This window comes from Streptosporangium sp. NPDC020145 (assembly GCF_040631275.1).
GTDB lineage: Bacteria > Actinomycetota > Actinomycetes > Streptosporangiales > Streptosporangiaceae > Streptosporangium.
In genome coordinates this window covers 1-47,784 of the sequence record NZ_JBEXZT010000044.1, presented here as the reverse complement: position 1 = coordinate 47,784, position 47,784 = coordinate 1, and the positions used below count along the sequence as shown (strand labels likewise).

General features: G+C 70.4%; 45 protein-coding genes and 1 pseudogene. 21 read left to right on the top strand and 25 right to left on the bottom strand.

Going from position 1 to position 47,784, the window contains the following annotated elements; genetic code table 11:
• The 3 genes from ABZ463_RS39595 to ABZ463_RS39585 all read left to right on the top strand — a co-directional run.
• Positions 1–309, top strand: a 309-nt coding sequence (locus ABZ463_RS39595) for a membrane dipeptidase (protein ID WP_362784897.1), incomplete at its 5' end; no start/stop codon positions are given.
• The gene (locus ABZ463_RS39590; protein ID WP_352016430.1) at positions 306–1,397 is read left to right on the top strand and encodes a M20 family metallopeptidase; all 1,092 of its coding nucleotides are present in this window, start codon (positions 306–308) and stop codon (positions 1,395–1,397) included. The genes ABZ463_RS39595 and ABZ463_RS39590, both read left to right, overlap by 4 nt.
• Before the next feature lie 171 nt (positions 1,398–1,568).
• On the top strand, positions 1,569–2,912 hold the full coding sequence (locus ABZ463_RS39585) for a HAMP domain-containing sensor histidine kinase (RefSeq protein WP_352016431.1): 1,344 nt from the start codon (positions 1,569–1,571) through the stop codon (positions 2,910–2,912).
• On the opposite strand, the gene ABZ463_RS39580 is transcribed toward ABZ463_RS39585, so the two are convergent.
• Positions 2,909–3,793, bottom strand: a complete 885-nt coding sequence (locus ABZ463_RS39580) for a DMT family transporter (RefSeq protein WP_362784894.1) — start codon at positions 3,791–3,793, stop codon at positions 2,909–2,911. The genes ABZ463_RS39585 and ABZ463_RS39580 overlap by 4 nt on opposite strands.
• 490 nt (positions 3,794–4,283) lie before the next feature.
• Between ABZ463_RS39580 and ABZ463_RS39575 the strand changes: the two genes are divergently transcribed.
• The 3 genes from ABZ463_RS39575 (at position 4,284) to ABZ463_RS39565 (ending at position 8,677) form a co-directional block, all read left to right on the top strand.
• Positions 4,284–6,911 carry a glycosyl hydrolase family 18 protein gene (locus ABZ463_RS39575; protein ID WP_362784891.1) on the top strand — a complete coding sequence of 876 codons (2,628 nt, stop codon included), beginning with the start codon at positions 4,284–4,286 and terminating at the stop codon, positions 6,909–6,911.
• Positions 6,912–7,073: 162 nt separating this feature from the next.
• On the top strand, positions 7,074–7,649 hold the full coding sequence (locus ABZ463_RS39570) for a copper resistance CopC family protein (protein ID WP_362784889.1): 576 nt from the start codon (positions 7,074–7,076) through the stop codon (positions 7,647–7,649).
• On the top strand, positions 7,646–8,677 hold the full coding sequence (locus tag ABZ463_RS39565; RefSeq protein ID WP_362784886.1) for a CopD family protein: 1,032 nt from the start codon (positions 7,646–7,648) through the stop codon (positions 8,675–8,677). Before ABZ463_RS39570 ends, ABZ463_RS39565 begins: the two co-directional genes overlap by 4 nt.
• Here ABZ463_RS39565 and ABZ463_RS39560 read toward each other — a convergent pair.
• On the bottom strand, positions 8,635–9,792 hold the full coding sequence (locus ABZ463_RS39560) for a hypothetical protein (RefSeq protein WP_352016436.1): 1,158 nt from the start codon (positions 9,790–9,792) through the stop codon (positions 8,635–8,637). The two genes, ABZ463_RS39565 and ABZ463_RS39560, sit on opposite strands and share 43 nt — an antisense overlap.
• A 185-nt stretch (positions 9,793–9,977) precedes the next feature.
• On the opposite strand from ABZ463_RS39560, the gene ABZ463_RS39555 reads away from it, so the two are divergent.
• Together ABZ463_RS39555 and ABZ463_RS39550 are read left to right on the top strand one after the other, a co-directional pair.
• Entirely contained in the window at positions 9,978–12,566 is a 2,589-nt protein-coding gene (locus tag ABZ463_RS39555; protein ID WP_362784882.1) for an alpha/beta fold hydrolase, read from the top strand.
• On the top strand, positions 12,563–13,474 hold the full coding sequence (locus ABZ463_RS39550; RefSeq protein ID WP_352016438.1) for an ABC transporter permease subunit: 912 nt from the start codon (positions 12,563–12,565) through the stop codon (positions 13,472–13,474). Before ABZ463_RS39555 ends, ABZ463_RS39550 begins: the two co-directional genes overlap by 4 nt.
• Before the next feature lie 13 nt (positions 13,475–13,487).
• On the opposite strand, the gene ABZ463_RS39545 is transcribed toward ABZ463_RS39550, so the two are convergent.
• Entirely contained in the window at positions 13,488–13,667 is a 180-nt protein-coding gene (locus ABZ463_RS39545) for a hypothetical protein (RefSeq protein ID WP_352016439.1), read from the bottom strand.
• A gap of 153 nt (positions 13,668–13,820) precedes the next feature.
• Between ABZ463_RS39545 and ABZ463_RS39540 the strand changes: the two genes are divergently transcribed.
• Positions 13,821–15,938 (top strand): AAA family ATPase, encoded by a 2,118-nt coding sequence (locus ABZ463_RS39540; RefSeq protein ID WP_352016440.1) that lies wholly within the window; start codon positions 13,821–13,823, stop codon positions 15,936–15,938.
• Between the two features lie 9 nt (positions 15,939–15,947).
• Here ABZ463_RS39540 and ABZ463_RS39535 read toward each other — a convergent pair whose 3' ends face one another.
• A complete protein-coding gene (locus ABZ463_RS39535; protein WP_362784878.1) occupies positions 15,948–16,859 on the bottom strand; it encodes a 4-epi-cubebol synthase in 912 nt (303 codons plus the stop codon).
• Positions 16,860–16,992: 133 nt separating this feature from the next.
• A complete protein-coding gene (locus tag ABZ463_RS39530; protein WP_352016442.1) occupies positions 16,993–17,394 on the bottom strand; it encodes an ankyrin repeat domain-containing protein in 402 nt (133 codons plus the stop codon).
• 104 nt (positions 17,395–17,498) lie between these two features.
• Here ABZ463_RS39530 and ABZ463_RS39525 point away from each other — a divergent pair, with 104 nt between their 5' ends.
• Positions 17,499–18,407, top strand: a complete 909-nt coding sequence (locus tag ABZ463_RS39525) for a PAC2 family protein (RefSeq protein WP_352016476.1) — start codon at positions 17,499–17,501, stop codon at positions 18,405–18,407.
• A gap of 23 nt (positions 18,408–18,430) precedes the next feature.
• Positions 18,431–19,480: a Gfo/Idh/MocA family oxidoreductase gene (locus ABZ463_RS39520; protein WP_362784875.1), complete on the top strand. Its 1,050-nt coding sequence runs from the start codon at positions 18,431–18,433 to the stop codon at positions 19,478–19,480.
• Here the strand turns inward: ABZ463_RS39520 and ABZ463_RS39515 are convergent.
• From ABZ463_RS39515 to ABZ463_RS39505, 3 genes are all read right to left on the bottom strand, one after another.
• Positions 19,477–20,274 carry a tyrosine-protein phosphatase gene (locus ABZ463_RS39515; RefSeq protein ID WP_362784872.1) on the bottom strand — a complete coding sequence of 266 codons (798 nt, stop codon included), beginning with the start codon at positions 20,272–20,274 and terminating at the stop codon, positions 19,477–19,479. The genes ABZ463_RS39520 and ABZ463_RS39515 overlap by 4 nt on opposite strands.
• A 122-nt stretch (positions 20,275–20,396) precedes the next feature.
• Complete coding sequence (locus ABZ463_RS39510) at positions 20,397–22,985, bottom strand: tetratricopeptide repeat protein (protein WP_352016445.1); 2,589 nt, start codon at positions 22,983–22,985, stop codon at positions 20,397–20,399.
• Between the two features lie 225 nt (positions 22,986–23,210).
• Complete coding sequence (locus tag ABZ463_RS39505) at positions 23,211–25,310, bottom strand: M6 family metalloprotease domain-containing protein (protein ID WP_362784869.1); 2,100 nt, start codon at positions 25,308–25,310, stop codon at positions 23,211–23,213.
• Between the two features lie 168 nt (positions 25,311–25,478).
• Between ABZ463_RS39505 and ABZ463_RS39500 the strand changes: the two genes are divergently transcribed.
• From ABZ463_RS39500 to ABZ463_RS39490, 3 genes are all read left to right on the top strand, one after another.
• Positions 25,479–26,549: a hypothetical protein gene (locus tag ABZ463_RS39500; RefSeq protein WP_362784867.1), complete on the top strand. Its 1,071-nt coding sequence runs from the start codon at positions 25,479–25,481 to the stop codon at positions 26,547–26,549.
• 74 nt (positions 26,550–26,623) lie between these two features.
• Complete coding sequence (locus ABZ463_RS39495) at positions 26,624–27,022, top strand: YbaB/EbfC family nucleoid-associated protein (protein ID WP_362784864.1); 399 nt, start codon at positions 26,624–26,626, stop codon at positions 27,020–27,022.
• Positions 27,019–27,348, top strand: coding sequence for a hypothetical protein (locus ABZ463_RS39490; RefSeq protein ID WP_362784861.1), 330 nt, complete (start codon positions 27,019–27,021; stop codon positions 27,346–27,348). Before ABZ463_RS39495 ends, ABZ463_RS39490 begins: the two co-directional genes overlap by 4 nt.
• Before the next feature lie 30 nt (positions 27,349–27,378).
• Here the strand turns inward: ABZ463_RS39490 and ABZ463_RS39485 are convergent, their stop codons facing one another.
• The 3 genes from ABZ463_RS39485 to ABZ463_RS39475 all read right to left on the bottom strand — a co-directional run bounded on the left by ABZ463_RS39485 (position 27,379) and on the right by ABZ463_RS39475 (position 29,606).
• Positions 27,379–27,939: a type VII secretion system-associated protein gene (locus tag ABZ463_RS39485; RefSeq protein ID WP_352016451.1), complete on the bottom strand. Its 561-nt coding sequence runs from the start codon at positions 27,937–27,939 to the stop codon at positions 27,379–27,381.
• A gap of 14 nt (positions 27,940–27,953) precedes the next feature.
• Positions 27,954–29,021, bottom strand: a complete 1,068-nt coding sequence (locus ABZ463_RS39480; RefSeq protein WP_352016452.1) for a hypothetical protein — start codon at positions 29,019–29,021, stop codon at positions 27,954–27,956.
• Between the two features lie 168 nt (positions 29,022–29,189).
• Positions 29,190–29,606 (bottom strand): MarR family transcriptional regulator, encoded by a 417-nt coding sequence (locus ABZ463_RS39475; protein ID WP_352016453.1) that lies wholly within the window; start codon positions 29,604–29,606, stop codon positions 29,190–29,192.
• Positions 29,607–29,728: 122 nt separating this feature from the next.
• On the opposite strand from ABZ463_RS39475, the gene ABZ463_RS39470 reads away from it, so the two are divergent.
• Together ABZ463_RS39470 and ABZ463_RS39465 are read left to right on the top strand one after the other, a co-directional pair.
• Complete coding sequence (locus tag ABZ463_RS39470) at positions 29,729–31,483, top strand: ABC transporter ATP-binding protein (protein WP_362784856.1); 1,755 nt, start codon at positions 29,729–29,731, stop codon at positions 31,481–31,483.
• A 107-nt stretch (positions 31,484–31,590) separates the two neighbouring features.
• Positions 31,591–31,944, top strand: coding sequence for a PRC-barrel domain containing protein (locus tag ABZ463_RS39465; RefSeq protein ID WP_352016455.1), 354 nt, complete (start codon positions 31,591–31,593; stop codon positions 31,942–31,944).
• 59 nt (positions 31,945–32,003) lie between these two features.
• Here the strand turns inward: ABZ463_RS39465 and ABZ463_RS39460 are convergent, their stop codons facing one another.
• From ABZ463_RS39460 to ABZ463_RS39450, 3 genes are read right to left on the bottom strand one after another with little or no spacing between them, the layout of a single operon-like run.
• The gene (locus ABZ463_RS39460) at positions 32,004–32,216 is read right to left on the bottom strand and encodes a DUF397 domain-containing protein (protein WP_362784852.1); all 213 of its coding nucleotides are present in this window, start codon (positions 32,214–32,216) and stop codon (positions 32,004–32,006) included.
• A gap of 17 nt (positions 32,217–32,233) precedes the next feature.
• Positions 32,234–32,461, bottom strand: coding sequence for a DUF397 domain-containing protein (locus ABZ463_RS39455; RefSeq protein ID WP_362784849.1), 228 nt, complete (start codon positions 32,459–32,461; stop codon positions 32,234–32,236).
• A gap of 22 nt (positions 32,462–32,483) precedes the next feature.
• A complete protein-coding gene (locus ABZ463_RS39450) occupies positions 32,484–33,341 on the bottom strand; it encodes a helix-turn-helix transcriptional regulator (protein WP_362784847.1) in 858 nt (285 codons plus the stop codon).
• Positions 33,342–33,594: 253 nt separating this feature from the next.
• Here ABZ463_RS39450 and ABZ463_RS39445 point away from each other — a divergent pair, with 253 nt between their 5' ends.
• Positions 33,595–33,843 (top strand): hypothetical protein, encoded by a 249-nt coding sequence (locus ABZ463_RS39445; protein WP_362784844.1) that lies wholly within the window; start codon positions 33,595–33,597, stop codon positions 33,841–33,843.
• 4 nt (positions 33,844–33,847) lie between these two features.
• Here ABZ463_RS39445 and ABZ463_RS39440 read toward each other — a convergent pair whose 3' ends face one another.
• The 5 genes from ABZ463_RS39440 to ABZ463_RS39420 form a co-directional block, all read right to left on the bottom strand.
• The gene (locus ABZ463_RS39440) at positions 33,848–34,576 is read right to left on the bottom strand and encodes a PIG-L family deacetylase (protein WP_362784842.1); all 729 of its coding nucleotides are present in this window, start codon (positions 34,574–34,576) and stop codon (positions 33,848–33,850) included.
• A 101-nt stretch (positions 34,577–34,677) separates the two neighbouring features.
• Positions 34,678–35,310, bottom strand: a complete 633-nt coding sequence (locus ABZ463_RS39435) for an SRPBCC family protein (protein ID WP_362784839.1) — start codon at positions 35,308–35,310, stop codon at positions 34,678–34,680.
• Complete coding sequence (locus ABZ463_RS39430) at positions 35,307–35,705, bottom strand: metalloregulator ArsR/SmtB family transcription factor (RefSeq protein ID WP_352016463.1); 399 nt, start codon at positions 35,703–35,705, stop codon at positions 35,307–35,309. The genes ABZ463_RS39435 and ABZ463_RS39430 overlap by 4 nt, the downstream gene beginning before the upstream one ends.
• 32 nt (positions 35,706–35,737) lie before the next feature.
• On the bottom strand, positions 35,738–36,133 hold the full coding sequence (locus tag ABZ463_RS39425; protein WP_362784836.1) for a DUF5360 family protein: 396 nt from the start codon (positions 36,131–36,133) through the stop codon (positions 35,738–35,740).
• 10 nt (positions 36,134–36,143) lie between these two features.
• Positions 36,144–36,704 carry a TetR/AcrR family transcriptional regulator gene (locus tag ABZ463_RS39420; RefSeq protein WP_362784833.1) on the bottom strand — a complete coding sequence of 187 codons (561 nt, stop codon included), beginning with the start codon at positions 36,702–36,704 and terminating at the stop codon, positions 36,144–36,146.
• An 83-nt stretch (positions 36,705–36,787) separates the two neighbouring features.
• On the opposite strand from ABZ463_RS39420, the gene ABZ463_RS39415 reads away from it, so the two are divergent.
• A complete protein-coding gene (locus tag ABZ463_RS39415; protein WP_362784830.1) occupies positions 36,788–37,090 on the top strand; it encodes a DUF5709 domain-containing protein in 303 nt (100 codons plus the stop codon).
• A 33-nt stretch (positions 37,091–37,123) separates the two neighbouring features.
• Here ABZ463_RS39415 and ABZ463_RS39410 read toward each other — a convergent pair whose 3' ends face one another.
• The 4 genes from ABZ463_RS39410 to ppgK form a co-directional block, all read right to left on the bottom strand.
• Positions 37,124–37,768, bottom strand: a complete 645-nt coding sequence (locus ABZ463_RS39410) for an HAD family hydrolase (RefSeq protein ID WP_362784900.1) — start codon at positions 37,766–37,768, stop codon at positions 37,124–37,126.
• A 29-nt stretch (positions 37,769–37,797) separates the two neighbouring features.
• Positions 37,798–41,670, bottom strand: a complete 3,873-nt coding sequence (gene hrpA / locus ABZ463_RS39405) for an ATP-dependent RNA helicase HrpA (RefSeq protein ID WP_362784827.1) — start codon at positions 41,668–41,670, stop codon at positions 37,798–37,800.
• Positions 41,671–41,781: 111 nt separating this feature from the next.
• Positions 41,782–42,336 carry a hypothetical protein gene (locus ABZ463_RS39400; RefSeq protein ID WP_352016470.1) on the bottom strand — a complete coding sequence of 185 codons (555 nt, stop codon included), beginning with the start codon at positions 42,334–42,336 and terminating at the stop codon, positions 41,782–41,784.
• Positions 42,337–42,452: 116 nt separating this feature from the next.
• Positions 42,453–43,187, bottom strand: coding sequence for a polyphosphate--glucose phosphotransferase (ppgK, locus tag ABZ463_RS39395; RefSeq protein WP_352016471.1), 735 nt, complete (start codon positions 43,185–43,187; stop codon positions 42,453–42,455).
• Positions 43,188–43,316: 129 nt separating this feature from the next.
• On the opposite strand from ppgK, the gene ABZ463_RS39390 reads away from it, so the two are divergent.
• A complete protein-coding gene (locus tag ABZ463_RS39390; protein ID WP_362784823.1) occupies positions 43,317–43,796 on the top strand; it encodes a hypothetical protein in 480 nt (159 codons plus the stop codon).
• 7 nt (positions 43,797–43,803) lie between these two features.
• Here the strand turns inward: ABZ463_RS39390 and ABZ463_RS39385 are convergent, their stop codons facing one another.
• A complete protein-coding gene (locus tag ABZ463_RS39385) occupies positions 43,804–45,441 on the bottom strand; it encodes an ABC-F family ATP-binding cassette domain-containing protein (RefSeq protein WP_362784820.1) in 1,638 nt (545 codons plus the stop codon).
• A 291-nt stretch (positions 45,442–45,732) separates the two neighbouring features.
• Between ABZ463_RS39385 and ABZ463_RS39380 the strand changes: the two genes are divergently transcribed.
• Both ABZ463_RS39380 and ABZ463_RS39375 read left to right on the top strand, forming a co-directional pair.
• Positions 45,733–46,476 (top strand): hypothetical protein, encoded by a 744-nt coding sequence (locus ABZ463_RS39380; protein WP_352016474.1) that lies wholly within the window; start codon positions 45,733–45,735, stop codon positions 46,474–46,476.
• Positions 46,477–46,837: 361 nt separating this feature from the next.
• Complete coding sequence (locus ABZ463_RS39375; RefSeq protein WP_352016475.1) at positions 46,838–47,644, top strand: SAM-dependent methyltransferase; 807 nt, start codon at positions 46,838–46,840, stop codon at positions 47,642–47,644.
• Positions 47,645–47,659: 15 nt separating this feature from the next.
• Here ABZ463_RS39375 and ABZ463_RS39370 read toward each other — a convergent pair.
• Positions 47,660–47,784 (bottom strand): annotated as a pseudogene (locus tag ABZ463_RS39370) (ATP-binding protein); the annotation flags it as partial.

The following is a 47,784-nucleotide window of genomic DNA, read 5'->3' as shown; positions in this document are numbered from 1 at the left end:
CACCACACCCTCGACCGCCTCATCGACCACATCGCCCACATCGCCGCCATCGCCGGCATCGACCACGTCGGCCTCGGCCCCGACTTCGTCCGCGAGGTCATCCACGACACCACCCCACCCTGCTGCGAGGACACCGCCCCCGACGGACTCGACGCCACAGCCGCCATCCCCGGCCTGGCCGGACCCTCCGGTTTGCCTCTGGTGACAGAAACCCTGCTCAAACATGGATTCTCGGACGAAGAGATCGTCAAGATCCTCGGCGACAATGTCCTGCGGTTGTTCCGCTCCGAACTGGGAAGGCCCGCATGAACCTCGATCTGATGCTCGACGACCTGGAGGAACTCGTCGTCTGTGAATCCTTCTCCGCCGACCACGAGGCACTGGCCCGCAGTGCCGCCGTGGTCGCGGACCAGGGGTTCAGAAGGCTCGGCGCGCGCCCCGAGACGATCGTGATCGGCGGTGTCCCCCACCTGCGCTGGACCTTCGGCACGCCCAGGGTCCTGCTGGTCGGCCACCACGACACCGTCTGGCCGATCGGCACGCTGCGTGAGCACCCGTGGTCGCTCGACGACGGGATCGCCCGGGGTCCCGGTGTCTTCGACATGAAGGCCGGGCTGGTGCAGACCTTCCACGCCCTGGCCTCCCTGCCCTCACCCGAGGGGGTGTGCGTGCTGGTGACCGGGGACGAGGAGGTCGGTTCGCAGACCTCGCGCGAGCTGATCGAGGAGTCGGCGCGCGGGTGCGCCGCGACCTTCGTCCTTGAGGCGAGCGCGGACGGCGGCGCGCTCAAGACCGCGCGCAAGGGCACCTCCGACTACCGGATCACCGTGCACGGCAGGGCCGCCCACGCGGGTCTCGAACCGGAGAAGGGGGTCAACGCCGGAATCGAGCTGGCCCACCAGATCCTGGCGCTCAGCACGATGGGCGAGGGGCCGACGACGGTGACCCCGACCGTGCTGTCCGGCGGGACCACGGTCAACACGGTGCCCGCGACCGCGGGGGTCTCCGTGGACGTGCGGGTGCCGAGCGTCGCCGAGCAGGACCGGATCGACCGGCTGGTCCGTGAGCTGCTCCCCCGGGTTCCCGGGGCGCGGATCGAGGTGAGCGGGGGGCCGAACCGTCCTCCGCTTGAGGAGACGTCCTCGGCGCGGCTGTTCGAGCTGGCCTGCGCGATCGCCGCGGATCTCGGCATGGAGCCGCTGCGCGGGGCCGCGGTCGGCGGCGCCTCGGACGGCAACTTCACCGCCGGGGTCGGCTGCCCGACGCTCGACGGGCTCGGCGCGGTCGGCGGCGGCGCGCACGCGCCGCACGAGCACGTGATCGTCGGGGAGATGCCCGCGCGGACGAGACTGCTGGCCGGGCTGATCACCTCCGTGCTGAAGAACGAAACCGTCTGACGGGCCCGCGATCCCTGGGCCGCCGTGCCGGGCCGTCCCCCACGGCCCTCCGCGCGGACCAACACTCCGCAATGGAAGGGGTTCGGAACTTTGCCCCTCCTTGGCCATGAATGGCCAGGAAATGGCAATTAGTCCGCCTAGGAAGATCGTCGGACCTCGGGGGAAGCTGGCGTGGTCACCAAGGGCGCCTGGTCGGTGCGGACCCGGTTGACACTGATCGCCGTCACCGTGGCCGCCCTGTCCGGCCTCACCCTCGCCCTGGTCGCCACCTTCTCCCTGTACGGCCTGGCGGGCAGTTTCCGGGCCCAGGAGATCGCCAACGCCGCCCTGGAGACCATCAACCTGACCGTCCGGGAGCAGTTACCCGCCGGGCTGCCCCAGGGGACCCTGGACGGCGTCCAGGTGCTCGACCCGTCGGGCCAGGTCCTGTCCTCGACGCCCAACCTGCACGGAAAGCCGCGGATGGCGAACTTCGTCCCCCCGCCGGGAGAGGTCAGCGCGGACAGGCAGGTGTGCGACAGCCCCGAGTTCCCCGGCAGGTGCATGGTCGTCGTGGCCTTCCGGGTCCACCAGGCGGGCGGCGACTGGATCATCTACGCCGCCGACGACGTCGTTCCCTGGTACGTCCATCCCGGCCTGTTCGCCGGCATCGTCGGCGTCAGCGTGACGCTGGTGCTGCTGGCCGGGGTCGGCGCCTACCAGACGGTCAACAGGGCGCTGGCCCCGGTGGACTCGATCAGAGGCGAACTGGCGGAGATCACCGCGACCGACCTCGGCCGCCGGGTGCCCGTCCCGTCCGACTCGGGGGAGATCAAACAGCTGGCCATCACGATCAACCAGACGCTCGACCGGCTTGAGGCGGCGGCCGAGCAGCAGCGCAGGTTCGCCTCGGACGCCTCGCACGACCTGCGCAGCCCGCTGACCGCGATGCGGGCGCAGGTGGAGGAGGCACTGCACTACCCGGAGGACACCGACTGGAAGGCGAAGGCCGGGGAGATGCTCGCCAGCCTGGACCGGCTCCAGGCCATCGTCTCCGACCTGCTGATGCTGGCCAGGCTCGACTCCGGCGCGCCCATGGCCCGCCAGCCGGTCGACCTGGGCGAGCTGTGCCGGGAGGAGATGACCCGCCGCAGGCGCGGTGTCGAGATGAACTGCCGCGCGGAGCCCGGCGTCGTGGTGCAGGGCAGCCGCCTGCGGCTGGTGCGGCTGCTGACGAACCTGCTGGACAACGCGGAACGGCACGCGACCTCGCGGGTCACGGTGACCGTGGCCGCCCGGGGGGACACGGCCGTGCTCGAGGTGCTCGACGACGGCGCGGGGATCGCCCGTGACCAGTGGGAGGTGGTCTTCCGCCGCTTCGCCCGGCTCGACGCCTCACGTAACAGGGACGCCGGGGGCACCGGGCTGGGGCTGCCCATCGCCAGGGAGGTCGCCGAGGCGCACGGCGGAACCCTGGTGATCGAGGAGAGCGAGCGGGGTGCCCGGTTCGTCCTGCGCCTTCCCCTCAGCCGTTAACGGGCCCGGCGGGGCACCAGGACCAGGAGCATGGCCAGGGCGATCAGGCCGCCGCCGACCAGGACGGTCCAGGTGAGGCGTTCGCCGTACAGGGTGATGGCCAGGGCGGTGACCCAGAGGGGCTGGGCGGACAGGATCACCGCGGCGGGCGCGGCGGGCACGTGGGCCTGGCCGAAGGAGCGCGCCAGGAACCCCAGGGCGCAGGCCACGACCGACAGGTGGGCCATGGCGGCCCAGTCGGCGGCGGTCCGGGGCAGGGTGAGGCCGTCGGGCACGGCCAGCACCCCGGTCATGAGCGCGATGACGCCGAGCTGGATCACCGCGAGGGCGTAGGCGTCGCGTCCGGCGCCCTCGAAGTCGCCGAGCACGAGGGTGTGTCCCGCGTACAGCACGGCCGACAGCAGCGTGACGGCCAGGGCGAGCAGCGGTACCGACCCGCCCTCCGCCCCCCTGAGCAGGGTGAAGATCGTCATCGCGGCGGTGGCCAGCGCGACCGCGACCCAGGTGCGGAAGGGGACCTCCGCGCCGAGCAGGATCAGCCCGAGGACCGGGGTGATCACCACGTAGGAGCCGACGGTGAACCCGGAGACCGACGAGGGCAGGTCGTGCAGCGCGATCGCCTGCGCCGTCTGTCCCACACCGAACATCAGGCCGAGCAGGACGCCGGTCAGCCAGGTCTTCTCCGGCAGGCCGCGCAGGCAGCGTGGCCGCAGGGCGAGCAGGACGATCGCGGCGACGGCGTAGCGCTCGGTGAGCAGGTCCGCGACGGGTACGCGGGCCATGAGGTCCTTCATCAGCGGGAAGGCCGACCCCCAGGCGGCGCTGACGAACAACAGAAGCACGGCTCCCATGAGGGGGCGGGGAGCGGAGACCGCTGCCATGCCAGCAGCATTCCATTACGCCCAGCTACCGGAGGGACGCGTAGTCCGTGGTGGAGTGGCCCGAATACCACGTTGAGTGAATGACCTCACCCCGGAGTAAGGGTCCTGTCACCCCTCAACCCCCGACCGCCCCTCGGGCGCCCCTCGGCGCGGAGAACGTTGAACGCGGCCCGTCCGGTCACGGGGGTACCGAGCCGGAGGGCCGCCGGAGTCGCCGGGGGTTTCCCGGAGCGCGAATCCACTGGACACGGGCACGGGCCGTCCCGGCGCTCCACGCGGGTCCGAGGTCGTTGGACGGCGCGGTCACGGGGGACAGGCCGTGGCCCGTCGTGGCCCAGCAGAGCCACCCCCAACTAACTATCAGGAAACTTTCTTAAAAGAAAGCATTGACGGACCTGGTGGGAGCGCATAGTTTCCAAAATCAACAACCCGTGGGGGGCCTCGGGGTTGGGGTAACTGCTGTGTTTCCTCATTCGGAGGTAGCTCTCCCATGTCCTCACGCTTACGCGCGGGCCTCGCGGCGGCCGGTGCGTCGTTCGCCCTGATCGCCTGCGCGCTCGCAGGCACGGCCACCGCCGCGGCCGACGACACGTCGTGCCGCCCCGACGGTCTCTACACCACCCCGGGCCTCGACGTGCCCTACTGCCAGGTCTACGACGAGTCGGGCCGGGAGAAGATGGGCGCGGACCACCCGCGCCGCATCATCGGCTACTTCACGAGCTGGCGGACCGGCAAGAACGGCCAGCCCTCCTACCTGGCCAAGAACATCCCCTGGGACAAGGTCACCCACATCAACTACGCGTTCGCGCACGTTGGCGCGGACAACAAGATCTCGGTCGGCGGTGACGGGGCCGACAACCCCTCCACCGGCATGGAGTGGCCGGGGATCGACACCATGGACCCGGCGCTGCCCTACAAGGGGCACTTCAACCTGCTGAACAAGTACAAGAAGGCCAACCCGAACGTCAAAACGCTGATCAGCGTCGGCGGCTGGGCGGAGACCGGCGGGTACATCGACGACACGGGCGAGCGCAAGCCGTCGGGTGGCTTCTACACGATGACCACCAACGCCGACGGCTCGGCCAACACGGCCGGGATCAACGCCTTCGCCGACTCCTCGGTCGCCTTCATCAGGAAGTACGGCTTCAACGGCGTCGACATCGACTACGAGTACCCGACGTCGATGAAGGACGCGGGCAACCCGCTCGACTGGCAGGTCGGCAACGCCCGCCGCGCCTCGCTGATGAAGAACTACGCGGTGCTGATGAAGACGCTGCGTGACAAGCTCAACGCGGCCTCGGCCGCCGACGGCAAGTACTACCTGCTCTCGGTCGCCGCGCCCTCCTCCGGCTACCTGCTGCGCGGCATGGAGACCTTCCAGGTCACCCAGTACCTGGACTACGTCAACATCATGTCCTACGACCTGCACGGCGCCTGGAACGAGTTCGTCGGCCCGAACGCGGCCCTCTACGACGACGGCAAGGACGCCGAGCTGGCCAAGTGGAACGTCTACAACACCGAGGCGTACGGCGGCATCGGCTACCTCAACACCGACTGGGCCTACCACTACTTCCGCGGTGCGATGCAGGCGGGCCGGATCAACATCGGCGTGCCGTACTACACCCGGGGATGGCGCAACGTCACCGGCGGCACCAACGGCCTGTGGGGCATCTCCAAGAGCACCAGCGGCTGCCCGATCGGCCTGACCACCTGTGGTGACGGCGCGCGCGGCATCGACAACCTCTGGCACGACCTGGAGAACAACAGCGAGGTCGGCGGCGGCGGCAACCCGCTCTGGCACGCCAAGAACCTGCTGGACGGCCGCGCCGGATCGTACGGCCCCGCCTACGGTCTCGACCCCAACAAGGCCGACGACAAGCTGACCGGCACCTACACCCGCAACTACAACCCGACCCTGGTCGCGCCCTGGCTGTGGAACGACAGCAAGAAGGTCTTCCTGTCCATGGAGGACGACCAGTCCATCGGCGTCAAGGCCAACTACGTCAAGGACAAGGGCATCGGCGGCCTGATGATCTGGGAGTTGGCCGGCGACTACGCCTGGGACTCCGCCAAGGGCGAGTGGTTCATGGGCAACACGCTCACCAGCCAGGTCTACGACGCCTTCAAGACGGCCACGCCGTACGGCGCGACCCGGGCGAAGGTCAGCATCCCCAACGAGAAGCTCGACGTGAGCGTGGACATCAGCGGGTTCCCCTCCGGTGACAGCAACTACCCGATCACCGGCAAGCTGAAGGTCACCAACAACTCCAAGACCACGATCCCCGGCGGCGCCGAGTTCCAGTGGGACTACGCCAGCTCCGCTCCGAAGACGGCCAAGGACCAGTCCGGCTACGGCCTGACCGTGATCAGCAGCGAGCACGGCGGCGGCAACAACATCGGCGGCCTGAAGGGCGACTTCAACCGGATCTCCTTCAAGCTGAAGGCCAACGAGTCGCTGGCGCCCGGCGCGTCGCTGAGCATGGACTACGTCTACTACCTGCCCGCCCCGGCCCCGGCCAACTTCACCGTGAGCTTCGGCGGCAAGACCTACGGCCTGACCGGTGACTACGCCCGCGGCGGCGTGGTGGTCAACCCGACGCCGACGCCGACCGGCAGCGGCGGCCCCGGCGGCGACTGCTCGGCTCCCCCGTGGTCGGCCGGTGAGGTCTACAACGGCGGCGCCAAGGTCTCGCACAAGGGTCACCTGTGGCAGGCCAAGTGGTGGACCCAGAACAACGAGCCGGGCACCAACTCCGTCTGGACCGACCTCGGCGTCTGCGCGACCCCCACTCCGACCGTCACGCCCACCGTCACCCCGACCGTGACGCCCACCGTGACGCCCACCGTCACCCCGACGGTGACGCCCACCGTGACCCCGACGGTCACCCCGACCGTGACGCCCACCGTCACCCCGACCGTTACGCCCACCGTGACGCCCACTGTCACCCCGACGGTCACCCCGACCGGGAACTACCCGGCCTGGAAGGCGGGGACGTCCTACTCCTCCGGCACCCGGGTCACCTTCTCGGGCGTCAACTACGAGTGCCGCCAGGCGCACACCTCCGCCGTGGGATGGGAGCCCACGAACGTGCCCGCGCTCTGGCAGCGCCTGAACTAGCCACCTCTCCCATCGGCGCCCGGCGATCCATTCCTGCCACGGATCGCCGGGCGCCCCCGTCTTTTCCGCCGCCTGCGGCTGTTCCGTGGCCGATTCCCGCCCCCGCCCACCAAGATGGGAGCATTACCGGAACACGACGAACCCACAGGAAGGCCACGATCGGTGAGGCGGCTACTGACTGTCCTGCTGCTCACGGGCACCGTGCTCCTGAGCGTGGTCACCCCGGCGCGGGCCCACAACATCCTGGTCGGCAGCGACCCCGAGGACGGCGCCTCGCTGGCCACGGCCCCCGGGCGGATCACCCTGACCTTCGACCAGCCGGTACGGCAGGGCTTCGCGCAGATCAGCGTGACCGGTCCCGGCGAGACCCGCTGGGAGGAGGGCAAGACCGCCGTCTCCGGCGCGAAGGTGAGCGTCGGGGTCAGGCCGCTCGGCCCCGCCGGGCAGTACGTGGTGGGCTACCGCATCCTGTCCTCTGACGGCCACCCGGTCTCTGACAAGGTGACCTTCACCCTGACCGCGGCCGGCACCGGCTCCCCCGCGCAGGCCGCCCCAGGTGCCTCTGAGGCCTCCGGCGCCCCGGCCCAGGAGCTCGACCTGAGCGCCCAGGCCGCCGAGGCCGCGCAGAACGGCGGCGCCGGGATGGCCGTGCTGTGGATCGTGGCCGCCCTCGTCCTGCTCGGCGGTGCGACCGTCGTCGCGATGCGCCGCAGCGGAGGACGGGAGGAGACCCGGTGACCGCGACGCTGGAGCGCTCCTCGGAGGCCGGATCGGTCAGGAGGCTGGTGGCCGGTGGCTTCGTCTCCGGCGCGCTGCTGGCCGTACTGGCCGCGACGACGCTGACCGCGGAGGCCGCCGTGCCGGGCATCGCCGTGCCCGGCCCGGTCGTCGAGTACGGCCTGCCCGTGCTGCGGGTGCTGCTCGACCTGGCGGCGGTGGCGGTCGTCGGGCTCAGCGTGCTGCCGAGGATCCTCGGCTTCGACGACCCCGAGCGCACCGAACCGGTGATGCGCAGGGCCAGACCGGCCGCGGTGACGTTCGCCTGGGCGTGGGCGGTGCTGGCGCTGGTCGTCATCGTCTTCCAGACGGCCCAGCTCAACCCGGGGGCCGTCCCCACCCCGGCCGTGATCGCCTCATACGTCAGCGAGGTCGGCGCGGGCCAGGGGATGCTCTTCAGCGCCGCCTGCGCCCTCGCCTACGCGGGCGTCGGGCTGCTGGCCGTACGGTTCGGGGAGAAGGTGCCCGCCGAGCTGCGGATCGTGATCGCCTTCTTCGGGCTGCTGCCGATCCCCGTCACCGGGCACGCGGTGAACTCGATATGGCACGACCCGATCATGATCTCGATGGAGCTGCACGTGATGGGCTCCGCCGCGTGGACCGGCGGGCTGCTGGTCATCATGCTGCTGGTCGCGCGGGACCGTGAGCTGCTGGCCGGGGTCCTGCCCAGGTTCTCCAGGCTGGCGACGCTGGCCCTGGTGCTGGTGAGCGTCTCCGGGCTGGTCAACGGCCTGGCCTCGATGGCCCTGACCCAGGGGGTCGAGTTGCCCGGGGCCCTGCTCGACGGGCACTACGGGCTGCTGGTGATCGCCAAGGCCGTGTGCGTGGGGCTGCTGATCCCGTTCGCCGCCCACATCAGGTTCCGCCTGCTGCCGCGCATCGCCGCGCGGCAGGGGACGGCCGTCGTCGCGTGGGCGGCGGCGGAACTCACCGTGATGGGTCTGGCCTACGGGTTCGCGGTCGCCCTGACCACGGCCTCCATGTCCTGAGCCCGGAGCCTGAAGCGGGTCAGCGCCCACTCGGCGCCCAGCCAGAGCACCGCCAGCAGGACCCCGCCCGCCGCCAGGACCATCGGTGAGACCAGCGGCGGGGTGAGGTAGGCGGCGCTCTGCAGGCGCAGCGCCTGGCCCACTACGACGGTGACCGCGAGCGATCCGGCCAGCGCCCGCAGCACCGGGTTCCTGATCAGGAACGCCAGGTCGACCATGAGCGCCCCGGCGATCAGGAAGACGGGCACCGCCGAGCGCGGGAAGCCCGTCACGGCGAGCAGCGGCCAGATGACGGCGCGGTAGGCGACGTAGGAGGCGGCGACGGCGGTCGCGGTGAGGACGCGTCCCGTCATCGCGCGGGCGACGACCAGGACGATCATGGCCGCGGCCACCCCGTAGACCGGGTAGAGCTCGTCCGGCACCGGGAGCGAGAACTTGACCACCATGTCCCGGTCAATGGCGCGGCCCATCTGGTCGGCGGCGAACTGCAGCAGGATGGGTTCGGCCTCGGGCCGGCCCCGGTCCCAGGCGGCGATGCCGAACACGCCGTACTCCTGGTGCTGGGCCGGGAACCAGACGTTCTCCAGCAGGAAGACGCCCAGGGCGCCGAGGACCAGTGTGCGGGTGCGCCCGGGAGGCGCCCCCGTGAACCATCCCCTGGTCACACCGGAGACCATCAGCAGCGTGCCGATGTAGAGCATCATGTGCGACGGGCTCCACGAGGTGATGTCGAGCCCGTTGACGCGGTGGTTGATCAGGTCCAGCGGGACGGCGATGAGGAAGACCGCGGTTCCCCAGCCGATGAGCCGCTGCGCGGTCCTGTCCACGCCGTAACCGGTGTAGAGGTGGATGATCGTGAGCGTGAGCGCGATGGCGGTGCCGACGCTGTTGAGCAGGTGCGGCGGCGCCAGGTCGTCACGGAGCCACTTGAAGTGCCAGGAGACGTCCCAGGAGGCGCCCAGGACCTTGAAGGAGAAGGCGACCAGCCAGCCGAAATAGAGCACCCGGAACAGGTCCTCCGGGGTCTGCCTGCCCGCTTTTCCCCTGGTCCAGTAGGGCAGGGCCCACTGGATGGCCTGTGTGGCGCTTCGTTTTGGACTCACGACGAACTTCACGCGCGAAATGATGCCCGTCCTTTACCTTGGTCCGCAATCAGGAACATCCCTGAGAGATCGGCAGGGGTTAGTCCCATACGAAGATGCTTGCACCCTTCAGGGGCTTTTGTCGCCACTTGCCCCCTATGTTCTCACTGTCGGACCGTCTCAGGTCGCTCTCAGGCTGCCCTCAGTAAGCTCGCCGCATGAAGCTCGCGGGCAAGCCTGTCGCCGGAATCACGCTGGTCACCGTACTGGTGGCCGCCGTGATCACCTGGGTCCTGTGGCCGTCGGCCCAGGGGACACACCCCCGGGAACAGAGCGTCACGGTGCTCGACGGTCCCCGTGACGACCAGCAGGTCACGCTGGACGCCACGTTCTTCCCGCCCGCCGGGGGTGGCAGGGCCCCCACGGTGCTGCTGGCCCACGGCTTCGGCGGCAGCAAGGAGAGCGTGCGCGAGGCGGCCGTACGGCTGGCCGGGGAGGGCTACGCCGTACTGACCTGGTCCGCCCGTGGCTTCGGCCGCTCGACGGGACAGATCGCGCTCAACTCCCCCGACTACGAGGTCAAGGACGTGCGGCAGCTCCTCGACTGGCTGGCCAGGCGGCCCGAGGTCAGTCTCGACGCGGCCGGAGACCCGAAGGTCGGCGTCGCGGGAGGCTCATACGGCGGCGCCATCGCGCTGATGGCCGCCGCGTACGACAACCGGATCGACGCGATCGTCCCCCAGATCACCTGGCACGACCTGGCCGACGCGCTGTTCCCCGAGGCGGGCGGGCGGGGCCCGCTGAACGGGGTGTTCAAGCGGATGTGGGCCGGACTGTTCTTCAGCAGGGGCGGCACCTCCCCCGCTCCCGGCCCGCTGCGGGGCGCCACCCCCACCGGCGAGGCGCCTCCGGCGAGCGCGCAGGAGGTCAGGTGCGGCCGGTTCCTGCCCGAGTTGTGCGACGTCTACCAGCGGATCGCCGAGACGGGCCGGGCGACACCGGAGGCGATCGAGACCCTGCGCAGGTCGAGCCCCGTCTCCGTGCCCGGCAGGATCAAGGTCCCCACGCTGCTGCTCCAGGGGACGCGTGACTCGCTCTTCCCCCTGGGCCAGGCCGACGCCAACGCCAGGGCCGTGGCCGCGACCGGCGCCCCGGTGGCCGTCGCCTGGTTCGACGGCGGCCACGACGGCGGCGACGGCGAGGCCGACTGGATCCACGAGCGGACCACCGCCTGGTTCGCCCGCTATCTGAAGGGGGATGCCGGGCAGGCCACCGTCCCGTTCACCGTCACCCGCGACGGCGGGCGCGACCCGGGCACCCGCCGTCCCGTCCAGTTGCACGCCACCGCCCCCGCCTACCCCGGCCTGTACGGCGCCGCGACGACCCAGGTCGCCCTGACCGGGCCCGCCCAGCCGGTCGCCAACCCGCCGGGCGGCTCCCCCTCCTCGATCTCCTCCGTCCCCGGGTTCGGCGGCCTCGGCGGTTCGCCCGGGGTGAGCCTGTCCACCGAGATGGCGGGCCAGAGCGCCCACTTCGACTCCGCCCCGCTCACCGCCCCGCTCCAGGTCACCGGCAGCTCGACGGTCCGGGTCCGGGTGCGGGCCGAGGGCACCGGAGGCACCGGAGGCACCGGAGGCAAGGTCTCCGAGGAGGGCGTGACGCTGTTCGCCAAGCTCTACGACGCCGGACCGGGTGGCCAGGCCCCGATCCTGCCCGACGGCCTGGTGGCCCCGGTGCGCGTCGCCCTCTCCCCGGACGGTACGGGCGAGGCCACCGTCGCGCTGCCCGCCGTCGACCACCGCTTCGACGCCGGGCACCGGCTGCGGGTCGCCTTCACCACGACCGACCTCGGCTACAGCACCCCGGCCGCCCCTGCCGTCTACCAGGTGGAGCTGGCCGCGCCCACGCTGACCGTCCCGGTGGACGCCGCGCTGCGGACCCCGCAGAACGGCCCGTCCTGGTGGACGTGGGCGCTGCCCGCAGCCGCCGTCGTGGCCGCCGCGGTCCTGCTGCTCACCGGGCGCAGGCGCCGCCGTACGGACCACGATCCGTCCCTGGCCGACGTCCCGCTGCGGATCGACGGCCTGACCAAGGCCTACCGCAACGGCGAACGGGCGGTCGACGACCTGTCCTTCACCGTGGAACGCGGCCAGGTGCTCGGCCTGCTGGGCCCGAACGGGGCGGGAAAGACAACGACCATGCGGATGATGATGGGCCTGATCCACCCCGACGCGGGCGAGATCAGGATCTTCGGCCACCGGATCTCCCCCGGCGCCGCCGTGCTGTCGCGGCTGGGGTCGTTCGTCGAGGGGCCCGGCTTCCTGCCGCACCTGACGGGACGGGCCAACCTGGAGCTCTACTGGAAGGCGACCGGCCGCCCGGAACACGACGCGCACTTCGCCGAGGCCCTGGAGATCGCCGGGCTCGGCGCCGCGCTGGACCGGGCGGTCCGGACCTACTCCCAGGGCATGCGCCAGCGCCTGGCCATCGCCCAGGCCATGCTCGGCCTGCCCGACCTGCTGGTGCTCGACGAACCGGCCAACGGCCTCGACCCGCCGCAGATCAGGGAGATGCGCGAGGTGCTGATCGCCTACGCGGCGCGGGGCCGTACGGTCATCGTCTCCAGCCACCTGCTGGCCGAGGTCGAGCAGACCTGCAGCCACGTGGTGGTCATGCGCCGGGGACGCCTGGTCACCGCGGGCCCGGTGCGCGACCTGCTGGGCGAGCACACCTCGGGTGGCTCGGGTGGCGGCTCCGGCAGCCGCCTTGAGGACGTGTTCCTTGACCTGATCGGGGAGAAGGCATGAGCGAGATCCTGACGCGGACCGGTTCGCCGGTCGAGGAGGTCCCCGAGGGCCCGGGGCGGGGCGAGGGCCAGGCGGCCGGTTACCTGCCCGGCCGTACGCTGCCGCTGTCGGTCGAGTTCGCCAGGCAGCTCAGGCGGCGCCGCACACTGGTGATGTTCGGCCTGCTGCTGGCGTTGCCGTGGATCCTGGTGGCCGCCTTCCAGCTCGGCGCCGGGTCCGGTCAGCCCTCCGGGGTGCCGCGCCTGTCCGACCTGGCGACCGAGGGCGGCCTGAACTTCGCGGCGTTCGCGCTGTCGGTCTCGGCGAGCTTCCTGCTGGCGGTGGCGGTCGCGCTGTTCTGCGGCGACACGGTGGCCAGTGAGGCGAGCTGGTCCTCGCTGCGTTACCTGCTGGCCGCCCCGGTCCCCCGCGACCGGCTGCTGCGGCAGAAGCTGGTGGTCGCCCTGACCTACTCGGCGGCGGCGGTCGTCTGCCTGCCGGCGATGGCGTTGCTCGCCGGGACCCTGGTGTTCGGCTGGCACGACGTGCGGGTGCCGGGCACCGGCGAGACGGTCGCCGCCCTGGACGTGCTGCCCCGCTTCGGAGTCGTGGTCGGCTACGTGCTGGTCAGCCAGTTCGTGGTCGCCGCGCTCGCCTTCCTGCTCTCGGTCGGCACGGACTCGCCCCTGGGCGCCGTCGGCGGAGCGGTCGGCCTGGTGATCGTCAGCGGCATCCTGCAGGCGGTCGACGCCCTCGGCTCGCTGCGGGAGTTCCTGCCGACGTTCTGGAGCACGGCGTGGCTGGACGCCCTCGCGCCGCAACCCGACTACGGCGGCATGGTCAAGGGCGTGGCCGTCTCGGTCACCTACTCGGTGGTCCTGGTCGCCCTCGCCTTCCGCCGGTTCCGGCGCAAGGACGTGGTTTCGTGATCCCCGGCCGCTCCTACCAGTGGGGCGGCCGGTCCTCCAGAAGCCTGTCGTCGTCGCTGGGCTCACGCCAGGTGCCCCAGCCGATGTCGGTGTCGTCCCCTGTCTGGTCAGGCAGGATCGGCGGGCCGTCGTCGGAGAGATCGACGGGACGCAGATCGTCGGGATGCAGGTCGTCGGGCTCAAGCGAAGTCACGGGTCCATGCTAGCCAGCGTCGCGCCGACTCCTCCGCGCCACGAGCTGACGGATGGGGAAACTCCTGCCCGCTTTGCGGCCTCAGGGACAGCCGGCCGCCCGGACGGGTACGATTCGGATGGTCAGGTGTCAAGCTACCCCCGTGAGGCGGCCATGGCAGCGCCATCAGGATGGCGGCGAGACGGCAATCTCCCGAACGAGCTCACCAGCTTCGTCGGGCGCACCAGGCTCCTGACCATCCTGCGGCAACGGCTGCGCGAGCACCGCCTCGTCACCGTGACCGGCATCGGCGGGGTCGGCAAGTCGCGTACGGCGCTGCGCATCGCGCACCAGATGCGCGACCAGTTCAAGGACGGCGTCTGGTTCGCCGACATCGCCAGGCAGCGTGACCCGAGGATGCTCAGGCACACGATCAACTCGGCCCTGGGCATCGCCGACCAGTCGTCGCGCTCCGCCGAGGAGGCGCTGGTCGAGTGGCTGAACGACCGCGAGGTCCTGCTGGTCATCGACGCCTGCGAGCATGTCGACTCGGCCTGCGCCGAGCTCTTCGAGGAGCTGCTGACCCGCGCGAGCGGCCTGACCATCCTGGCGACCAGCCGTCACTCGCTCAACGCCAGGGGCGAGCACACGGTCACCGTCCCGCCGCTGACGGTGCCGGGCAGCGTGCCGGGCGAGAACGTCTTCACCAACGAGGCCCTGCTGCTGTTCGCCGCGCGGGCGAGCGCGGTGGTGCCCGGCTTCGAGCTCGACGAGCGCAACGTCGGCTCCGTCAGCGAGCTGTGCCGTCGTCTCGACGGCATCCCGCTGGCCATCGAGCTGGCGGCGGTGCGGCTGCGGGCGCTGTCCGTCGAGCAGATGCTCGACCTGCTGGCCGACCGGTTCAGCCTGCTGGCGGGCGCCAGCCGTACGGCGCTGCCCAGGCACCAGACGCTGCGTGCGGCGATCGGCTGGAGCCACGAGCTGTGCGAGCCCGCCGAACGACTGTTATGGGCGCGGCTTTCGGTGTTCGCGGGCGACTTCGAGCTGGACGCCGTCCACTACGTCTGCGCCGGGGACAACCTTCCCCACGAGACGATCGTGGACCTCATCAGCAGCCTGGTCGAGAAGTCGATCCTGCTGAGCGACGGCACCCCGTCCGGGCACCGCTACCGGCTGATCGACACGCTGCGCGACTACGGCGAGGAGTGGCTCAAGCACCTCGACGAGCGGGAGCGCATCAGGGAACGGCACCGCGACTACTACCTGCAGCTGGCCTACCGGAGCGAGGAGGCCTGGTCGGGTCCCCGTCAGGTCTACTGGCACGTCCGGATGCGTCACGAGCACGACAACATCAGGGTCGCCCTCGACTACTGCCTGAACACCCCGGGTCAGGTGCTCTCCGGGCTGAAGCTGCTGTCGTCGCTGTGGTTCATGTGGGTGGCCTGCGGGCTGGCGCGCGAGGGCAGGCTCTACCTTGAGAAGACCCTGGAGCTCTCGCCCGAGCCGAGTCCCGAGCGTTGCAAGGCGTTGTGGGTGCTCTCCTACATCCACAGCGCCCAGGGCGACATCACCGGCGCCATCGCGGCGGCCGAACAGTGCAGCGCGGACGCGGTGCGTGTCGGCGACTCGGGCGCGGTGATCCTGGCCACCAAGATGCTCGGCACGGCCGCCTTCCTCCAGAACGACCTGCACAAGGCCAGCGCGCTGCTCGGCGTCGCCATCGAGTTCCACAAGAGCGGCCGGGAGCTGAACCCCGGTCTGCTGCCCTCGATCGTCGAGCTGTCGATGGTGCTGCTCATGCAGGGTGACCCCGGCGAGGCCGAGACGCTGCTGCGCGACTGCATCACCGTGTGCACCCAGCGCGGTGAGCTGTGGCTGCGTTCCTACGCCATCTACGCGCTGGCCAGCGTCCACCAGGCGATGGGCCAGACCACCGAGGCCATGACGAACGCGCGTGAGGCGCTGCGTCTCAAGCGTTACTTCCACGACGTCCTGGGCATCGGCCTGGCGATCGAGGTGGTCGCCAGGCAGGCGCTTGAGGCCGGTCAGCCGGAGCTGGCCTCGCGCCTGATGGGCGGTGGCCAGGCGAACTGGCGCACGTTCGGGATGCCCCAGCTCGGTTCGCCCTTCTTCAACGCCGAGCACGACCGCTGCGTCAAGGAGTGCAAGAGCCTGCTGGGTGAGCAGGAGCACGAGAAGGCCTTCGCCGCGGGCAAGAAGCTGGGTCTGGAGGAGCTGATCGAGCTCGCACTCGGAGAGCAGGAGAGCGACGACCGGCTCCCCCAGGACTGAGCGCTCGGTTCACTCCTCGGCGATCCGCTGCCGCCAGGCCATCGTGTAGCGGGAACTGGTCAGTGAGTAGTCGACGCTTCCGCTGATCCAGAACTCCAGGCCGCGCACGTACGCGTGCACCGCCTCCGAGCCGAGTGCCTCCAGCGTGGGGCGCCGCTCGATCATGTCGGTTATGGCCTTGTTGCGCATCATGCCGATCCGCTCCATCGCGGCCTGCCTGGAGACCCCGCCGTGTACGGCCAGCACGTTCACCAGGTTGTTCCTGGCGTTGCCGCTCTCGCTCTCCTTGGCGTAGGAGATGAGGTCGTTGTCCCACACGACGACGTCGTTGGCGCTCTCGGTGATCGCGCGCACGGCGGGGTGCCGCCACTCGGCGGGGGTCAGGCGATGGCCCGCGGCGATGTCGATCAGGGCGAAGACCGTGAGCATGGCACCGGTCCTGCGCCGCATGAACAGGTAGTCCTCGATGGAGGGGACCACCTCGTCCTCGCGGTTGGCCGCCTCCCAGACCTGCGCGAAGAGGTAGTCCTTCGTGACGGAGCACCAGCGGTCGAGCTGGTCGCCGTCGGCGTGCGCGGAGATCCTGTTCTTGATCTCCAGCAGCATCCTGGCGAATCTGTCGTCGACCTCGTATCCACCGTCCAGTCCTTCGAGGACGGCGTAGAACTGGGGCAGCGCGCGGGCTATCTCGGCGGCTCTGCGGTCGGACTCGCAGAAGGCGTCGTCGAAGGCGAACAGCCACACGCACCAGTCGGTCACCAGGCGGAGCAGGTCGTGCTCCGCGTAGGGGTAGGTCCGGCCACTCAGCCAGCCGTACCTCGCCTGTCTGTAGCGCTCGACCGTTTCGGCGTCCTTGAGCATTCCCGAGGCGATGAGCCAGTCCAGGGTCTCCCGGTCGACTCTCTCGACGTGGGGACTCACCTCACTCGGGAAGGGGCAGGGCAGCGGGGGGATGTGCAGACGCCGATCGGACTGAGGTGTAGTAGTAGTTCCCACCTGTCAAGGATCCCCGAACGCCACATGATTTCAATATGTCGCCATATAGGAGACATCACTAATCAGGGTAACGTTCGAACCATTTCAGATACTGCTCGTGGCCGAACATCCGGGCGGTCTCCCGCGCGGACGGGGTCCCCTGGTCAGGATCGGCGCCCGCGTCCAGAAGCGCCTTGATCACCTCGGGCTCCTTCTTGAAGACCGCTCCGGACAGCGGGGTCTGGCCCCGGTCGTTCGCCCGGCCGGGATCGGCGCCGAGGGCGGTCAGCGCCCTGACGGTCTCGGCGTGGCCGTGGTAGGCGGCGAGCATCACCAGGGTGTCGCCCCTGTCGTTGGTCAGGTTGGCCGGCACCCCGGCCTCGACGTACGCGCGGAGTCTGTCGGTCTCACCAGCCCTGGCCAGGTCGAACAGGCGGGTGGCGAACTCCTCCAGCTCAGGGTCGGACTGCATGGGAACCATTCTGCCCCGGTAGGGTTCCCAGTGATCGCCGGGGTGCGTGGAATTCACCGGACGGCCCAGGGGTTCATGCTGTGGAGAGACGACCGACGAAAGGCTGGGAGACGGTGTTCGACCCGACGGATCTCTACCGGCTCAGCGGAGAGATCCCTGAACTGACCGATCCGGTGCTTCTCTACCACTTCGACGGGTTCGTAGACGCGGGCGGCGCCGGACGGCTCGCCCTCGGTCACCTGCTGGGCGAGCTTGAGCACCGCGTCGTGGCCACGTTCGACGTGGACCGCCTGCTCGACTACCGGTCCCGGCGCCCGATCATGACCTTCGACACCGACCGCTGGGTGTCCGTGGAGAGCCACGAGCTCGCCCTGCACCTGGTCCACGACACGACGGGAACCCCGTTCCTGCTGCTCACCGGCCCCGAGCCGGACCGCGAGTGGGAGCTGTTCACCGAGGCCGTCGGCACGCTCGTCACCAGGCTCGGCATCGGCAGGCTGGTGACCCTGCACGGCATCCCGATGGCCGTGCCGCACACCCGTCCGCTCGGGATCACCGGCCACGCCAGCCGTCCCGAGCTGGTCTCCGGCCACAACAGCGCCTTCGGCAGGGTCCAGGTCCCCGGGAGCGCGGCCGCGCTGGTGGAGTTCCGGCTCGGCGCCCGGGGGCACGACACCCTGGGTTACGCCGTGCACGTCCCGCACTACCTCGCCCAGGCGGAGTACCCCGCGGCGGCCCTGACGGCGCTGGAGGCGGTCACCAGGAGCACCGGCCTGGTGTTCCCGCTGGACGGCCTGCGTGAGGCGGCGGCCAGGACCGACAGCGAGATCGCCGAGCAGATCAGCGCCTCCGAGGAGCTCTCGACGGCCATCACCGGCCTGGAGCAGCAGTACGACGCCTTCGCGGCGGGCGCGCAGCGCGAGAACCTGATGGCCGAGTCCTCCGAGATGCCGACCGGCGACGAGCTCGCCGCCCAGTTCGAGGCCTTCCTCGCCGAGCGTGACGAGCAGCGCGGTGACTGACCGGGCCCGGCGGGTGCCCGGCGATGGGTGAGACGGTGCCCGCCCTGCGCGTCGGTCTCGCCGGGTACGGCGTCGCCGGGGCGCTCTTCCACGCCCCGCTGATCGCCGCGACCCCCGGCCTGAGCCTGTCCGCCGTGGTGACACGCTCTCCGGAACGGGCCGCCGAGGTCGCCAGGAAGTACGGCGCGCGGGCGGTCGGCGACGCCGCGGAACTGTGGGGCGTCTGCGACCTGGTGGTGGTCGCCTCCCCCAACCGCACCCACGTCCCGCTGGCCGAGGCGGCGCTGCGCGCGGGGGTGCCGGTCGTGGTCGACAAGCCGCTGGCGGCGACCGCGGCGCAGGCCCGGGGGCTGGCGGAGCTGGCGCGTGAGCGCGGCCTGATGCTGACCGTGTTCCAGAACCGGCGCTGGGACGGCGACTTCCTGACGATCCGGCGGTTGCTGTCGTCGGGGGAGCTCGGCACGGTGAACCGCCTGGAGTCCCGGTTCGAGCGGTGGCGGCCCGTGCCGAAGGGCGGCTGGCGTGAGTCGGGCGGCGCCGAGGAGGTGGGTGGCCTGCTGTACGACCTCGGCAGCCATCTGGTGGACCAGGCGCTGAGCCTGCTCGGCCCGGTGACGCGTGTCTACGCCGAGTCCGACGCCCGGCGGCCCGGGGTCGCCGCCGACGACGACACCTTCGTCGCGCTGACGCACGTCTCGGGCGCCCGCTCCCATCTGTGGATGAGCGCGCTCTCACCCATGCCCGGCCCGCGTTTCCTGGTCGCGGGCTCACGGGCCGGATACTCCAAGCACGGTCTCGACGTGCAGGAGGAACGGCTGCGCGCCGGGCTCTCCCCGAGCGTCCCCGGCTTCGGCGACGAGCCGCCGCAGCGGTGGGGCACGATGGGGGCCGGTGACGACCTCCATCCGGTCCGCACCGAACCCGGCGCCTATCTCGACTTCTACCGTGGCGTCGTGGCGAGCCTGCGCGAGGGGGCGCCCGCGCCGGTCGACCCCGAGGAGGCGATCGAGACCCTCACCGTCCTTGAGGCCGCCCGCCGCTCGGCCACGGAGGGCCTGGTCGTCGGGCTCTAGTCCCGCAGGCGTGCGCGCAGGGCTCCGGTGTCGTCCTCGTTCCATCCCTGGGCGCCCAGCCAGGTCAGCGGGCCGCCGAACCGGTTGTCGAGCACGTCGAGGAACTGCTGGATGTACTCCGCGCGCGGCCGGTGGTCGGAGTCCGGACGGGAGTCGAGGTCGGCACGGTAGGTGGGGCTGGAACGCAGGCGCGCCAGGATGTGGTCGATGCGGTCGCCGGTGGCGACGTAGTCGGCGACGATCGCCTCCCGGGTGACCCCGGCGACCTCAAGGGCGAGGGCGGTGACCACGCCGGTGCGGTCCTTGCCCGCCGCGCAGTGCACGATGGCGGCGCCGTCGTCGTGGGCCAGGGCCCGCAGCGCGGCCACGACCGAGTCGGGGCGCTCGCGAAGGTAGCCGTAGTAGTAGCCGGTCACCCGCAGTTCGGCGAGGGTGTCCTCGTCCATCTCCTGCCAGGGAAGCACCCGGTCCGCGTCGATCCTGTCGGCGTCGACGTCGGTGTTCACGCCGCCCTCGGCGAAGAGGGTGAGATGGTGGATGCTCACCTCGGGGAAGCGGGTGAGCGGTCCAGGGCCCTCCAGGGTCACCTCGGCCACCGAGCGCAGGTCGACGACGTGGCGAAGTCCGAGGTCGCCGACGAGCAGGCCGAGGTCGCGTTCCGTCAGCGCCTGCAGGTTGTCCGACCGGTACACCCGGCCGAAGCGTGTGGTCCCGCCGTCCTTCGTCGCGAGCCCGCCGAGGTCGCGCACGTTGACGGCACCGTCAAGATGAATCCATCGCGTCAGTTCGTTCATCACTGCTGAGCTTATACGTCAAGGTATGACCAAGCAGTGAACGTCTGGGGCAGATTGCCGCAAATGACAACCCCCATTGGGCGATGTCCTTTCCCGGGATACCGTCGCGCCGAATACCGCCCTCAGGAGGTCGCCTGCCCCAGGCACTCCTGCGCCCTGCGGAGGAGTTCGAGCACCCGGCCCACACCCCCCTGGTTGCCGAGGCTGCGGTAGATGTCCTGGGCCTGTTCGAGCAGGGGCAGGGCCGCCTCGCAGTCGCCCGCCTCCAGGTGCGTCTCGCCGAGGTAGCGCAGGCTCCTGGCCATCCACCAGCGGTCGCCCAGTTCCTCGAACTGCCGTACGGCCCGCGTCAGCGCCTGCTGCGCCTCCCCGGTACGGCCCAGCCTGCCGTGGGCGCGTCCCGCGGAAAGCTCGGCCCTGGCCACGCCCCAGGAGTCGCCGAGCGCGGTCAGCATCTCGGCGGCCCGCCGTACGTAGATCAGCTCGCGCAGTCCGTTGGCCGGGTTGCCCACCTCGCCGGCCGCGCGCAGGCACCTGGCCTCCTCCCACAGCTCTCCGCGCAGCCGGAACATCTCCGCGGCCCGGTCCAGGCTGAACCCGGCCCGGGTGAAGTTCTCCCCTGCGGCCTTGGCCTCTCCCTGGCTCTCCAGCGCCCGCGCGGTCGCGCCGAGCACCTCGCCGTAGACACGCAGGGTCTGCGCCTCCGAGTAGCGGTTACGGTCGTGCTGGAAGACCGCCAGGGCGTCCTCAAGCGGCTCTGCGGCCTCCTCCGGCCTGCGCTGGGCGAGTCTGAGCTCGGCCAGGTTGCGCTGGCTCCTGGCCGTCCACCAGCGGTCGTCCTCCGCCTTGAACGCGGCGATCGCCTCGTTCAGGTAGCCCTGGGCCCGGTCGAGGTTGCCGTCGTTGAACAGGGTCATGCCGACCGAGCGCATCGCCCGCGCCGCCCACCACGACTCCCCCAGCTCGGTGAAGATGTCCAGTGCCCTCTCGGCGTCCTGCCTGGCGCTGTCGCGGCCGCCCTGCCCGCCGGCGACCGCGGCCCGGTCCAGCAGCGCGATGCCCAGGGCCCGCCGGTCGTCCAGCCGGGTCGCGGCCTCGCAGACGATCTCGGCGACCGCGCGCCAGTCGGACCAGTAGGCCCGCAGCGAGTGGCACAGCGAGCAGAAGGCACGGCCCAGGCTCCAGGCCAGCTCCCACATCTCCAGGCTCTTCGCCTGGTGGATCATGGCGACCAGGGTGCGGCGCTCGGCGTTGAGCCAGTCGGCGGCCGAGGCCTGGGTCAGCTCACCCGAGACGGCCAGGTCCGCCCGCCTGCCGCTGCGACCCCAGTCCTGCGGCCACCGGGCCACCGCGGCGCCCTCGGCCCGGCGTCGGTAACCGGACAGCACCCGTTCGATGGCCGCCCTTCTCTGCACGTCGTCGTCACGGGCGAAGGTCACCTCGCGAGCGAAGATCCGGACCAGGTCGTGCAGGCGGTAGCGCATCGCGCCGGAGAAGTCGACGCCTGCGGAGTCGGCGAGCTGGGCGTCGATGAGCGCCTCAAGCTGGTCGGCCCCCTCAAGCTCCGAGGCCGCCAGCAGCTCTCCGGGCACCCAGCCGGGCACGTCGGGGGCGGTGAGCAGGCTGAGCATGCGCAGCAGGCGGCGCTGGATGCCGGTGCAGTCGTCGTAGCTGAGCTGGAGCGAGGCCCGCACGCTCCGGTCCTGCCCGCCGCGCAGTTCGAGCTGGTCCAGGCGGCGCCGTTCGTCCCTGAGGCGGTCGGCCAGCTGGCGCAGGGTCCAGTTCTCCCGGGTGGCCAGGCGCCCGCCGCAGATGCTGATGGCCAGCGGGAGGTGGTCGCACATCCGTACGATCTCGTCGGCCGCCTCAAGGTCTGCGGCGACCCGCTCGCCTCCGGCCAGCCTGGCCAGCAGTTCGACGCCCTGCGCCGAGCTGAACACCGACAGCTGTTTGTCGTAGGCGTTGAGCAGGAACAGCGGGTTCCTGGAGGTGACCATGACCACACATCCGGGGTCGGCCGGGATCAGGTCCCTGACCTGGCTCGCCTCCTGGGCGTTGTCCAGGCCGATCAGGATGCGCTTGCCCTTGGTCCAGGTCAGCCAGAGCCTGCGCAGCTCGGTCAGGCCCCCGGGGTCGGTGGTCAGCCGCACGCCCAGCGCGCGCAGGAAGCCGATCAGCACCTCCTCCGGGCGGACCGGCGCCTCGATCGTGCCGCGCAGGTCGGCGTGGAGCCTCCCGTCGGGGAAGCGGTCGGCGACCTCCTGGCCGAACCTGGCGATGAGCGCGGACTTGCCCACCCCGCCTCTGCCGTACACCGAGATGACCAGCGGCGCGAGGGGCTCGGTGCGGGAGCGGTCGCGGTGGCGTTCGGTGAACACCCGGCGCAGTTCGGCCAGTGACTCCACGCGCCCGGTGAAGTGCGCCGGCCTCGGCGGCCACTGGTCGGGCGGGCGCCAGAACGCCCCGTCGTCCGCGACGGTCTCCTCCCGGCGCGGTCTTGAGGTCGCCCAGGCGATCGCCCCGGCCAGCATGCCGGAGACCATGACGATCGCGGCCCTCCACCACGGTGAGAGGGAGACCACGTCCGGCAGCGCCGTCAGGACGCTGGCGCCGGTGGCGGCGATCGCCAGCGCCGCCGGGGCCGCCAGCGGTATCCGTCGCCTCGGCGAGGCGGTGTCACGACGAGCAGGCACCTTCGGCGGACCGGGCATTCACACCCTCCGGAGAGAAGCACACCACGGCGCGGCCCCCCGACTCAGCCGACGCGTCGTCTCTGCCTCGATTCAACCAGACACCCGGCGGACGGGGGCGCCCACCGAGGGACTGATCATCCGATAGAGCGATATCTCGGAAAATTGATGATTTATCGCTGTGTAGCGGAACACAGAGGCCTCCTCGCGAGAGCCCTCTCGCGAGGAGGCCGTGGGGTGGTCAGGTCACAGGCCGACCACGTGACAGGTCGCCCTGGCGGTCTTGGACGGGTCGCTCTCCGAGGTCGCGGTCAGCGTGACCTTGGCCAGGCGCGAGCCGCCCGAGGCCCGCTGGGCGTTGACGGCCACGAGGGTCCGGTCGCCGAAGCCGGCGGTCGCGAGCTGGTTGGGCAGCGTGGCCGTCCAGCCCCTGCCCTCGACGCTCGCCGACAGGCGGTAGACGTCCTCACCGAGGTAGGCGCTCACGTCCTCGGGGTGGCTCCCCTGGGCGGGAGCCTTCCTGCCGGTGTTGAACAGCGGGAAGCGGCAGGTGGACAGTCCCCGGTCCGTGGGCAGCCCGGCCGCGGGCAGCAGCCGTACCCCGCGCTTCTGGGGACCGGCGCCGTCCAGGGAGCGGATCGCCACCGTGTAGGACAGGACGCCCTTGCGGTCGCGCTCCACGTCGAGGACGTAGAAGTGGAGCCGGTTGGCCTGGTCCACGTACTCGAACTCGGAGCCCGAGTCGCTGCCCGCGTGGAACAGGGCGTCCGACAGCTGACGGTAGTCGCCGATCGTGATGGGTACGGCGGTGCCGTCCGGCAGGACGTAGTCGGTCATCCCGATGTCCTGCGGGTTGGCGTCCACGACCCACTCGAAGGGCGCGCTGTCCACGTTCTTGGTCTTGGCCAGCAGCACACCCGAGTCGGGGGTGAAGGAGTCGGCGCCCATCCGGTCGACGACCTCGACGGTGTAGTTGTCGTAGCCGCCGCCGTCGCAGAACGGGTCCTTCGTGACGTCGCAGGCGGGGCTCCGGTCTCCGGTGCCGAAGGCGATGTTGACGCCGGACAGGTCATGCGGCCCGGGCTGTACGGCTCGCGCGGTCACCCTGGCCACGACGAGACCCGACTGGGCCAGGGCGTCGCGGGACAGGCGCAGCACGTTCCGCTCGTCGACCATCTCCAGCTTGATCTTGTTGCGGAGCATGTGCTGGGCGCCCATGGAGCCACCCGAGGTCGGCGGGATCAGCCAGCGGCTGTGCGGTCCGCCGGGGCCGTTGAAGCTGCCCCGGCTGAGCATCTCCCAGACACCGGTGTAGGCGCGGCGCGGCGGCACCCCGAACGGGTTGTTGTAGTTGTCGCCGATGCCGAGGATGTGGCTGAACTCGTGGGCGTAGACGCCCTGCCCGGAGCTCTCCGCCTGGGTCGAGGAGCCGCCTCCGGCGTTGGGCCAGATGGAGGAGGCCGACGCCCAGGAGGTCCAGTCCACGTAGCGGGTCCTCGCCCAGTTGGGCAGCGCGGCGTCGGGCGGGCCGAAGTCGTCGGTCACCGCCTCCTTGGTCGGGAACTTGATCGACCCGAACTCCTGCCAGGTGGCCGACTCGTCCTGACCGGCGCTCAGGTAGAAGACGAAGTCGAAGCCCGCGGGGACATCCTGTCCCTCGGCCGAGGTCCAGGCGGCCCGCCCGTCGGTCCTGATGTTCTTGTTGCAGGTCGCCCCGGCCGGGCAGCCGGTGCCGCTCTGGAACTCCATGCCGTACTCGTACGACTTGCCGGGCATCTCGTACGGGCCGAATGCGGTCAGGTCGACGCCGTAGCGCCCGCCGGAGTCCTCCATCCAGTATTCGTGAATGGTGTGTCCCCGGTTGAGCTGGTTCGGGGTGTTGAGGAAGTCCTTGTAGAACTGGGCGACCTTGTCACGCGGGACGTCGTGGGCCTCGGCGCTGGGGTTCCTGAAGACGGTCGAGCCCTTGGGCTGGGTGACCACGAACGGCTGGTTGGCGTAGTCGAGCAGGACGAGCGCGCCACGGAAGGTCCGCTTCGAGCCCTTGACCGAGGGGTCGGCCCACTTGGTCCCCGGCGGCTTGCGGTAGTCGGCCCACGTCATGTGGTCCGGGTTCTTCCAGTTCTGCGGGTCGATGGGCGGCGGTCCGGTGGGCCTGCCGCGCAGCGCGGCGGCACCGTCGGGTTCGTCCTGCTGCCACGGCTGGGTCTGGGGCCACTGGTCGAGGCGCCATGGGTGCTCGGGGTCGGGCGACGGATCGGCGGAGGCGGGGGCCGCGGCGAGTCCGATCGGGAGCAGCACGACGGCCGCGATCAACGCTTTCAGTAACCTGGGGGGACGAGTCACGACAAATGACGCTATAGATCGCTTTCGCGCCGATCAATCGACTTCTGTAGGAAGGTCGTCTGTCAGGTGTAGGAAGATAATCTCCCACACTTCGTCGGCGCGGCCGTTTGAGATCATCAGGTCGCTAGACTTAATCTCTCTTAAAGGGACAAACACCCAGGAGTGCCTATGCCCACGCCCGCCGGCCACGTCGCCGGTGCGCGTGCGCTTCCGGCGGTCGCCATCCACACCGCGCCGCTCGTCCTGCCGCTCTGCCGGCCTCCCGTGGAGGACGGCGCCGTCGTGGTCAGGGGAAACCGCGTGCTGCGAGCCGGACCGCGCGGAGAGATCGAGAGCGCCTTCCCCGGCGTCGCCCCCACCCGCTGGCCGGGCATGATCGTCCCCGGTCTGGTCGACGCCCATCTCAGACTCGACCGCGCCTACGGCCCCGCCTTCGCCCACGGCGTCACCGCGGTCGCCGGTGTCGCGAACGACCTGGACTCCGCCTCCGCCTTCGGCGCGACCGGCATGGGCGGCATCACCTACCTGGAGACACACTGCCCGGACGAGGGCACCTGGGAGCGTGAGGGACGTGACCGGCTGATCACCGCCATCCGCGAGGTCGACCACCCGGGGACCGTCGGCATCGCCGCCCACTCCCCCGACCCGGTCGTCATGGAGGACCTGGCCATCCTGTCGCGGACGTTCGGCCTGCGCCTGCACATCGAGCTCGGCCGCCATCCGCTGATCTTCCTCGACGAGGTCGGGGCGCTGGGACCCGGCTGCCATGTCGCGATCTCCATGCCGCTCGACGAGGCCGACCGCAAACTCCTGCGGGTCAGGGGTACGGCGGTGGCCATCTCCTCCCCCTTCGCCGCCGAGGGGCTGCTCGGCGGCGACGAGGCGATCGCCTTCGGCACCAGGACCGGCGGTGACCCGCTGACCCTGGCCAGGGCGCTGCTGCGCGAGGCCCCCATGGCACGCCGGGAGGAGCTGGCCCGGATCCTCGTCGAGGCGGCGACCACGGGCGGGGCCAGGGCGCTCGGCATGGCCAACGGCCCGCACCGCATCGGCTGCCTCGACCAGGGGAGCCGCGCCGACTTCTCCGTCTTCGCGGTCGAGGCGAGCGCCCGCACGGCCTACACCGCCCTGCTCGGTCAGGGGGCGGGCCGCTGCGTGGCCACCTTCGTCGGCGGCCGTCCCCGCTGGCGTCTCACCGAGGGGACGGAAGGCGCGGAGACCACGAGACGCCTGGCCTGATCCCGGGTCCGGGGCGTGCGCCCGCGTAGGCTTCCCGGTGTCAGGCTTCTCCTCCCCTACCGAGAGCGATCAACGTGCACCAGAACGGGAAGCGCTTCGACGACATGCTTGCGGAGAGCATCCGGTCCCTCTCCTCGCCGGAGAACCGGGGAGACCCGCTTCAGGGCAGTGGCCGGGCGGCGGACGGCCAGGTGAGCGTCCTGGTCGGCCCCGACGGGCGGCTGGCCGCGCTGAACCTCAATCCGCGGGTCATGCGGATGGCCTCCGAGGACCTCGCGCGGGAGATCCTCACCGCGGTGAACGCGGCCCTCGACGACCTCCGCGCGAACATTCCCGGCCTGGACCCCGCGGCGATCCCGGACCCCGGAAGGCTCGCCGAGAGCCTTGAGGGCGTTCACGCCGATGTGACGCGCCGCCTGGACGAGTTCGCCTCGGGGATCGAGTCCACCGTACGGCGCCTGGAGGAGCGATGACCGCGGACCACGGAGTGGACGTCTCGCACGCGGACCTCCGGAGTACGGGCACGGGGCTCTCCGGCACCGGCACGAGCCAGTTGGAGGAGGTCCGGGCCCTGCGCGCCTACCTTGAGGGAGAGGGCGACCCCTGGGGGGAGGACATGATGGGCGGCATGGTCGGCGCGGCCTATCACGCGGTGACCCGGCACGCGCTGGAGGTCTACGAGTCGCTGGCGGAGCGTCACGTGACGACGGGCGACGGCGCCGAGTTCATGGCCGTGAGCTACCGCTCGGCGGAGCAGCGGAGCGAGGAGGAGGTCGACCGGATCACGCGGGCCGTCTGAACGCCTCCCGAACGCCGGGCCCGGAGGGCGTCAGCGACGCAGGTCGGCGGGGGGCAGTATCACTCCGGCCGGCCCCGAGGGATTGATCGCGACACCGACGTCCACCGGCAGCAACGCGACCAGGTCCCCGCCGCGGATCGGCTGCCAGCCCGTCGCGCCCTCCGGGAACTCGCCGGGCAGGTGGGTGTGGGCCGTGTAGGCGAACACCGCCCGGCCCTCACCCGTGTCGAACACCGGAACGCCTCCGTCGGGACCGGCGGCCACGATCACCTCGGCTTCCCTGAGCAGGGGGACGATCCTCTCCCCCGTCTCGTAGCCGGTCGCGCTGAGCTGGACGGCCGCGTCCAGGGGGTCGGACGGCTCGGGATAGCCGAGCGCCACCGGAGAGGGCCGGTAGTTCGGATTGTGGCGGAACTCCCCGGTGATCTCACCCCGCTCGTCGGCCCGCCACGCGCCGACGACACCGTACGGCGGCACCTCGCCGCCGGGATCGAAGAAGGGGTCGATCGCGTACAGCCACGTCCCGGGACTGCGCCGCGCCTGGGCCCTCAGCTCGTCGGTGAGCGGCGGGGGCGGCGGGACATCGTTCACTCAAATCCTCCTGATCATGCCTGAGAGTAGCCGGGATAGGGATCGAAGTGGGGATTGGGGATGAAGTTCTCCGGCGTCTTCGGCACCCCTTCCGGCCAGGCGCCGGAGACGTAGCGCCGGTGCACGCCGCCGGGAAAGGCGATCTCCTGCTCGTGGTGCAGGCGGGCGCTGCCCGTGGAGAAGGTGCGGTTGGCGTCGATCCCGCCGGGGGCGTCCACCTCGTAGGTGTAACGGCGGGGCAGGACGTTGTCGATGTCCCGGCGCGTGCTGGTCCCCACGAAGGCGGAGTCGGCCCCTCTGTGCACGTAGTCGTCCAGGTCGGTCATGGACGGGTCCCGGGGGTGGAATCCCTGCTCGAACACCTCCTCCGGTGACCTGTTGTCGGCCCGGTAGAGCGGCTCGCGATCCCTGCGCCATATCGGATAGGGGGTGATCTTCTTGACGTCGACGCTCTTGTCCGCGGCGGCCTCCAGGTAGTTGTCCGGGCCGCGCGGAGGCGTGGGCGGACGCTGCGGGCGCTTCGGCGGCAGGGGCGGCACGGCCCCTGCCCGCTCGGCCGGCTTCCGCAGGAGCGTGGAGGCCCGTTTGAAGAGGCGGAGCGCGCTCCGTTCAAGCAGCTCGACCACTTTACGGATGATCTGCCGTACGGCCAGGCGGGCGCCGCCCACGAGGGCGGGCACGGCCGTCAGGGAGACCCCGGCCGTGGGCCCCGAGGCCGCGGCGAGCCGGTACAGGTTCTGCGCGAGCCGTACGGCGACGGCGATCAGCGACACCTTCGTGGCGAGCACGGCCATGGCAGAGATCTGCTGGGCGGAGCCGATGAGCATGGCGGCGGCGATCGCGTCGCCGGACCGGTCCGAGGTGTCCCGCCAGTCCTGGTCGAACGCCTCGATGTCGTCGCCGTCGTTGCGGAACGTGGTCCGGGCGACGTACGCGTCGGCGGCCGAGGAGTTACGGCTCGTCGTCGTCGCGAACGCGATCCACCGCTGTCCGGACGCGTAGAGCCTGTCCTCGTCGGCCACCGGCCAGGACCCGACAAGGTTGAGGACGGCGGCGAGTTCGGGCGGCGGTTGCAGTGCCACGGTGATCTACGAACCCGGCGACCGGCACACGTCGCTGACATGCCGCATGAGATCGGCCTCCTCGCCGAACGCCTTTTCTCGACTCCCACCGATCCGGCGACGGCGGTTCCTGGCCGCGGGACGGACGATTTCCTTGATCCTATCCGGTGACGACACCGGACCACGGCCTCAGGCCGGACGGCTCTCCACCAGGCTCAGCAGCTCCCTGAGCTGCTCCTGCTGCTCAGGGGTGAGGACCGAGAACAACTCCTCCGCCGCCTGCCTGCGCGCCTCGCGGACCTGCTCGTGACGGACCCTGCCCTCCGGTGTGAGCGTCAGGAGAGTCGATCTGCGGTTGGCCGGATCGACCTCGCGCCGCACCAGGCCCATCTCCTCAAGCGCGTCCACGACCGGGGTCACCGAGCGCGGCACGATCTTGAGTGTGTCGGCGAGCTGCACCATCCTGAGCGGCGGCTCGGCCTCGGCGATCACCCACAGCGCCCGCACCTGTCCCGGTGTCAGGCCCAGCGGGCCGAACCGCGCGCCGTACCCCCGGCGCAGCCGACGGCCGACTCCTCGCAGCAGCTCGGCCAGTTCCGTCTCCACCCCATGAACTTATCTCATTGTCCCCGATGGTGAATATGAGCTAACCTCTGTTTGAGTCAACATCAGAAAGAGGTTGCATGCCCGAACGAACCAAAGACCCCCTTTCCACCGAAGAACCCGACATGGCCGACGAACCCCGCGCGCCGCTGCGGCGCATCGTCACCCTGTTCCGCCCCTACCGGGGCCGCCTGGCCGTGGTCGGCGCCCTCATCGCCCTGTCCTCGGTCGTCTCGCTCGCCTCGCCGTTCATGCTGCGCGAGGTGCTCGACGACGCCATCCCCAACCACAGGACCGGCCTGCTGGTGCTGCTGGTGCTCGGCATGATCACGGTCGCCGTCGCCACCAGCGTCCTCGACGTCGTACAGACCCTGATGTCGAACACCGTCGGCCAGCGCGTCATGCACGACCTGCGCACCGGCGTCTACGCGCACCTGCAGCGCATGTCCCTGGCCTTCTTCACCAGGACCCGCACCGGCGAGGTGCAGTCGCGCATCGCCAACGACATCGGCGGCATGCAGTCGGTGGTCACCTCGACCACCGCCTCGATCGTCTCCAACCTGACCACCGTGATCGCGACGATCATCGCCATGGTCGCGCTCGACTGGCGGCTGACCCTCGTCTCGCTCCTGCTGATGCCGGTCTTCGTGTGGATCAGCCGCAAGGTCGGCCGGGAGCGCAGGAAGATCTCCTCGGAGCGGCAGCGCAAACTGGCCGCCCTCTCCTCGATGGTCCAGGAGTCGCTGTCGGTCAGCGGCATCCTGCTCGGCCGCACGATGGGCCAGTCCCCCGAGCTGACCGGCCGGTTCACCACCGCCTCCGACGAACTGGCCACCCTGGGGGTCCGCTCCAGCATGGCCGGGCGCTGGCGGCAGTCGACCATCCAGATCGTCCTGTCGGCGATGCCCGCGGTGATCTACCTGGCCGCCGGGCTGGCCTCGACGGTCTCCATCGGCACGGTCGTCGCCTTCACCACCCTGCAGATGAGCCTGTTCCGGCCCGCCGTTTCACTGCTGCGGCTCGGCGTGGACGTGCAGAGCTCCCTGGCGCTGTTCGGCCGTGTCTTCGAGTATCTCGACCTGCCCGTGGACATCACCCCCGGGACCGGGACGCTGAAGGACGTGCGCGGCGAGGTGCGCTTCGAGCACGTGGACTTCTCCTACGCCGCCCCCGGCTCCGGCGCCGAGGTCACCCCGACGTTGTCGGACGTGGACATCACCGTACCCGCGGGCACGACCCTGGCCGTGGTCGGCGAGACCGGCTCGGGCAAGACGACGCTGAGCTACCTGCCGCCCCGGCTGTACGACGTGACCGGCGGCAGGGTGACCGTGGACGGCGTGGACGTGCGGGAACTGAGCTTCGAGACGCTGGCCGAGGTCGTCGGCGTGGTCTCCCAGGAGACCTACCTCTTCCACTCCTCGATCGCCGACAACCTCCGCTTCGCCAAGCCGTCGGCGACCGACGAGGAACTGGCCGAGGCGGCGCGCGCCGCCCGCATCCACGACCACATCATGTCGCTGCCCGACGGTTACGAGACGGTCGTCGGCGAGCGCGGCCACCGCTTCTCCGGGGGCGAGAAGCAGCGCCTGGCCATCGCCCGCACGCTGCTGCGCGACCCGCCCGTGCTGATCCTCGACGAGGCGACCAGCGCCCTGGACACCCGCACCGAGCGCGCCGTCCAGGAGGCCCTGGACGCCCTGTCGCGGGGCCGTACGACGATCACCATCGCCCACCGCCTTTCGACCGTCCGCGACGCGGACCAGATCGTGGTCCTCGACCACGGACGCGTCGCCGAGCGGGGCACCCACGAGGAACTGCTGGCCGCCGACGGCCACTACGCCGCCCTCGTACGGCGTGACGCCGCCCTGACGCCCGCCTGATCGGCCTCATCGGCCTGATCGGAAAACGCTCTCCGAGCCCGTTTATCCCGGTCATCGCGGGTAGCCCTGTCTCCTGCGCAACCCATGATCGGTGAGGAGGGGCGGACATGACCGTCGAGAGCCTGTGGACCTACCGTGCCGGTGTCTTCGAGGACGAGAGCCTGAGTGTGATCGGCTTCGACGTCGAGGCCGTCGACGGGGTGATCGGCACCGTCGACGAGGAGAGCAACGTGGCCGGGGACAGCTTCGTGGTCGTGGACGTCGGCTTCTGGAGCTTCGGCAGGAGGGTCCTGCTGCCCGCCGCCGCCGTCACCCGGATCGACCCGCACGCCCGCAGCGTCCACCTCGCCCTCACCAAGGAGGAGATCGAGGGGGCGCCGGAGTTCGACGAGAACACCTACCGGGCGCCCGCGTACCGCACCCGTCTCGACGACCACTACGGCCGCCTGCCCGCCGCCTGAACCGTCACGAGAGGGCCGTCCCAACCAGGACGGCCCGTCTTCGTTCCAGGCGGGAAGTCCTAGACGGGGAAGTCGAACTCGCCGTCCTTGACGCCGCCGATGAACGCCTCCCACTCACCCCGCGAGTAGACGATCACCTCACCATCGGGCCGATGACTGTGCCGCACGGCCACCCGCCCACTCCCATCCAGCAACGGCCCCGCCTCGACGCAGTTCCCGCCGCCGTTGTCACTTTTCGTGCTGATGCGCCAATCGATCCTGGCATCGGCCATGTGACGCCTCCCGATCCTCAGCCGTGAAAGTCGAACTCACCGTCCTTGACGCCGCCGATGAACGCCTCCCACTCACCCCGCGAGTAGACGATCACCTCACCGTCGGGCCGATGACTGTGCCGCACGGCCACCCGCCCACTCCCATCCAGCAACGGCCCCGCCTCGACACAGCTCCCGCCCAAGTTCTCGCTGCTCTTCGTACTGATGTGCCAGGCCACCCGGGCCAGGTCCTCAGCATCGGACATGTCTTACCTTCTTTCCGCTCGCTCACCGTGATAGCTCCTCCGCTATCGCGATGATGAATTCAACTGATTTCTCGGGGCTGAGCGTGAGCTTCAGTGTCTCCTCATACATCTTCACAAAGCTCTCGCTATCCGGCGACTCTACGTAGATCGCCCCCTTCGGGGTTTCGACATAGCCAACCCCAGGAAATCCATCTCCCAGGGTGAAAATCCGAAACGCTCCTGCGGCGGAGGCGTGCACTCCCACGCTAAACGGCAGGACGCGAATCTCCACGTTCGGCCTGGCCGCCTGGTCGGCGAGGTGACAGAGTTGTTCCGCCTGGCATTCCCTGCCGCCGACCTCACGGCGCAGCACCGCCTCGTCGATGATCGACATGACGCGCGGCGGGTTGTCTCCGTCGAGGATCTTCTGACGCCCCATGCGGAACCTGACCCAGCGGTCGATCTGGGCTTCGTCCGCGTCGTCCCCGACCGTCGAGATCACCACCCGTGCGTATCTCGGGGTCTGGAACAGGCCGGGCAGGGTCATGCCGTCGAAGCCCCGGATCTCACGCGACCGGGACTCCAGCCAGACGAAGTCGACCAATGACCCGGTCACCTCTCCGGCATAGCCGTCCCACCAGCCCTTCTTCCAGACCTCCTGGCTGAGCCTGATGAACTCCTCACGACGCCTGGGGTCGGCGACGCCGTACAGGTCGAGGAGGGCGAGCAGGTCGGGGCGGCGGATGGGGTAGCCGCCCGTCTCGAAACGACTGACGGTCGCGGGGTCGCGCTGCAGGTATTCGGCGGCGTCCTTGAGAATCAGGCCATTGGCCTCACGTAGCTCCCGCAGTTGCTGACCGAGCCATTGGGAACGCAACGTGACCCATTTCGCGGCAGCCATAACCCACCTTTCCGGGCATATCCACGCAACACAAGGGGCTTTCCAAACAAAGATGCTGGACAACTTGTCGAGCGATCCCCGTGCGTGTAACTATACACACGGTAATGACAAGGTCACGCTGAATACATCACCGGGAAGCTCTCCGTCAGTCGAACGGACTCACGGCAGAGCGAAGAAAAGGGAAAGGCCGAGACGGGCTCTGCTTGAAGGGCAGCCCGTCCCGGCCTCCGACGTCGAAAGGAAGCACTCCGTGATGGAGCACTCCACTGGTTCCGACCCCTCGATTGTCCCCCACTCCCCCGCCGGGGACGTCGGTTTCGGGGTACGCGCGTTCGCACTGGTCCAGGAGATCGACGAAGGAGCGACCGAGGTGATCGCCTACGGTCTCCAACTGCCGTGCGGTACGGCGGCCACCGTCGGCGTCGTGCAGGGTTACGGCAGGTGGCGAAGCGCCGACAGCGCCGCCAGGCGCCTGGGCTCCGACCTCGTCTGGCTGACCTGAGCCGTCAGTCCGCCGACAGGGCGCTCTCCCGGGGACCGTCGTAGGACAGGCGGCGGTACCACTCGTTGTTCAGGCCGAGCGCCAGCATGTCGTCGGGCAGGGACAGGAGCATGGTCAGCGACCCGCCCCGCTTGACCTCGGAGTCGTGCGCGCGCATGGCCGCCAGCTTGCGTTCGGCCCACGGCCCGACGTCGAGGCGGGTGGTGATCTCCTCGTCGGGAACGCCCGGCAACGTCTGGCCCGGTTCGGGGGGCGTGCCGAACACCGCCTGCCACTGCGCGATCACGACGGAGCGCGGGAGGGTCGCCAGGTAGAGGGCGCGGGGCCGCCACGGCGTACCCGCGTCCCGGTAGAGCTGGTCGTACCCCGCCGCCTCGACCGCGGCCACGGTCACCCGGTGCGCGTGGACGTGCTCGGGGTGACCGTAGGCGCCGTATCCGTCGTAGGTGATCACGATGTCGGGCCTGAACTCCCTGATGTGCTCGACGACCCGCCCCACGGCCTCGTCGAACGGCGCCTGGCGGAAGCGCGGGGTGCCGTTCGCCAGGCCCGTGTAGCCCAGCAGCCTCGGCTTTCCCGCGCCGAGGATCTCCAGGGAGCGTTCGAGCTCCTCGACCCTCTGGGGCGCGTCCGCCCCGGTGCACGTGACGACGGCGGTCGTGGCGCCCTCGTCGGCGTATCTCGCCAGGGTCCCCCCGGTCCAGATCGCCTCGTCGTCCGGATGCGCGTGCACGCACAACAACCTGAGCCCCACCGTGTATCCCCCCACTGTGAACGATCAGTAGCCGCTCATCGTAACGGGAGCTTTCGGACCAGAGGGTTATAACGGATATTTCACTGCGGGGGCGCGTAGAAGGCGGTGGTACGGCTCTCGGCCGCCCGCGCCTCGGCCTCGTCGGTGCCCGCCGCGACGCTCGCCTCGCGCCACCCCTGGCTGCTGAGCTCGATGAACCGCCTGCCCTCCTCGGAGAGCGTCCACGCCACACCCTCCCCCGGGTCGACGGCCTGCCCGGACGACAGGTGCAGGGCCAGGCCGACGAACGCCAGGTCCCAGCCGACACCGACCGCCCCGGGACCGAACTCGGCCCAGCGCTCGTCGTCGACGTGCGCGATGTGCTCCAGGGTGAAGCGCGTCCGGCCGTCGGACTCGGCGTCGAGACTGACCTCGATCCAGCTCATCCCCCCGCCGAACTCCCAGGTCGCGGTGAAGCCATTGGGCGGGTCACACGTCTCGATCACGCCGCCCGCGTTGCCTTCGAGCTGGTAGCGGCCCTTCAGCCGCAGGTCGCCCGAGACGGGCATGAACCACCGGGGGATGCGCTCGGGGTTGGTGCAGGCGTCCCAGACGTCCTCGACGGAGGCGTCGTAGGTCTGGCTGATGACGGTGACCCGGGCCTCGCCCTCGTCGAGCACCCGGGTGCCGACGCGACGCCGTACGGCGTTGATCTGGTGGGCCGTCTCGATCATGAACTGCTCCTGTCGTCGGGAGCCGGGGACTCCGGCTCCGCCGGGTTCGCGGGAGGCTCCTGTCCGGCCAGGCGCCGCTCGCGCCTGCCCCGGGCCAGCTCGGTGGCCAGGGCGTCCAGGCGCGGAGCCCAGAAGGCGCGGAAACGGCCGAGCCAGGCGTCCAGGTCCCGCAGGGGTTCGTGCCGCACGGTGTAGAAGCGGCGGGTCCCCTCGGGACGCACGTCCGCGAAGCCGCTGTCCCGCAGCACCCTGAGGTGCTGGGAGACGGCGGGCTGTGAGATCTCGAACTCCCGCTGGATGACCGCGCACACCGCACCCGAGGTCATCTCGCCGTCGGCGAGCAGCTCCAGGATCCTGCGGCGCACCGGATCGCCCAGCACATCGAACGCGTGCACGAGAAAAAAGTATCGACAGTCGCTTATATAAGTCAACCTCGATATATACGGCCGGTCGGCCTGACGAGGCGGACGATCGCGGGCATCGGGAACAGCAGCAGATAGAGGTTGGGGATCCACCAGGCGAGGGAGAAGTCCCCGCGCAGCGTCCAGAAGGCGACGGCCATGAGCCCCGAGGCCGAGGTCAGGACCAGGGAGACGAGCATCAGCCGTTCCGCCTCGGGCGCCCCCCGGCGCAGCAGGTGGAGGCTGAGCAGGCCGGTCGCGCTCGCGAGCAGGTCGATCCAGAGGAACGACCAGTTCCAGGAGACCATCAGCGGCTCGGTGTAGTCGGCGAAGGCCCAGGCGGCCGGGACGAGCCCCAGACCCGTGACCGAGAAGTAGACCAGGAAGCCCACGTCGGTGAGCAGCATCAGCCTCTTGGTCACGGCGAAACCCTTACCGGCCACTGTCGACCACCCCGTCGATCATCTCCATGAGGTGTCCGCGGACCCGCTCGTGCAGCCCCGCCTCGGGTACGGCCAGGCCGAGCAGCCGGGCCGCCCACCAGCCGTCGACGGCCAGGCGCACGAGGGTGGCGACGGCGGGATCGACCCCGTCCTCGACGAGCCTGCGCTGCCAGGCCGCGTAGCGCTCGCGCAGCGGCGCCAGACCCGCCGGATCGACGAGCACCCCGGCGAGCAGGGCGGCGGTGACCCGGTCGGCGGGCAGGCCCCCGGCGGGCTCCGGAGCCTCGGGGATCGTCGCGGTGACGTAGGCGCGCAGGGCGTCGCCGGGGCGTTCTCCCGCGCCGGCCAGCGCCGCGTCGAAGGCGCCGACCAGGCGCTCGACCATCCCGGCGACCAGGGCCTGTTTGGTGGGGAAGTGGTAGAACAGCCCGCCCTTGGAGACCCCGGCGCGGCGCGCGACGGCCTCCAGGGTCAGCGACTCGGCCCCCTCGGTGAGCAACACCTCGGCTGCGGCGTCGAGCAGCCGTTCCTTCGAACTCGGTCGTGGCATGCCCGAACTGTACCGGCCGACCGGTACAGTTTCCAGAGCGGGGTTTCGCCTCACAAAACGGGTAGGGCGGGAGTATGAGTGAGATGCCTCCGGACCGTGAAGGTCTGAGCGACGAGCAGGCCAACGAGGTCGAGGAGTGGACCGACGACCTCGGCTTCGAGCACGAGATCGCCCCGGACGACCCCGAGCACCGCGACACCCTCGACGAGCGGCTCTGGCGTGAGGCGCCCGACCGTCAGCACGTCCCGCGTCCGGAGGACCGCCTCGTGGCGCCGGACGAGGGGATCGGTCCCGACGAGACCTCGGAGGAGTACGCGACCGACGTCGGCCCCGACAGCGGCGACCTGTCGGCCGAGGAACGCGCGATCCACATCGAGCCGGACTGACCCGGCCCAGACCCGGGGAAAAGGAGCCCGGACTCAGGAGAGGGCTTCGACCAGCTCGGGGAAGCCGTCGACCACGTGGTCGGCCAGGGCCGCCTCGGGGCTCAGCGCGTGCAGGTGGCCCCACGGACCCCGGCGGATCAGCGCCGTGCGCATGCCCGCCGTACGGGCGGGCAGGACGTCGTTGTCGAGCCGGTCGCCCACGTAGAGGATCTCCTCCGGCTCACGCCCGCAGACCTCCCCCACCCTGGCGAAGAACGCCGGCTCCGGCTTGGCCACCCCCCAGCCGTCGGAGGTGTGGATGGAGTCGACCGGAAGGTCCATCGCGACCAGTGCGTCGTAGGCCTGCGGCGGCTGGTTGCCCGCGACGACCAGCTCGTAGCCGAGGTCGCGCAACGCGGCCAGGCCGGGCCGTACGTCCGGGTAGAGGTCGTCGGCGTCGAAGTTGACCCGCAGCCCGTCCGGGTCGTCCCGCCGCCAGGCCTCCTGCTCCTTCTCAAGGTCGAAGCCGGGCCTCAGGAGCTGGAAGGCGTCCTCGAAGGACCTGCCGAGCGCGGCCATCCCGCCCAGCACGCCGAGCATGGTGAAGCGGGTGACGCCCAGCCGGTCGGCCCAGCGCGACCAGATCCGCGTCTCGTCGATGAGGGTCTCCCCCACGTCGAACACCACCGCCCGGACCATGCCGTCCCCCCTTCTGCCCGCTGACCGGTTCACAGCTTCTCCATCGCCTTGCGGATGCGCTTGTCGGAGATCGAGTACGGCGTGCCGAGGGTCTGGGCGAAGTAGCTGACCCTCAGCTCCTGGATCATCCACCGGATCTGCCGGACGTCGTCACCGGTACGGCGGGCGGGGGGAAGCTTCTCCACCAGCTCGTGGTACTCGTCCTCGATGTCGTGGACCCGGTGCATGCGCTCCTCGTCGCGGAAACGGTCGTCCGGCATCTTCTCCAGGCGGCGCTGGGCCCCCCTGAGATAACGCAGCAGGTCGGGCAGGCGCCGGTAGCCGGTCTCGGTGACGAACCCGTCGTGGACGAGGTCGTCCACCTGGTCGCGGATGTCCTCCACGGCCGGAGTCGAGGCGCCCTGGGGCAGCAGGGTGACGACCGTGTGCCAGACGGCCAGGATGTCCCTGACCCGGTCGACCACCTCGGCCGTGGTGTCGAACAGCTCGGCGCGGACCTTGTCGTGCAGGGCGGTGAAGGCGGGGCCGTCCCAAACGGGCCCGCCGGACCTCGTCATCAGCTCGTCGACGGCGCAGGCGACGCAGTCGTCGAACAGCGCGACGGCGCCCGCGTGCGGGCTGCGGCTGAGTGCGAGCTTCGCCTGGTTGTCCAGGCGGCCGAGCACCCATTTGACCGGGGACGGGGTGTTGAGCAGCAGCAGCCTGCGGGTGCCCTCCCACATGGCCCTGCGCTGCTCGACCTCGGTCTCGAACATCCGCACGGCCACGGTCGCGCCCTCGTCGGCCAGCGCGGGGTAGGCCTTCATCCTGCGCTGCTCGAACGTCTTGGGCAGCTCCCCCACACTCCAGGCGGTCAGGCCCGAACGTTCCAGGCCGTCGGCCGCCTTCGAGAGGGTCTGACGGAGCTTGGGGGCGAGCCGCCGTTTCAGCTCGGCCAGGTCCTTGCTCTCGGCCAGCTTGTGCTTGCGGCCGTCGATCACCCGGAAGGTGATCTTCAGGTGCTCCGGGACCAGGTCGGGCTGCCAGGCCTCCCTGGGCACCTGGATCCCGGTCAGGTTGAGCAGTTCCCGCTCCAGCACCGCCAGCAGCGGCTCCTGGGTCGGCCTGGCCCGCTGGAGCACCTGCTTGGCGTAGTTGGGGGCGGGCACGAAGTTGCGGCGGATGTGCTTCGGCAGGCTGCGGATCAGCGCGGTGAGCAGCTCCTCGCGCAGGCCGGGGATCTGCCAGTCGAAGCCCTCGACGTTGACCTGGTTGAGCAGCGAGAGCGGGATGTGCGCGGTGACGCCGTCGGCGTCGGTCCCGGGCTCGAACTGGTAGGTCAGCGGGAAGCGCAGGCCGCCCTGGCGCCACACGTCGGGGTAGTCGCGCTGGCTGACCTCGCCCGCCGCCTCGCTGATCAGCATCGACTTCTCGAAGCTCAGCAGGTCGGGCTGGTCGCCCCTGGTCTTCTTCCACCAGACGTCGAAGTGGCGCCCGGAGACGACGTCGGCGGGGACGCGCTGGTCGTAGAAGTCGAACAGCGTCTCGTCGTCCACGAGGATGTCGCGGCGCCGGGCCCGCTCCTCAAGCTCCTCGACCTCCTCAAGGAGTTTGCGGTTCTCCTTGAAGAAGGCGTGGTGGGTCTCCCAGTCGCCTTCGACCAGGGCGTGCCTGATGAACAGCTCCCGGCTCAGCTCCGGGTCGATGCGGCCGTAGTTGACCTTGCGCTGCACCACGATCGGCACGCCGTACAGGGTGACCTTCTCGTAGGCCATCACCGCGCCCTGGTTCTTCTCCCAGTGCGGCTCGGAGTAGGTGCGCTTGATCAGGTGCGGGGCGAGCGGTTCGACCCACTCCGGCTCGATCTTGGCGTTGACCCTGGCCCAGAGTCTGGAGGTCTCGACCAGCTCGGCCGACATCACCCACAGCGGCTGCTTCTTGGCCAACGCCGAGCCGGGGAAGATCGCGAAGCGGGCGTTGCGCGCGCCGACATACTCGGTGATGGGCCTGCGGGGACCGTCGTTGGTGGTCTTCCTGTCGATGTCCTTGACGCCGACGTGGGACAGCAGGCCGGACAGCAGCGAGATGTGGATCTTCTGCTCGTCGCCGGGGACGTCGTTCTGCGTGACGCCGAGCGACCTCGACATCTGGCGGAGCTGGCTGTAGACGTCCTGCCACTCGCGCACGCGCAGGTAGTTCAGGAAGTCGCTCTTGCACAACCGCCGGAAGGCGCTCGACGACAGCTCCCGCTGCTGTTCCTGCAGGTGGTTCCACAGGTTCAGGTAGGAGATGAAGTCCGACTCCTTGTCGGCGAAGCGGCGGTGCTTCTCGTCGGCCGCCTGCTGCTTGTCCGCGGGCCGTTCCCTGGGGTCCTGGATGGACAGCGCGGCGGCGATGACCATGACCTCGCGGACACAGCCGTTGCGGTCGGCCTCGATCACCATGCGTGCCAGGCGGGGATCGACCGGCAGACCGGCGAGCTTGCGGCCCAGCGGGGTCATCTGCCTGGCCTGGTCGAAGGCGCCGAGTTCGAGCAGCAGGTCGTAGCCGTCCTTGACCTGGCGCTGGTCCGGCGGCTCGACGAACGGGAAGGCCGCGATGTCGCCCAGGCCTATGGAGGTCATCTGCAGGATGACGGAGGCGAGGTTGGTGCGCAGGATCTCCGGGTCGGTGAACTCCGGCCTGGTGAGGAAGTCGTCCTCCTCGTAGAGCCGGATGCACACGCCCTCCGAGACACGGCCGCAACGTCCCTTGCGCTGGTTGGCCGAAGCCTGGGAGATCGCCTCGATCGGCAGGCGCTGCACCTTGGTGCGGTGGCTGTAGCGGGAGATGCGGGCGAAGCCGGGGTCGACGACGTACTTGATGCCCGGCACGGTCAGCGAGGTCTCGGCCACGTTGGTCGCCAGCACGATCCGGCGCCCTGAGTGCCGCTGGAACACCCGGTGCTGCTCGGCCGCCGACAGTCTGGCGTACAGCGGCAGCACCTCGGCGTCCTTGCGTTTGGACAGCGCGTCGGCGGTGTCGCGGATCTCACGCTCTCCGCTCAGGAAGACCAGGATGTCGCCGGGGCCCTCGGCGCACAGCTCGTCCACCGCGTTGCCGATGGCCTGGATCTGGTCGTCGTCCTCGCCGAGAGGGCGGTAACGGACCTCGACGGGGTAGGTGCGTCCGGAGACCTCGATGATGGGCGCGCCGCCGAAGTGCCTGGAGAAGCGCTCGGGGTCGATGGTCGCGGAGGTGATGACGACCTTGAGGTCGGGGCGCCTGGGCAGCAGCTGCTTGAGGTAGCCCAGGATGAAGTCGATGTTGAGGCTGCGCTCGTGGGCCTCGTCGATGATCAGCGTGTCGTACTGGGCGAGGTCGCGGTCGGTCTGCAGCTCGGCCAGCAGGATGCCGTCGGTCATCACCTTGACGAGGGTGTCCTCGCCGACCTGGTCGGTGAAGCGCACCTTGTAGCCGACGGCCTCACCGAGCTGCGTCTCCAGCTCCTCCGCGACGCGCTCGGCCACGGTCCTGGCGGCGATCCTGCGGGGCTGGGTGTGCCCGATGAGACCCCGGACGCCCCGGCCGAGCTCAAGGCAGATCTTCGGCAGCTGGGTCGTCTTGCCGGAACCCGTCTCACCGGCCACGATCACGACCTGGTTGTCGCGGATCGCCGCCAGGATGTCGTCCCTGCGCTGGCTGACCGGAAGCGCCTCGGGGTAGGTGACCACGGGCACCGCGGCGCGGCGGTCGGCGACCCGGCGTTCCGCCCGCTCGATGTCGGAGGTGATCTCCGCGGCGATCTTCTGCTGCGCCGCGCGGTTCCTGACCCGGCGCGCGCCGTCGAGCCTGCGCCGTAGCCGTCGCTGGTCACGCAGCGTGAGCTCGGGCAGGCGTGCCTGGAGTTCGGCGAGTGGAGATGTCAACGGAGGCGTTCCCATACTGCGACCAGAATACGTTCGGCTCGTGGGTCACGGGCCAACGGCCCATCGTGCCCCAGGCCGCCTCCCGCCGCACTCCAATATCGCGCCCGCTCCCGCCGCGGTACGGCCTCAGCCCCGTCCGGCCGGGCCGCGCCGCCGCAGCAGCGCCAGCGCCCCCGCGCCCACGAGCACCGCGGCCACGCCCGTCTCCCAGCCCGGGGTGAACCCGGGCTCGCGGTGCCGGGGGACCGTCTGCCAGCCCTCGGCCGCCCGTGCCGCCCCCCTGGCCAGGGCCAGGCCGCCCACGGCGCGGTGGGCGTACCCGTCGACGACGTAGAACTCGCCGTAGAGGGTGCCGCCGTCGCCCCGGCAGTCCACCTCGACGGTGTGCGGGCCGCTCTGGGCGCCGTAGTCGACCTGCGCCCAGCCGACGGCGACGCCCGAGTCGTCCTCCTCCAGCTCGGGCTCGTTCTGGAAGGCGTCCGAGCGGGCGTAGGCGGGCCCTTGACAGTCGTACGCCGTGATCCTGAGGTCCGCCCCCGGCCCGGATCGGTAGGGCGACAGCCGTACCTCCTCGCCGCCCACCCCGTCCGCGACGGCCGTCCCCGCCGCTCCGGCGACAGCGAGGGCGGCCACCCCGGCGACCACCGCCCAGCGAGCCAGCACGCCAGTCGACTGCAACACGTCTCCCCCAGCAGGTGCGATCTTGCCAACTCTCGCTACCTACCCAGGTCAGAGGGCGTGTCCGTCAAAGGAAGATCCAAATCTTCGCGGCCTTTCCGGCATATGACACAAGGGCCTTACGGCAAAGCCGCGGCCATGGCGGCCCCCACGATGCCCGCCTCGTTCTGCAGGGTCGCGGGAACGACGCGGGTTTTCACCTTGACCAGCGGCAGGAACTTGTCGGCCTTCTTGCTGACCCCGCCTCCGATCACGATGAGCGAGGGCGAGAACAGCGCCTCGACGTGGCGCAGGTACTCCTCGACCCGTCCCGCCCACTTGCTCCAGCTCAGCTCGTCCTCCTCCCTGGCGTGGTCGGAGGCCCGCTTCTCCGCCTCCTTGCCCCTGATCTCCAGATGCCCGAGTTCGGTGTTCGGCACCAGGTGGCCGTCGACGAACAACGCGCTGCCGATTCCGGTGCCGAAGGTCAGCATCAGCACCACGCCGCCCTCTCCCCTGGCGGCGCCGACCGCCACCTCGGCCACGCCCGCCGCGTCGGCGTCGTTGAGCACCACCGTCGGCAGGCCCGTCATCCCGGCGAACAGCGCCCGCGCGTCCGTGCCGATCCACTCGTGGTCCACGTTCGCGGCGGTGCGCGCGACGCCGTCGGTCACGACCCCGGGAAAGGTGACCCCCACCTGCCCGGTCCAGCCGAAGTGCGCGACGATCTCCGCGACCACCTCGGCGACCGCCTTCGGCTTGGACGGGATCGGGGTCGGTATCCGCAACCGCTCCTGGGTCAGCTCGCCCCTGGCGACGTCCACCGGGGCACCCTTGATGCCCGACCCACCGATGTCGATTCCCAGCGTCTCCATGACGACCTCCTCCTGTCCCGGGCTCCTGCCCCCGGCATGTCCCTGATACTCGCTTGCAGCGGGCGGTCAACCCGTCTGAAAGCGACCCGGCGCAGACTACGGGCACCACCGCAGGAAAGGATCATCCCGATGACGATCGTCAGGACCGTCGCCGGTCTCGCCGCCGCCGCCCTCACCGCCACCGCTCTTCTCGCCGCTCCCGCCACCGCGAGCGCCGCCTCCCAGAAGGCCTCCTCCCCGTGGGGCCCCTACGACTCCGCAGGGCACCGGGCGCGGGCCGCGGGCTCCCTGACGGTCTCCGGTGAGGACCACGCGGACATCCCGGCCGCGGCCACGGCCCGTGTCTCCGGCAAGGTCCACGACCTGACCAGGGGCTCCTCCTGCGGCTGGGTGATCTTCCGCGTCACCTACCGGACCTCGGGCGGGAACCTGCCCTTCAAGCAGCACGGCGTCCGCAACTGCTCCTACGGCACGCCCAAGTCCTTCACGTTCACCGGCAGGAACGTCTACGAGATCGAGGCCAAGGTCTGCTCCGAGGCCAAGGCCGCCAAGCCCTCGCTCAACTGCGTCAGCGGCGGCGCCTGGAAGGTCGTCTACCTGTCGAAGTGAGCGGCTCTCAGCGCTCGGTCACCTGTCCCCCGGCGACGTGCAGATGCCGGGTGGTGTGCACGGCGCCGAGCATCCGGCGGTCGTGGGTGACCAGCAGGAGCGTGCCGGGGTAGGAGGCGAGCGCGGACTCAAGCTGTTCGATCGCCGCCAGGTCGAGGTGGTTGGTCGGCTCGTCGAGGACGAGCAGGTTCACCCCTCTGGCCTGCAGCAACGCGAGCGCGGCCCTGGTGCGCTCCCCCGGTGACAGGGTCGCGCCCGTGCGCAGCACGTGGGCCGCGCGCAGGCCGAACTTGGCCAGAAGCGTGCGCACGTCCGCCGGGGTCATCCCGTCTGCCGCGGCCGCGAAGGCCTCCGCCAGGGGCTCCTCCCCCAGGAACAGGCCACGCGCCTGGTCGATCTCGCCGACGACCACGCCGGGGCCGAGCGAGGCGTCGCCCTCCTCCAGCGGGATCCGCCCGAGGAGGGCGGCCAGCAGCGTGGACTTGCCCGAGCCGTTGGCCCCGGTGATCGCCACCCGCTCGGCCCAGCCGACCTGCAGGTCGACCGGCCCGAGGGTGAAGGAGCCGCGCCGGGCCACCGCGCCCCGCAGCGTCGCCACGACCGCTCCCGCGCGGGGCGCGACCGCGATCTGCATCCGCAGTTCCCACTCCTTGCGCGGCTCCTCGACCTCGTCGAGCCGCTCGATCATCCGCTCCGTCTGCCTGGCCTTGGCCGCCTGCTTCTCGGTCGCCTCGGTACGGAAGTTCCGGCCGACCTTGTCGTTGTCCTGGGCCTTGCGCCGCGCGTTCTTGACGCCCTTCTCCATCCAGGCACGCTGCATCCCGGCCCGCTGCCTGAGCGCGGTGAGCGTGTTCGCGTACTCCTCGTACTCGTCACGGGCGTGCTGCCTGTCGAGTTCGCGTTCGGCGAGGTAGGCCTCGTAGCCGCCGCCGTAGGAGCGGATCCGCCGCTGGGGCAGGTCGATCTCGACGACCCGGTTCACGGTCCTGGCCAGGAACTCGCGGTCATGGCTGACCAGGACCGTGCCCGAGCGCAGCCCGGTCACGAAGCGTTCGAGCCGTTCGAGACCGTCCAGGTCGAGGTCGTTGGTCGGCTCGTCCAGCAGGAAGACGTCGTAGCGGCTGAGCAGCAGCGAGGCCATTCCCGCCCTGGCCGCCTGGCCGCCGGACAGCGCCGTCATCGGCCGGTCGAGCCCGGCTTCGAGACCGACCTCGGCGACGATCTCCTCCGCGCGCTCCTCCAGGTCGGCCCCGCCGAGGGTGAGCCACCGCTCCAGGCTCACGGCGTAGTCGTCGTCTGCTCCGGGGCGTCCCTCGACCAGTCCCTGGGTCGCCGCGTCCAGCGCGCGCTGCGCCTGGGCGACCCCGGTGCGTCTGGCCAGGAAGTCCGCGATCGTCTCGCCCTGTCTGCGCTCGCGCTCCTGCGGAAGGTAGCCGACCACGGCGGTGGGCGGGCTGAGCCGTACCGATCCGTGCTCGGGGGGCAGTGCCCCGGCCAGAATCCGCATCAACGTGGACTTGCCCGCGCCGTTCACCCCGACCAGACCGACCACGTCGCCGGGGGCGACGACCAGGTCGAGGCCGGAGAACAGCTCACGGTCGCCGTGCCCGGCGGCGAGTTCCTTGGCGACGATGGTGGCGCTCATGAGGGAAACGCTATCCGTGATCTCGCGTCGCTCCGCACTCCCTTACCACCAAACCACCCAAATAAGCATATTCCGGACAAAACGGACAAGATTTACTTCGAGGTCGAAGAAAGGAGAGACTTACCGATACTGCCCTGACCTGCGGGTTTACCGGCAAACGTTACTAGAAGGCAACTTTCTTCGGGCTTTTTTGAGATTTGTAGCAACTTTTGCACCCAGCTGCCTGTCTTATAGAGGTGGAAGCGATCGCCTCTGATCGTTTTCGGTAACGGGGAAAAGGAAAAAATCTTCATGAAACGAATCACCGTCGGTCTCCTGTCCGCGGCCCTGGGCGGCTCCCTCCTGCTGAGCGCGAGCCCGGCCTCCGCCCAGCGCGCGTCCCTCAGCGTGCACATCGACAGCGTGAACCCCAACCCCGTCGTGGTCACCGAGGACCGCGACACGAACGTCACGGTCGAGGTCCGCACGACGGAGGCGATCCGCGTCGAGCTCCGCCTCAGGCCGGCCGTCAACACCCTCGCCGCCCAGGAGGCGCCCGAGGCCAAGCTCTTCCACGACGGCGACCTGTGGCGCTTCAGCACGCGCTTCGACAGCGACGACTTCGAGGGCCGCTGGCTCGCCATCGCCGACGCCTACGACAGGGACGGCAAGAAGCTCACCGACCAGGTCAACTTCTCCGTCAAGCACGAGCAGGCCGCGAAGACCGAGACGCGCGTCGGCAGCTTCCGCGTCAGCCCCACCTCGGTCCGCAAGGGTCGCTCGGTCTACTTCACCGGCCGTCTTGAGGTGCGCAACCACCGCTACTGGGCGGGCGCGCGCGGCGAGGAGGTCGGCATCTACTTCCGTTCGCGCGGCTCCAGCGCCTGGAAGTGGGTCGCCTCGGCCGACACCGGCTGGCGTGGCCAGTTCCGCACCAAGGCCCGTGCCTCCCGTAGCGGCGAGTACCGCGCCGTCTTCGAGGGCACCGACAGGCTTGAGGACAGCTCCAGCCGTTCGGTCCGGGTCCGCGTCTGGGGCGGCGGCTGGCACCGCTGAGTCCCTGAGACGGCTCACCGAGGCCCTCGCGTGAAGCAACGGCCTCCGGCAAGGAGCGCGACGTCCGCCCCCTCGGGCGGGCCCGCGTGGCGCGGAAGCCCGGGTTTCCCCGGGCTTCCGCCCCTTTTTCACGCGCCGGTACGGCCGGCCCCCTGACACCCCCGCGGCCCCGCCACGACGGCGCCGCCGCGACGGCACTGCGACAGCACTGCGGCGGCATCGTGGTAGCGCTCCCACATCTCCCCAGGTACGGCGGACGCAAGTCCGGTAATGCTTGCTGCTGAAAATATTGCCTATGGCTACACATTGGGCATTACGCTCAGGCTAGAGATCTTCACGACTGTCCAGGCGGAGGGTGAACGTGGCCGACGAAGAGTGGACGCACCGCGGGATCGACGTCAACACTCCAAGCGTCGCCAGGCTGTACGACTACTACCTCGGCGGGAAGGACAACTTCCCCGCCGACCGCCTCGCCGCCGAGGAGATCCTCGCCTCCGTCCCCCAGGTCCGCACCGCCGCCAGGGAGAACCGCGCCTTCCTCGGCAGAGCCGTCAGGTTCCTCGCCCACGAGGGCGTCGAGCAGTTCCTCGACATCGGCACCGGGCTGCCGACGCAGGGCAACGTCCACGAGGTCGCGCAGGAGATCATCCCGGAGGCCCGTGTCGCCTACGTCGACCACGACCCGATCGTCCTGGCACACGCCAGGGCCCTCCTACGAGGGGCGAAGGGGGAGGTCACGGTCGTCTCCGGCGACCTGCGGCGGCCCGAGGAGATCCTCGGCGCCCCCGAGATCCACGACCACCTCGACTTCTCCAAGCCCGTGGCCCTGCTCCTGGTGGCCATCATGCACTTCATCACCGAGGCCGACGACCCCCGGCGCATCATCGCCACACTCAGGGACGCCCTGCCCTCGGGAAGCTACCTGGTCCTCTCCCACGGGACCCACGACCTTCGCCGGGAGGCCGCGAGGAAGGGCACGGAGGTCTACCGGCGGGCCAGCTCACCGCTCACCCTGCGGTCCAGGACGGACATCCGGCAGCTGTTCGACGGGTTCGACCTGGTCAGGCCGGGACTCGTCTGGCTGCCGGAGTGGCGCCCCGACGACTTCCCGCTCTACGACGACCCGTCGGAGGCGCTGATCGTGTGCGGCGTGGGCCGCAAGCCCTGACGCCGATCCCGCGTCTCAGACCGGGGAGCCCGCGGCCGTGACCTGGGGCCCGAAGACGAATTCGGGGTCGATCTGCGCCGCGAGATCCTCCCCCGTGGCCCGGTTCGCCCAGGCCCGCGCGTTGCGCAGATGGAACTCCA

Excerpts from the sequence above, each read along its gene's own strand:
- ABZ463_RS39470 (WP_362784856.1), top strand. The coding sequence starts at position 29,729 with ATGGCCGACGAACCCCGCGCGCCGCTGCGGCGCATCGTCACCCTGTTC.
- ABZ463_RS39415 (WP_362784830.1), top strand. The coding sequence starts at position 36,788 with ATGCCTCCGGACCGTGAAGGTCTGAGCGACGAGCAGGCCAACGAGGTC.
- ABZ463_RS39580 (WP_362784894.1), bottom strand. The coding sequence starts at position 3,793 with ATGGCAGCGGTCTCCGCTCCCCGCCCCCTCATGGGAGCCGTGCTTCTG.
- ABZ463_RS39515 (WP_362784872.1), bottom strand. The coding sequence starts at position 20,274 with ATGAACGAACTGACGCGATGGATTCATCTTGACGGTGCCGTCAACGTG.
- ABZ463_RS39445 (WP_362784844.1), top strand. The coding sequence starts at position 33,595 with ATGGAGCACTCCACTGGTTCCGACCCCTCGATTGTCCCCCACTCCCCC.
- ABZ463_RS39555 (WP_362784882.1), top strand. The coding sequence starts at position 9,978 with ATGAAGCTCGCGGGCAAGCCTGTCGCCGGAATCACGCTGGTCACCGTA.
- ABZ463_RS39530 (WP_352016442.1), bottom strand. The coding sequence starts at position 17,394 with ATGGTTCCCATGCAGTCCGACCCTGAGCTGGAGGAGTTCGCCACCCGC.
- ABZ463_RS39550 (WP_352016438.1), top strand. The coding sequence starts at position 12,563 with ATGAGCGAGATCCTGACGCGGACCGGTTCGCCGGTCGAGGAGGTCCCC.
- ABZ463_RS39420 (WP_362784833.1), bottom strand. The coding sequence starts at position 36,704 with ATGCCACGACCGAGTTCGAAGGAACGGCTGCTCGACGCCGCAGCCGAG.
- ABZ463_RS39460 (WP_362784852.1), bottom strand. The coding sequence starts at position 32,216 with ATGGCCGATGCCAGGATCGATTGGCGCATCAGCACGAAAAGTGACAAC.
- ABZ463_RS39465 (WP_352016455.1), top strand. The coding sequence starts at position 31,591 with ATGACCGTCGAGAGCCTGTGGACCTACCGTGCCGGTGTCTTCGAGGAC.
- ABZ463_RS39435 (WP_362784839.1), bottom strand. The coding sequence starts at position 35,310 with ATGATCGAGACGGCCCACCAGATCAACGCCGTACGGCGTCGCGTCGGC.
- ABZ463_RS39575 (WP_362784891.1), top strand. The coding sequence starts at position 4,284 with ATGTCCTCACGCTTACGCGCGGGCCTCGCGGCGGCCGGTGCGTCGTTC.
- ABZ463_RS39455 (WP_362784849.1), bottom strand. The coding sequence starts at position 32,461 with ATGTCCGATGCTGAGGACCTGGCCCGGGTGGCCTGGCACATCAGTACG.
- ABZ463_RS39385 (WP_362784820.1), bottom strand. The coding sequence starts at position 45,441 with ATGAGCGCCACCATCGTCGCCAAGGAACTCGCCGCCGGGCACGGCGAC.
- ABZ463_RS39540 (WP_352016440.1), top strand. The coding sequence starts at position 13,821 with ATGGCAGCGCCATCAGGATGGCGGCGAGACGGCAATCTCCCGAACGAG.
- ABZ463_RS39590 (WP_352016430.1), top strand. The coding sequence starts at position 306 with ATGAACCTCGATCTGATGCTCGACGACCTGGAGGAACTCGTCGTCTGT.
- ppgK (WP_352016471.1), bottom strand. The coding sequence starts at position 43,187 with ATGGAGACGCTGGGAATCGACATCGGTGGGTCGGGCATCAAGGGTGCC.
- ABZ463_RS39520 (WP_362784875.1), top strand. The coding sequence starts at position 18,431 with ATGGGTGAGACGGTGCCCGCCCTGCGCGTCGGTCTCGCCGGGTACGGC.
- ABZ463_RS39410 (WP_362784900.1), bottom strand. The coding sequence starts at position 37,768 with ATGGTCCGGGCGGTGGTGTTCGACGTGGGGGAGACCCTCATCGACGAG.
- ABZ463_RS39450 (WP_362784847.1), bottom strand. The coding sequence starts at position 33,341 with ATGGCTGCCGCGAAATGGGTCACGTTGCGTTCCCAATGGCTCGGTCAG.
- ABZ463_RS39510 (WP_352016445.1), bottom strand. The coding sequence starts at position 22,985 with ATGCCCGGTCCGCCGAAGGTGCCTGCTCGTCGTGACACCGCCTCGCCG.
- hrpA (WP_362784827.1), bottom strand. The coding sequence starts at position 41,670 with ATGGGAACGCCTCCGTTGACATCTCCACTCGCCGAACTCCAGGCACGC.
- ABZ463_RS39390 (WP_362784823.1), top strand. The coding sequence starts at position 43,317 with ATGACGATCGTCAGGACCGTCGCCGGTCTCGCCGCCGCCGCCCTCACC.
- ABZ463_RS39500 (WP_362784867.1), top strand. The coding sequence starts at position 25,479 with ATGCCCACGCCCGCCGGCCACGTCGCCGGTGCGCGTGCGCTTCCGGCG.
- ABZ463_RS39490 (WP_362784861.1), top strand. The coding sequence starts at position 27,019 with ATGACCGCGGACCACGGAGTGGACGTCTCGCACGCGGACCTCCGGAGT.
- ABZ463_RS39380 (WP_352016474.1), top strand. The coding sequence starts at position 45,733 with ATGAAACGAATCACCGTCGGTCTCCTGTCCGCGGCCCTGGGCGGCTCC.